The 57,671-nt window shown below is 38.8% G+C and carries 57 protein-coding genes and 2 pseudogenes (2 of these 59 only partly in view); 23 read left to right on the top strand and 36 right to left on the bottom strand.

Features of this window, described 5'->3' with window-relative positions; genetic code table 11:
- The 3 genes from IMO47_RS09660 to IMO47_RS09650 all read right to left on the bottom strand — a co-directional run.
- Nucleotides 1-504: the 5' portion of a TIGR03915 family putative DNA repair protein gene (locus IMO47_RS09660; RefSeq protein ID WP_196074461.1), read on the bottom strand. The gene continues 276 nt to the left of window position 1, outside the view; the window shows 504 of its 780 coding nt (coding positions 1-504); it begins with the start codon at nucleotides 502-504; its stop codon lies off the left edge, out of view.
- Entirely contained in the window at nucleotides 505-1,764 is a 1,260-nt protein-coding gene (locus IMO47_RS09655) for a putative DNA modification/repair radical SAM protein (protein WP_196074462.1), read from the bottom strand.
- Between the two features lie 242 nt (nucleotides 1,765-2,006).
- The gene (locus IMO47_RS09650) at nucleotides 2,007-2,429 is read right to left on the bottom strand and encodes a PACE efflux transporter (RefSeq protein WP_196074463.1); all 423 of its coding nucleotides are present in this window, start codon (nucleotides 2,427-2,429) and stop codon (nucleotides 2,007-2,009) included.
- A 93-nt stretch (nucleotides 2,430-2,522) separates the two neighbouring features.
- Between IMO47_RS09650 and IMO47_RS09645 the strand changes: the two genes are divergently transcribed.
- The 3 genes from IMO47_RS09645 to trmB all read left to right on the top strand — a co-directional run bounded on the left by IMO47_RS09645 (nucleotide 2,523) and on the right by trmB (nucleotide 5,053).
- Nucleotides 2,523-3,410 (top strand): LysR family transcriptional regulator, encoded by an 888-nt coding sequence (locus IMO47_RS09645; protein WP_196074464.1) that lies wholly within the window; start codon nucleotides 2,523-2,525, stop codon nucleotides 3,408-3,410.
- Between the two features lie 176 nt (nucleotides 3,411-3,586).
- The gene (locus tag IMO47_RS09640) at nucleotides 3,587-4,141 is read left to right on the top strand and encodes a lipocalin family protein (protein WP_196074465.1); all 555 of its coding nucleotides are present in this window, start codon (nucleotides 3,587-3,589) and stop codon (nucleotides 4,139-4,141) included.
- A 195-nt stretch (nucleotides 4,142-4,336) separates the two neighbouring features.
- Nucleotides 4,337-5,053: a tRNA (guanosine(46)-N7)-methyltransferase TrmB gene (gene trmB, locus IMO47_RS09635; RefSeq protein WP_196074466.1), complete on the top strand. Its 717-nt coding sequence runs from the start codon at nucleotides 4,337-4,339 to the stop codon at nucleotides 5,051-5,053.
- Nucleotides 5,054-5,111: 58 nt separating this feature from the next.
- On the opposite strand, the gene IMO47_RS09630 is transcribed toward trmB, so the two are convergent.
- On the bottom strand, nucleotides 5,112-5,963 hold the full coding sequence (locus IMO47_RS09630; RefSeq protein ID WP_196074467.1) for a hypothetical protein: 852 nt from the start codon (nucleotides 5,961-5,963) through the stop codon (nucleotides 5,112-5,114).
- 155 nt (nucleotides 5,964-6,118) lie between these two features.
- Between IMO47_RS09630 and IMO47_RS09625 the strand changes: the two genes are divergently transcribed.
- Nucleotides 6,119-7,522 (top strand): PLP-dependent aminotransferase family protein, encoded by a 1,404-nt coding sequence (locus IMO47_RS09625; protein WP_196077560.1) that lies wholly within the window; start codon nucleotides 6,119-6,121, stop codon nucleotides 7,520-7,522.
- 325 nt (nucleotides 7,523-7,847) lie between these two features.
- Here IMO47_RS09625 and IMO47_RS09620 read toward each other — a convergent pair whose 3' ends face one another.
- The 9 genes from IMO47_RS09620 to IMO47_RS09580 all read right to left on the bottom strand — a co-directional run bounded on the left by IMO47_RS09620 (nucleotide 7,848) and on the right by IMO47_RS09580 (nucleotide 16,434).
- A complete protein-coding gene (locus tag IMO47_RS09620) occupies nucleotides 7,848-8,627 on the bottom strand; it encodes a Rossmann-like and DUF2520 domain-containing protein (protein WP_196077559.1) in 780 nt (259 codons plus the stop codon).
- Nucleotides 8,628-8,772: 145 nt separating this feature from the next.
- The gene (locus tag IMO47_RS09615; RefSeq protein ID WP_196077558.1) at nucleotides 8,773-9,810 is read right to left on the bottom strand and encodes a DUF1311 domain-containing protein; all 1,038 of its coding nucleotides are present in this window, start codon (nucleotides 9,808-9,810) and stop codon (nucleotides 8,773-8,775) included.
- A 122-nt stretch (nucleotides 9,811-9,932) separates the two neighbouring features.
- Nucleotides 9,933-11,471: an OmpA family protein gene (locus tag IMO47_RS09610; RefSeq protein WP_196077557.1), complete on the bottom strand. Its 1,539-nt coding sequence runs from the start codon at nucleotides 11,469-11,471 to the stop codon at nucleotides 9,933-9,935.
- 187 nt (nucleotides 11,472-11,658) lie between these two features.
- Nucleotides 11,659-12,894, bottom strand: coding sequence for a dihydroorotase (locus tag IMO47_RS09605; RefSeq protein WP_196077556.1), 1,236 nt, complete (start codon nucleotides 12,892-12,894; stop codon nucleotides 11,659-11,661).
- A gap of 16 nt (nucleotides 12,895-12,910) precedes the next feature.
- A complete protein-coding gene (locus tag IMO47_RS09600; RefSeq protein ID WP_196077555.1) occupies nucleotides 12,911-13,927 on the bottom strand; it encodes an aspartate carbamoyltransferase catalytic subunit in 1,017 nt (338 codons plus the stop codon).
- A 90-nt stretch (nucleotides 13,928-14,017) separates the two neighbouring features.
- Nucleotides 14,018-14,560, bottom strand: coding sequence for a hypothetical protein (locus IMO47_RS09595; RefSeq protein ID WP_196077562.1), 543 nt, complete (start codon nucleotides 14,558-14,560; stop codon nucleotides 14,018-14,020).
- 178 nt (nucleotides 14,561-14,738) lie between these two features.
- Complete coding sequence (locus IMO47_RS09590; RefSeq protein ID WP_196077554.1) at nucleotides 14,739-15,098, bottom strand: hypothetical protein; 360 nt, start codon at nucleotides 15,096-15,098, stop codon at nucleotides 14,739-14,741.
- A 141-nt stretch (nucleotides 15,099-15,239) separates the two neighbouring features.
- A complete protein-coding gene (locus tag IMO47_RS09585; protein WP_227552363.1) occupies nucleotides 15,240-15,572 on the bottom strand; it encodes a hypothetical protein in 333 nt (110 codons plus the stop codon).
- Nucleotides 15,573-15,810: 238 nt separating this feature from the next.
- The gene (locus IMO47_RS09580; protein ID WP_198426921.1) at nucleotides 15,811-16,434 is read right to left on the bottom strand and encodes a LysE family translocator; all 624 of its coding nucleotides are present in this window, start codon (nucleotides 16,432-16,434) and stop codon (nucleotides 15,811-15,813) included.
- Between the two features lie 187 nt (nucleotides 16,435-16,621).
- Between IMO47_RS09580 and rlmKL the strand changes: the two genes are divergently transcribed.
- Nucleotides 16,622-18,826, top strand: coding sequence for a bifunctional 23S rRNA (guanine(2069)-N(7))-methyltransferase RlmK/23S rRNA (guanine(2445)-N(2))-methyltransferase RlmL (gene rlmKL / locus IMO47_RS09575; RefSeq protein WP_196077552.1), 2,205 nt, complete (start codon nucleotides 16,622-16,624; stop codon nucleotides 18,824-18,826).
- A gap of 15 nt (nucleotides 18,827-18,841) precedes the next feature.
- Here the strand turns inward: rlmKL and IMO47_RS09570 are convergent, their stop codons facing one another.
- From IMO47_RS09570 to clpB, 3 genes are all read right to left on the bottom strand, one after another.
- Nucleotides 18,842-19,306, bottom strand: a complete 465-nt coding sequence (locus IMO47_RS09570; protein WP_196077551.1) for a hypothetical protein — start codon at nucleotides 19,304-19,306, stop codon at nucleotides 18,842-18,844.
- 156 nt (nucleotides 19,307-19,462) lie between these two features.
- On the bottom strand, nucleotides 19,463-20,182 hold the full coding sequence (locus tag IMO47_RS19610) for a tetratricopeptide repeat protein (protein ID WP_227552364.1): 720 nt from the start codon (nucleotides 20,180-20,182) through the stop codon (nucleotides 19,463-19,465).
- 90 nt (nucleotides 20,183-20,272) lie between these two features.
- Nucleotides 20,273-22,852 carry an ATP-dependent chaperone ClpB gene (clpB, locus tag IMO47_RS09555; protein ID WP_196077550.1) on the bottom strand — a complete coding sequence of 860 codons (2,580 nt, stop codon included), beginning with the start codon at nucleotides 22,850-22,852 and terminating at the stop codon, nucleotides 20,273-20,275.
- Nucleotides 22,853-23,115: 263 nt separating this feature from the next.
- On the opposite strand from clpB, the gene IMO47_RS09550 reads away from it, so the two are divergent.
- Complete coding sequence (locus IMO47_RS09550; protein WP_196077549.1) at nucleotides 23,116-24,261, top strand: hypothetical protein; 1,146 nt, start codon at nucleotides 23,116-23,118, stop codon at nucleotides 24,259-24,261.
- A gap of 45 nt (nucleotides 24,262-24,306) precedes the next feature.
- On the opposite strand, the gene epsC is transcribed toward IMO47_RS09550, so the two are convergent.
- Nucleotides 24,307-25,215 (bottom strand): serine O-acetyltransferase EpsC, encoded by a 909-nt coding sequence (gene epsC, locus IMO47_RS09545; RefSeq protein WP_196077548.1) that lies wholly within the window; start codon nucleotides 25,213-25,215, stop codon nucleotides 24,307-24,309.
- 275 nt (nucleotides 25,216-25,490) lie between these two features.
- Here epsC and IMO47_RS09540 point away from each other — a divergent pair, with 275 nt between their 5' ends.
- The 4 genes from IMO47_RS09540 (at nucleotide 25,491) to IMO47_RS09525 (ending at nucleotide 30,076) form a co-directional block, all read left to right on the top strand.
- Nucleotides 25,491-25,979: a rhodanese-like domain-containing protein gene (locus tag IMO47_RS09540; RefSeq protein WP_196076818.1), complete on the top strand. Its 489-nt coding sequence runs from the start codon at nucleotides 25,491-25,493 to the stop codon at nucleotides 25,977-25,979.
- Between the two features lie 144 nt (nucleotides 25,980-26,123).
- Nucleotides 26,124-27,056, top strand: coding sequence for a family 2A encapsulin nanocompartment shell protein (locus IMO47_RS09535; protein ID WP_196076819.1), 933 nt, complete (start codon nucleotides 26,124-26,126; stop codon nucleotides 27,054-27,056).
- Nucleotides 27,031-28,995, top strand: a complete 1,965-nt coding sequence (locus IMO47_RS09530; RefSeq protein WP_196076820.1) for a family 2A encapsulin nanocompartment cargo protein cysteine desulfurase — start codon at nucleotides 27,031-27,033, stop codon at nucleotides 28,993-28,995. The genes IMO47_RS09535 and IMO47_RS09530 overlap by 26 nt, the downstream gene beginning before the upstream one ends.
- 277 nt (nucleotides 28,996-29,272) lie before the next feature.
- On the top strand, nucleotides 29,273-30,076 hold the full coding sequence (locus IMO47_RS09525) for a peptidoglycan DD-metalloendopeptidase family protein (protein WP_196076821.1): 804 nt from the start codon (nucleotides 29,273-29,275) through the stop codon (nucleotides 30,074-30,076).
- Nucleotides 30,077-30,256: 180 nt separating this feature from the next.
- Here the strand turns inward: IMO47_RS09525 and IMO47_RS09520 are convergent, their stop codons facing one another.
- Nucleotides 30,257-30,679 carry an OsmC family protein gene (locus IMO47_RS09520; RefSeq protein WP_004831156.1) on the bottom strand — a complete coding sequence of 141 codons (423 nt, stop codon included), beginning with the start codon at nucleotides 30,677-30,679 and terminating at the stop codon, nucleotides 30,257-30,259.
- 151 nt (nucleotides 30,680-30,830) lie between these two features.
- On the opposite strand from IMO47_RS09520, the gene crp reads away from it, so the two are divergent.
- Both crp and IMO47_RS09510 read left to right on the top strand, forming a co-directional pair.
- Nucleotides 30,831-31,541: a cAMP-activated global transcriptional regulator CRP gene (gene crp / locus IMO47_RS09515; RefSeq protein WP_196076822.1), complete on the top strand. Its 711-nt coding sequence runs from the start codon at nucleotides 30,831-30,833 to the stop codon at nucleotides 31,539-31,541.
- Between the two features lie 638 nt (nucleotides 31,542-32,179).
- On the top strand, nucleotides 32,180-33,229 hold the full coding sequence (locus IMO47_RS09510; RefSeq protein ID WP_196076823.1) for an NADP(H)-dependent aldo-keto reductase: 1,050 nt from the start codon (nucleotides 32,180-32,182) through the stop codon (nucleotides 33,227-33,229).
- A gap of 111 nt (nucleotides 33,230-33,340) precedes the next feature.
- Here the strand turns inward: IMO47_RS09510 and IMO47_RS09505 are convergent, their stop codons facing one another.
- The 5 genes from IMO47_RS09505 to IMO47_RS09485 form a co-directional block, all read right to left on the bottom strand.
- The gene (locus IMO47_RS09505) at nucleotides 33,341-34,126 is read right to left on the bottom strand and encodes a M48 family metallopeptidase (protein WP_196076824.1); all 786 of its coding nucleotides are present in this window, start codon (nucleotides 34,124-34,126) and stop codon (nucleotides 33,341-33,343) included.
- A gap of 112 nt (nucleotides 34,127-34,238) precedes the next feature.
- On the bottom strand, nucleotides 34,239-34,544 hold the full coding sequence (locus tag IMO47_RS09500) for a hypothetical protein (protein ID WP_196076825.1): 306 nt from the start codon (nucleotides 34,542-34,544) through the stop codon (nucleotides 34,239-34,241).
- Between the two features lie 141 nt (nucleotides 34,545-34,685).
- On the bottom strand, nucleotides 34,686-35,477 hold the full coding sequence (locus IMO47_RS09495) for a M48 family metallopeptidase (protein ID WP_196076826.1): 792 nt from the start codon (nucleotides 35,475-35,477) through the stop codon (nucleotides 34,686-34,688).
- Between the two features lie 176 nt (nucleotides 35,478-35,653).
- Entirely contained in the window at nucleotides 35,654-36,973 is a 1,320-nt protein-coding gene (locus tag IMO47_RS09490) for an adenylosuccinate synthase (protein ID WP_004831163.1), read from the bottom strand.
- Between the two features lie 70 nt (nucleotides 36,974-37,043).
- Nucleotides 37,044-38,210: an ATP phosphoribosyltransferase regulatory subunit gene (locus tag IMO47_RS09485; protein ID WP_196076827.1), complete on the bottom strand. Its 1,167-nt coding sequence runs from the start codon at nucleotides 38,208-38,210 to the stop codon at nucleotides 37,044-37,046.
- A gap of 311 nt (nucleotides 38,211-38,521) precedes the next feature.
- On the opposite strand from IMO47_RS09485, the gene IMO47_RS09480 reads away from it, so the two are divergent.
- The gene (locus IMO47_RS09480) at nucleotides 38,522-39,031 is read left to right on the top strand and encodes a hypothetical protein (RefSeq protein ID WP_196076828.1); all 510 of its coding nucleotides are present in this window, start codon (nucleotides 38,522-38,524) and stop codon (nucleotides 39,029-39,031) included.
- Between the two features lie 66 nt (nucleotides 39,032-39,097).
- On the opposite strand, the gene IMO47_RS09475 is transcribed toward IMO47_RS09480, so the two are convergent.
- Nucleotides 39,098-39,640 (bottom strand): cysteine hydrolase family protein, encoded by a 543-nt coding sequence (locus IMO47_RS09475; protein ID WP_196076829.1) that lies wholly within the window; start codon nucleotides 39,638-39,640, stop codon nucleotides 39,098-39,100.
- A gap of 121 nt (nucleotides 39,641-39,761) precedes the next feature.
- On the opposite strand from IMO47_RS09475, the gene IMO47_RS09470 reads away from it, so the two are divergent.
- Nucleotides 39,762-40,172: an AsnC family transcriptional regulator gene (locus IMO47_RS09470; RefSeq protein ID WP_196076830.1), complete on the top strand. Its 411-nt coding sequence runs from the start codon at nucleotides 39,762-39,764 to the stop codon at nucleotides 40,170-40,172.
- 33 nt (nucleotides 40,173-40,205) lie between these two features.
- Entirely contained in the window at nucleotides 40,206-40,775 is a 570-nt protein-coding gene (locus IMO47_RS09465; RefSeq protein ID WP_196076832.1) for an RNA 2'-phosphotransferase, read from the top strand.
- On the opposite strand, the gene IMO47_RS09460 is transcribed toward IMO47_RS09465, so the two are convergent.
- Complete coding sequence (locus tag IMO47_RS09460) at nucleotides 40,772-41,233, bottom strand: Lrp/AsnC family transcriptional regulator (protein WP_196076833.1); 462 nt, start codon at nucleotides 41,231-41,233, stop codon at nucleotides 40,772-40,774. The two genes, IMO47_RS09465 and IMO47_RS09460, sit on opposite strands and share 4 nt — an antisense overlap.
- A gap of 150 nt (nucleotides 41,234-41,383) precedes the next feature.
- On the opposite strand from IMO47_RS09460, the gene IMO47_RS09455 reads away from it, so the two are divergent.
- Nucleotides 41,384-42,127: an AzlC family ABC transporter permease gene (locus tag IMO47_RS09455; RefSeq protein WP_196076834.1), complete on the top strand. Its 744-nt coding sequence runs from the start codon at nucleotides 41,384-41,386 to the stop codon at nucleotides 42,125-42,127.
- Nucleotides 42,124-42,423: an AzlD family protein gene (locus tag IMO47_RS09450; protein ID WP_196076836.1), complete on the top strand. Its 300-nt coding sequence runs from the start codon at nucleotides 42,124-42,126 to the stop codon at nucleotides 42,421-42,423. The genes IMO47_RS09455 and IMO47_RS09450 overlap by 4 nt, the downstream gene beginning before the upstream one ends.
- Nucleotides 42,424-42,482: 59 nt before the next feature.
- Here IMO47_RS09450 and IMO47_RS09445 read toward each other — a convergent pair whose 3' ends face one another.
- Both IMO47_RS09445 and IMO47_RS09440 read right to left on the bottom strand, forming a co-directional pair.
- The gene (locus IMO47_RS09445; RefSeq protein WP_196076837.1) at nucleotides 42,483-42,779 is read right to left on the bottom strand and encodes a hypothetical protein; all 297 of its coding nucleotides are present in this window, start codon (nucleotides 42,777-42,779) and stop codon (nucleotides 42,483-42,485) included.
- Nucleotides 42,780-42,899: 120 nt separating this feature from the next.
- Nucleotides 42,900-43,922, bottom strand: a complete 1,023-nt coding sequence (locus IMO47_RS09440) for a type I glyceraldehyde-3-phosphate dehydrogenase (RefSeq protein WP_196076838.1) — start codon at nucleotides 43,920-43,922, stop codon at nucleotides 42,900-42,902.
- Nucleotides 43,923-44,059: 137 nt separating this feature from the next.
- On the opposite strand from IMO47_RS09440, the gene IMO47_RS09435 reads away from it, so the two are divergent.
- From IMO47_RS09435 to csrA, 5 genes are all read left to right on the top strand, one after another.
- The gene (locus tag IMO47_RS09435; RefSeq protein WP_196076839.1) at nucleotides 44,060-44,878 is read left to right on the top strand and encodes a hypothetical protein; all 819 of its coding nucleotides are present in this window, start codon (nucleotides 44,060-44,062) and stop codon (nucleotides 44,876-44,878) included.
- 29 nt (nucleotides 44,879-44,907) lie between these two features.
- The gene (locus tag IMO47_RS09430) at nucleotides 44,908-45,684 is read left to right on the top strand and encodes a hypothetical protein (protein WP_196076841.1); all 777 of its coding nucleotides are present in this window, start codon (nucleotides 44,908-44,910) and stop codon (nucleotides 45,682-45,684) included.
- Nucleotides 45,685-45,928: 244 nt separating this feature from the next.
- Nucleotides 45,929-48,622, top strand: a complete 2,694-nt coding sequence (gene alaS / locus IMO47_RS09425) for an alanine--tRNA ligase (RefSeq protein ID WP_196076842.1) — start codon at nucleotides 45,929-45,931, stop codon at nucleotides 48,620-48,622.
- Nucleotides 48,623-48,685: 63 nt separating this feature from the next.
- On the top strand, nucleotides 48,686-49,966 hold the full coding sequence (locus IMO47_RS09420) for an aspartate kinase (RefSeq protein ID WP_196076844.1): 1,281 nt from the start codon (nucleotides 48,686-48,688) through the stop codon (nucleotides 49,964-49,966).
- Nucleotides 49,967-50,210: 244 nt separating this feature from the next.
- Nucleotides 50,211-50,462 carry a carbon storage regulator CsrA gene (gene csrA / locus IMO47_RS09415; protein ID WP_196076846.1) on the top strand — a complete coding sequence of 84 codons (252 nt, stop codon included), beginning with the start codon at nucleotides 50,211-50,213 and terminating at the stop codon, nucleotides 50,460-50,462.
- An 81-nt stretch (nucleotides 50,463-50,543) separates the two neighbouring features.
- On the opposite strand, the gene rnhB is transcribed toward csrA, so the two are convergent.
- Both rnhB and IMO47_RS09405 read right to left on the bottom strand, forming a co-directional pair.
- On the bottom strand, nucleotides 50,544-51,113 hold the full coding sequence (gene rnhB, locus IMO47_RS09410) for a ribonuclease HII (RefSeq protein WP_196076848.1): 570 nt from the start codon (nucleotides 51,111-51,113) through the stop codon (nucleotides 50,544-50,546).
- An 11-nt stretch (nucleotides 51,114-51,124) separates the two neighbouring features.
- Nucleotides 51,125-51,505 carry a hypothetical protein gene (locus tag IMO47_RS09405; protein ID WP_196076849.1) on the bottom strand — a complete coding sequence of 127 codons (381 nt, stop codon included), beginning with the start codon at nucleotides 51,503-51,505 and terminating at the stop codon, nucleotides 51,125-51,127.
- A gap of 221 nt (nucleotides 51,506-51,726) precedes the next feature.
- Here IMO47_RS09405 and IMO47_RS09400 point away from each other — a divergent pair, with 221 nt between their 5' ends.
- Nucleotides 51,727-52,278, top strand: coding sequence for a cytochrome b (locus IMO47_RS09400; protein WP_196076851.1), 552 nt, complete (start codon nucleotides 51,727-51,729; stop codon nucleotides 52,276-52,278).
- Between the two features lie 88 nt (nucleotides 52,279-52,366).
- On the opposite strand, the gene IMO47_RS09395 is transcribed toward IMO47_RS09400, so the two are convergent.
- The 7 genes and pseudogenes from IMO47_RS09395 to IMO47_RS09365 all read right to left on the bottom strand — a co-directional run.
- Nucleotides 52,367-52,717 (bottom strand): hypothetical protein, encoded by a 351-nt coding sequence (locus tag IMO47_RS09395; protein WP_196076852.1) that lies wholly within the window; start codon nucleotides 52,715-52,717, stop codon nucleotides 52,367-52,369.
- Nucleotides 52,718-52,783: 66 nt separating this feature from the next.
- Complete coding sequence (locus IMO47_RS09390; RefSeq protein WP_196076853.1) at nucleotides 52,784-53,785, bottom strand: adenosine deaminase; 1,002 nt, start codon at nucleotides 53,783-53,785, stop codon at nucleotides 52,784-52,786.
- Between the two features lie 121 nt (nucleotides 53,786-53,906).
- Complete coding sequence (locus IMO47_RS09385; protein WP_196076854.1) at nucleotides 53,907-55,226, bottom strand: NCS2 family permease; 1,320 nt, start codon at nucleotides 55,224-55,226, stop codon at nucleotides 53,907-53,909.
- A gap of 314 nt (nucleotides 55,227-55,540) precedes the next feature.
- Nucleotides 55,541-55,732, bottom strand: a complete 192-nt coding sequence (locus IMO47_RS09380; protein WP_196076855.1) for a hypothetical protein — start codon at nucleotides 55,730-55,732, stop codon at nucleotides 55,541-55,543.
- Nucleotides 55,733-56,048: 316 nt separating this feature from the next.
- A pseudogene (gene cas1f, locus IMO47_RS09375) lies at nucleotides 56,049-56,947 on the bottom strand (type I-F CRISPR-associated endonuclease Cas1f).
- 426 nt (nucleotides 56,948-57,373) lie between these two features.
- Nucleotides 57,374-57,563: pseudogene (locus tag IMO47_RS09370) on the bottom strand (hypothetical protein).
- Nucleotides 57,564-57,657: 94 nt separating this feature from the next.
- Nucleotides 57,658-57,671, bottom strand: partial view of a cold-shock protein gene (locus IMO47_RS09365; RefSeq protein ID WP_196075457.1) — the final stretch only. 202 nt of this gene lie beyond the right edge of the window; 14 of the gene's 216 nt are visible here — the last part of the coding sequence; the start codon falls outside the window, past its right edge — the gene reads right to left on this strand; its stop codon occupies nucleotides 57,658-57,660.

The following is a 57,671-nucleotide window of genomic DNA, read 5'->3' as shown; positions in this document are numbered from 1 at the left end:
ACGTTGATCTTGATATCTTGCTTTGAAATGCCTTTCAATTAAAGGAAGAACATTGAAATCAGGACGTACCAAACTTAAAAACAATTCATCTTTACACTTTTTGAAACGGACAAAAGCCTCCATACGGTGCTTTTCACGCCCCACTTGTTTCGCCCATTTTGAGACTGCAAGCACATCAGCATGACCGTAGTCAGCATCGACAGGTCGACGGGCTGAAAATACGTAAATACTCAAATTAAATAAATGTTGAAATGCACTTTCCTGCTCAGACAAGAAAGTATAATAAAAATTACGTAGTGTATGAGACGAAACCCTTTGCTTAAATGCCTTCCAAACGCGATCAGCCTGAATTTCATTAGACTCTACAACAATCGTTTCGTCCAACAAACTTGACTGAAGACTGTTTTGACTGGCAACCATGACATCTAATTCTTTAAACTGAAATGCACGAAATATACAGCACAACAATCCCGTCATGGTCCCATCGAAAATATACTTTGCCATCTAAAATAAAAGGTCCAGCTGCGGTGAAAGTTGCTGCGTATATTTTGACTGCCCTGTTTGTAATATTTGATGACGAATCTGACTCGGCAATTGATCTTTTACAAATGCAGGCGTATCTGCACAGCGGATAAAATGCACAGCCCGATTATATGCGATCCCCATCTTCTTGATTTGATCAATATGAATCTTACCAAAGCGTCGAGCCTGAACAATTTTTTTGGCAGAACGTACACCGATCCCAGGTACACGCAATATCATTCTATATTCAGCACGATTGATATCTACTGGAAACTGTTCAGGATGACGTAATGCCCAACTCAGTTTGGGATCAATATCCAAATCTAAATTCGGATGCTGTTCATTGACAATTTCTGTTGCCTCAAATCCATAGAAACGCATTAACCAATCAGACTGATATAGCCGATTCTCTCGTAATAGTGGAGGTGCAGAACCGACAACAGGCAATGCTTTTTCTTGATCATTGATCGGAATATAGCCAGAAAAATAAACCCGTTTAAGTTTAAATTCTTTATAGTGACGATCTGCCATGAGGATAATATCGTGGTCAGTTTCATGATGCGCGCCGACCACCATTTGCGTGGTTTGCCCCGCCGGGACGAATTTTGGTACAGACTTTATAATTTTTCTTTCATCTTTAAACTGAATCAATCGATCTCGAACAATAGCTAAATCTTTTTGTACCTCATCATGCGTCTTTTCTGGTGCAAACTTTTTTAATCCTTCCTCAGTTGGCATCTCCAAATTAATACTCATACGATCAACATAGAGCCCAGCTTCATGAATAATGTCTTGTGATGCACCCGGGATGGTTTTAAGGTGAATATAACCATTGAAATTTTCTTCTAAACGGAGTTTTTTCACCACCTGCAACATACGCTCCATGGTGTAATCAGCAGATTTAAAAATTCCTGAACTCAAAAAAAGCCCTTCGATATAATTTCTTCTGTAAAAATTAATGGTTAAATCTACGACTTCCTGTACAGTAAAGGCCGCTCTTTTAACATCATTTGAGCGTCTAGAAACACAATAAGAGCAGTCAAAAATACACACATTGGAAAATAAGATTTTAAGTAAGGAAACACATCGCCCATCCTCGGTATAGCTATGGCAAATTCCTGAACCAGTATTTCCAAGTCCTTTATCTTTATTTTTACGTTGACTTCCACTGGATGAGCATGAGACATCATACTTCGCAGCATCTGCCAAAATTTGCAATTTTTCTCTGATACGTTCTGTCATGACTTAAACTCAATTCTACCAATGAATTTTAGTCATTATATAAACTCAAATGCTTGGAAAATATTGGTCTGATGATCTTTACGACACGAGCTGACGTATAAATTATAATCCATTATTTTTATAGTGATTTATCTGCTCAAATTTCTAAATAAAAAATAGAAATATAAAATGAATTAAGAAGATTCAAGCATTGCCCATCCATGCTGATGGGCAAAAAATTCAAATTTAAAGTCTATATTCCTTTAAGTTTGTGCAGATAGGGGCAACCCAAAGATACGGTCAAATGACCAATTAAAAACAAAGGTATAAATCGGAATAATCACAATCAATGCTGCATCCAACAGAAATGCATCGAGAAAGCTGATTTTCATCCACCATGCGATCAATGGGATTAAAAATACAATTAAGGTCAATTGGAAGCCGATCGCATGAGCAATACGACGTTTGACGGTACGTTGGCGTGAAAGCTGACGTTTTTCCCAAGACTCAAAAATAAGGTTATAAATAAAATTCCAACTCACAGCAATGGTCGTAATAAAAATCGCCAATGGCCCCGTATGACTCAATTGAGTCCCTGAAAGTAATGCAAGACCCAAAGATGAAATTGTCAATCCGATGATTTCATAACTACTTACATAAATCACTCGACGTTTAAGCCCTTGCATGAATCATCCTCAAATTTTTTAAGAACGTCTATTTTAATTTCAGTTATAATAATAGATAAAGACAATAGCTTTCAGTTGAGCTGATACCAAACTATGCATTTCACCAGTGAAAATATTGAATTGTTTGTCAAGGTCATGGATACAGGTTCTTTTTCAGCAGCTGCTCGTGCCTTGAATAGAGTCCCTTCCGCAGTAAGTATGGGAATTGCCAATATTGAAGCTGAATTAGGCTTACCACTCTTTGAGAGAACGCCACGAAAAGTCATTCCAACCTCTACTGCACTGGCATTAGCTCCACAGGCTCGTATTATTTCCGAACAATTAAAACAACTGAGCAAACATGCCTATGAACTTTCTTTGGGTCTCGAAAGCATATTAAAAATAGGTATGGTGTCGGATGTGAATAATCAGAAGCTTTTGCGTGCAATTGATCAGCTTGCATCCAAATATCCACTATTAAATATCGAAATCATTACCGCGCCACAGGATGATATTCTACATTTATTGTATTCTGAGCAAATCAGTATCTGTTTGGCGGGTTCTGGACAGAATATTAAAATGCAGGAGCATTTGCAGTTGGTTAGTCTGGAAACCGTCGTTGCAACGATTTCGGCTCAACACGATTTAGTCACACAGCAAAACCACCCTATTTATATCGAAGATCTCATTCATATCCGTCAAATCATTGTGGCAAGTATGGATTTGGATATTGCTGACTTAAGACCCGTTATTGGTGCATCTTACTGGAGGACCAATAATCTACACACCGCCATTGATATGGTTGAAGCAGGATTAGGATGGGGAAATTTTCCATATTCCCTGGTCAAAACGCATATTGAAAATGGTCGTTTAATTCAAATTAATTTTAAAAATACTTATAACCAACTTTCTGTTCCAATTTATTTGATTTGGCTCAAAGACAAGGCACTTCCTAAAGCTACTCGAGAACTGATCGAACTGATCAGACAAAGTTTAGAATAGCGTAATTTTTAAGATGATTAAATTTATCATTCTACGCTAGTCCAAAATTCAACCGAGAATTTTCTATCACATCGTCATTCAATTACATGTTTGGTAAGTAAATTTACAATAGATAATTCACATTTATCGATCATTGGGTATATTGAATCAATGGTCAAAACAGATAAGGCGTTGTTATGAATAATAAATTAAGATTATTTACTTTAGTCAGTGGAGTTGCACTACTCAGTGTTGCTGCATTCGCGCATTCAGAACGTGAAAAAATCCCAACAGCTAAAGATATCAATTTAAATAAATACTTGGGTCAATGGCATGAAATTGCGCGCAAGCCCCTCTATTTTCAGAAAAAATGTGATTACAATGTAAGCGCGCACTATACATTAAATGAAAATGGAACAATCCGAGTTGATAATACTTGTTATAGTCGAGAAGGCAAACTTCAACAATCTATTGGAGTCGCCAAAGTTCAAAATGCGCCTGTAAATTCAAAATTAAAAGTTACATTTTTACCAAAAGCTTTACGGTGGTTACCTGTAGGTCGCGGTGATTATTGGATTCTAAAAATTGATGATGACTACCAAGTGGCTTTGGTCGGAACACCCAACAAAAAGTATCTTTGGTTACTGAGCCGCTCTCAAACACTTGACCCTGTGATTATGGAAGAATACTTAAATTATGCACAGCATTTAGGCTTTGACTTAAAAGATTTAATTTATACCCAGCAAAAATAGTCAATACTTGGGAAATTTATAAAAGCATGGTGGCTCAAACTGGCGAATAAGCAAATTTTCACTCACTGAACTTTTGTTCATTCGCCATCAGACTCATTTTTTGGATTTCACTGCATCAGCCCAACCATAAAAAATTTGACTTGGCATGCTCAGGTCTTACAATACGCCTTTTAGATTTCCAGTATTACCAAAATCATGTCAAACGATCAAATCGAAGCACAAATTGTTGACTTAGACAATTTACAAGAACACCGTGAAATTGTGACGTTTATGCGTAGATCGTCGCCGCTCAATACTTCACAACGTACCGCACTTGAGCAACATCGTGAGTTAATTCTGGAATACCCTGTTGGCGACTTGCGACAACATTTCGATCATCCTGAACGCCCACTGACTGTTGAAATTGGTTTTGGTATGGGACGATCTTTAGTGTTGATGGCAAAAGCCAATCCTGAGCGTAATTTTGTTGGAATTGAAGTTCATGTTCCTGGTATTGCACAGTGTGTATATGAGGCAGGGATGGCTGAAGTCAAAAATCTTCGTGTTCTAGATGCGGATGCAATTCAAGTGCTACGTGAAATGCCTGATAATAGCATTAATACTGTTCAGCTTTATTTTCCGGACCCTTGGCAGAAAAAACGTCATTTCAAACGTCGTTTTGTTTCTCATGACCGTATGCCTTTGGTGGAAGAAAAACTTGAAATTGGTGGTACTTTTCATGCAGCAACAGATTGGGAACCATATGCTGAATGGATGCTTGATGTATTAGACAATCGTCCTCGTCTAGAAAATCTTGCAGGAAAAGGCAATAGTTATCCTCGTCCAGAATGGCGCCCACAAACTAAATTTGAACGCCGCGGTATTGAATCGGGTCATAAAATCAATGACTTTATTTTCAAAAAAATAAACTAAACTGAAAGACGTCATTATCCAGAAAAGCGGTGACTCCTGTTACAGCTTTTCTGCCTTTCTATATCGTTATGCTTGATATGGACTTGAATTTCGGACTCAGCACATTGTTCTGTAATTTTGTTTGCATATATTCAGCATACACAGACAACTTTTCATAAATGTGCTCAGAATAAAACATATCTTCGACCAGATTTTGTGCCCGATAAATATCATAAAGCCCTAATAAACTTAAAATTCTTGCGTTCATTTCTGAGAATTCTCGACATAGTTCGATATGTACTGCATCTTTATATTTAAAAAGTAATTGTTGCATGTTTAAATGATCTGTTTGGTATTCAAATGAGCGCTGAGATTGATGATCTTGCGGGCGTACCAGAAAAATTCTGACTCTAAAAAAACATTCTATTTCATATAGACCTTGGATATCGATCGGATGATCTGTAATTAAAAAAATAGTCTGTATTTCAGACTGTGTGAGCGCCTTGAACAGTTCAAAACAAATAAAATCCTGCTTGATTAACGCTTGATGCTGAAAATCAAGACGTAATTTTAAGCTTTCTAATACTGTTTCATCTTTTTCCGTTAAATTTACGGCTTTTTCAATTTGATAATAAGGCTTGAGCAGGCTTTGGAGTTGATCTGTTAATGGAGAGGTGTACAAAACAGTTTGATTTAAATTTGCCAATATAAACGGCGCAAACAAATAGGCAAAATCTGTTTGGTCGGTGGTCATTTCAGATTGAATAATCGATATATGTCTTTTTTCAGAAAATTCACGTAGCACTTTGGCACGTAATAATGTTGCTTCAAAGTTGACAAATTTCTGATTTAATTGATTTATCACCTTGGTTGAACAGGCATGATCAGATAAAAACTGCGTAAGCACATTCAACTGGGCTGTTATAAACATTTCTCTAACTCACTCTTTACCACCTCAAGTAAAACTATTCTGAAAACAAATCATAAATAATTATAGCCACAAATATTTATAAAAAATATATAACAGATAGAGTTGAAACGATGTGATCTGTTATAGTTATTTGACACCTTGTCTTGAATAACACCATGTATAAATCTGAACAACTGGCGCATAGCCTTAAAACATTGATTGAAAATGGGACATGGAAAGCACATGAAAAACTCCCTTCACTTCGGCAGCAGGTTGAACAATCCGGGTTCAGCCTGATTACAGTCATGAATGCCTATCAAGAACTTGAAGCGCAGGGTTTGATTTATTCCAAAGAAAAGTCTGGTTATTTTGTGGTTGAGCAATCTTCTCAACACAGTAAAACACGACATAGCATCAATGAAACTATTGAAATCAACTCAGTGGTATTTAAATATTTAAAATCGATACAATCTGAAAATATCATTCCACTGGGTTCTGCATTTCCAAATAGTCAATTGCTATATTCAGCCAAGCTCATTCAATCGCTCGGACAACTTGCAAGGCAACGGCGCAGTTATGAACAGACACCCAGTTTACCGCCAGGAAATTATCAACTGCGTAAAATTATTGCACAGAAATACGCAATGCAAGGTATTCCAACTGACCCTTCGGATATTGTGATTACCTCTGGTGGATTGGATGCCTTAAATCTTTCATTACAAGCGCTGACGCATGCTGGAGATTATATTCTATTACAAGAAACCATGTTTTATGGCGCATGGCAAGCAGCTGAACGTCTCGGCTTAAAAGTGATTACAATTCCTGAACATACTGAGCATGGCATTGATTTGGAGGCTTTTGAACACGCCATTCTTCAATATCAGATCAAAGTTTGTATGATGATGTTGAATAGTCAGAATCCAATTGGCTTCACTGTAAGTGATGAGATTAAACTCAAGCTCGCCAAACTTTTGCATACCCATCAAATTTATCTCATTGAAGACGATGTCTATGAAGAACTCTACTATGGTCAAAAAAAACCGCTCCCCATGAAATATTTTGATCAGCAAAACTGGGTTCTACACTGCTCATCTTTTTCTAAAACACTGGGAGCCGGTTTTAGAATAGGTTGGGTCTATGCAGGAAAATTTTCAGAACATATTCAACACACTCAACTAATGAGTACCCTTTCAGTCAACTCATTTATTCAAAATGCCCTGGTTGAATACTTATCCCATCGCCATTATGAGAAACATCTAAAAACACTGCGTTCAACATTACAACGTTATAAAAAACAATATTTTAATTATCTCAAAGCTCATTTACCCACATCATGCCATGTAAATTATTATCCTTCAGGTTATTTTCTATGGATCGAATTGCCCGAGCTCGTGAATAGCAATGATGTTTATCATCTCATGTTGGAGAAAGGCGTCAGTATTGCACCGAGTAATTTATTTAATATCACCAATCAGCAAAACAATTTTATTCGAATCAATTGCTCATTTGAATTGAATGAAAAAATGATTCAAGCACTTGATCATTTAATTCAAATAATTGAGGCAGCCGTCCAAGGCTAATTTTTATAACAGATGATGTGTTTCTGATGTTATCTGTTATATTTTTTTTCTAATTTTTTGTATCTACGCGATAGCAACTCATTTCGTCATAATTCAATCATATTAAGCAGAAAGAGATTTTGCGATGAATGATGACAAAAGCCCTAAAAAACCACAATATGCGGATAGTTCTATTTCGGACAAAGCCTTTAAACGAATGATTATCTGGTTTTTTATCTACTGTAGCCTATTTTGCATCGGAGTCATCGTCACCATTGGTGCAGATCACGCTGCTATCATTAAATGATGAGCCATTTGCGCATCGAATTTACAGCAAACACTCAGCTTAATCCGGTGAGTGTTTTTTTTGTATTTGTTGACTGAGTAAACCATAAACATCGCTTAGATCCACACTGCCTTGTTGTTCCAACATATTTTGATGCATATTTAAAATATTCAGATCACCACGCATTGCAGGACCAGTTTGCATTACGACGGGATCATTCTGGGTGGCTTTATATGCGGTTTCGATCATCAGAGGATACAACAGACTGAAATCAACATGTTGCGCATCCACCACTTGTTTTGCCATGTCATAACAATAATTACTAAAGTTACATGCAAACACGGCTGCCAAATGTAAAGTCAAACGTTGCGCTGAAGTATAGTGATAGATACGATTGCTTAGGCTATTGGCTAAAGCTGTAAGTATTGCCAAATCATCATCCAATTCAGTTTCGACAAATAAAGGGGTCGTATTCCAATCTACATGACGATCAAAACTAAATGTCTGTAAAGGATAAAAAACCCCGGATCTTTGATGATACTCTGTCAAAACATTTAAATGGGTACTGCCAGAAGTATGTACAATCAGAACATCAGCCAATTCTGAAGGAACAGATTGGATCACTTGTGAAATTGCTTGATCACTGACCGCAATAATCAAAAGATCAATTTTAGAATCAAGGTGTTCTAGCTGTTCAATCGCTTGAGCATTCACTTGAGATGCCAATGATTCTGCATGGGTTAAATGACGAGCATAAATCTGTACAATGTCATGCTGTTGTGACAGTTTCCGAGCGAGATGAGTCGCAACACGACCTGAACCAATGAGACTAATACGCATAACAACAACTTAAATTTAAATTAGACCACAGCATGCCAATAAAAAAGGGATGAATCAATTCATCCCTTTGCTGATATTTTACAACAATAATCTGAATGCATTCTATGGCATAACCAACATTCAAACAGTTCAGAATATAATGTGTTTAATTCAACGCATTATTGAGGTAAATAATGCGTTCAGCAGTTCGCTTGTTAAAACACTTGGTATATTGCATTTCTTTATTTTGCTGAGACATTGCATCATCCCAGTATTGGCGCTGCTGCTGATAGGTTTCAACTTCACTTTCAGGGAGTTCACTATAACTTTTTTGTGAAATCACCTTACAGTCTACATCACGTTTTTCAAACCATTCTGCTTGATCTTGTTTGAGCTGCGCCTTTGCTTCTTCCGTTAAACTATCCCAAGTCTGATTTAAACGATCAACTTGTTTGACTTTTTCTTCATCCAACTCTTTTTTACGAATATCCATGGCTTTTTGAGCAAGTTCAGTCTGCGCCGCATTTTCGATCTGATTTTCTTGCTGACGTTCACGTATATCTTTATTTTCTTTAATATACGCAGCATATTGCACTGCTTTTACAGCCACAAAACTTACACCTTGAATGATTGCATCTTGATTCAACACATCCAAGGTAAGGCCATCTTTATCTGTTTTAACCACATTATAGTTGAATTTGCCTTTCAGCTGATCATTACCAAGCACCAGTCTAGACTCACCAGCTTCAATATATTCTCGAAGTGTACGATAACCTTCACCCTCACATTCTTCACTACGACAATCTTGCCCATATTCAGCATAGGCATTTTCAGCACGCTGTTGCAAACCTTTAGGAAATTGCACAACCAGTTGGCTTTCACACTCTAACTGATTGGTTTTACTCGAATCATCGCTAAGAGTACGTACATTTTTGACTTCAAATTTCAGACCATTATTGATTTTTTGCAACAATGCTTGATCTGCTTCATAACCAGAATTGGCAATATTGTCTGAAACTTGTCGTAAATATTCATCTTTTAAAAATTTCTGAATTTGATCAATATTACCTTGGTTGGTACAACTCCACTCAGCTAGTGCTGTATTGTTGTCATCTTTTTTCTTTTTAAAATAATCACATCCTGACAATAACAAAGTACTCGAAAGGGCTGCAATTAAAACTAAAGGGCTAAAGGATTTATTCATTGTTTATCCAATCATCTTTTTTATCTGCGCCATTTAAACAAAAATTGATGTGATTTTCGAGTAAAAAATAAAAAAGCTTCCTTATCTAGAAGCTTTTTTATTCATTTCATATGATGAGAATTTTAAGGTGTTGTTGCCCCCACCACTTCAAACTCAATTCGGCGGTTTTTAAATTGTCCTTCCTTGGTTGAATTATCTGCAATCGGATTATCCTGACCATGTCCTTCCGCAGTGAGCTGAGAACTATGCACTCCTTTTTCAACCAAATAAGCGACAACGGATTTCGCACGTTTTTCTGATAAGGTTTTATTTGAAGCAGCATTCCCAACATTATCGGTAAAACCCTTGACCACAAGTTTTGCATCAGGAAGCTGTTTTAACAAGCTCGCTGCTTTATCCAAAATGGCTTTATTCGCATCAGGAATAGCTGTAGAGCCAGTTGCAAAGTTAATCACCTGAAGATTTAAGGCTGCGGCAATATCATTCACATTGGCAGTTTCTGCTTGAATATTTGACAATGCTTGATCAGCTTGTGAATTACTGGTATCGACATTTGCTGTCGCATCCGATGCAGGTAGATTCGTGGTTGATTGGTTTGCTGTAATATGTACATTCGGAATAATCCCCTTTAACTCGTCAGCCAATTTTTGTGCTTGAGCTAAATCTGGCGCTTGAATAGTAAGTTGATCCCCTATCCATGCCAACGAAATATTTGGAATTCCTTTGATTTTTGTTAACACTTGATGAACTGCATTTTGATCAGGCAAGTCACCAGCATAAGCGGTATTGGCAGTAATTTGACACTGATCTGCTTGACCGAAAACAGCAGCCACAGCACCTTTTAATTGGTCCAGCAAAGTTTGGCTACTGGATTGTGCCTGACAATTTGCCAGCTTACCCTGGGCATCTGTGGAAAGCTGAAATTCAGCAGCCTGTAAATCCACAACAGCCTGTGAAGCTGCGCTGCCAGTTGCAGGTTCGCCGACTACAGCAGGTTTACTGCTACATTGCTTGAATAATAGTGCGGCTAAACCTGCAATCACCAACAGGGCAATGATGGGCAACAGCCAATTTGATTTCTTTGGCTCATCTTGAACCGGAGTTGGGCTAATGGGGGGTACAGGTGTAGGTGCGACAATTTCCACAGGTGCCGGAGCAACAGGCTCTACAGGTGGTAGGACCGTTTCTGCAACAGGTACAGCTTCTGCACTGGATGCAAAGCTCAAGCCACCGACACTCAGTCCAAGTGCTGTAAACACTCCTCCAGCCCATGCAGGCAACGCAGCTTGGATATTCCCCCACTGCGCCTTGATCAAATCAAAAATTTCATGCTTATTGTCTGACCCTGCCTGATCTGCAAGCAAAGACAATGTTGGAGAAATGGCATGATTCAACGTGTTTTCAATATCTTGTGCGGGTGCATTACCCCGAACCAGATCAAGAAATTGGGTTACCGTTTCCGGACGATAACTGAAAATGTCAGCGAGTCGGGGATTCAGATTTTGTTGTAGTGTGCTAATCAGTTCAGGTTTGGATTTGAAGATTGTGAGCAGTATAGGGAAAAACGCACCTAAGGCAGCGATTTTTTCATCTTGAAACTGTTGATCATGCTGTAAAACTTTTGTTGTCACTTGTTGTTTTAAAAGCTCAATAATATTCATAATTCTGGACACTCCTATATCATTGTTGTGTTTGTCGCATTAGAATCACTTATTGATCGTTTTTTATTCTAGTGGTTAATTTTTGATATTTATAATATCTTTTTGTAGCAATAAAGGTTTTATATTTATAAAAAAAGCCAGCTTATGCTGACTTTTTAAACTGATTAGAGATGAACAATACTCTAGATTAGGCAATAAAAGTCGCCACAACTTTACCTAACATTTTTTGATTAATTAATGGCGTATTTTTTCCATTTGAATAAATGCTGTCTTTGTTCACTACCCATTCCAAGTCAGGATCAACCAATGCCCAACCTGACTCTTTCACCCAGCGTTCAGTCATGTTAGCAACTTTTGCAGGCGCAGACGTTACTTTTTCAACCCATTCCAAAGGTTCAAATAAACCTTCACGAATCAATTGAACACCAAAAGACACATAAGTATCAAATGCACTGATGCCAGGTAAAGTTTCAGCAAACGGTGCTAATTTCGCTGAGCCGCTTAAAGGCTCATGGTGGGTACAAATCGCATCGATTACTCCATCCTTGACCCCTTTGCGAAGTAATTCCTTGTCCTTTTCAGCACGTAATGGAGGCCGTACATGTGCAAGTGAATTAAAACCATCAATCAATTGATCGGTTAAATGCAGTTGATGCATAGCAACATCCGCAGTGACCGGCAAACCTTTCTGTTTAGCAATATGTATCAACTCTACCGATGCACCACTTGAAAGTAAGCCAAAATGGGCTTTAACGCCTGTGGCTTCAATCATCAATAAATATTTTGCAATAGCGACTGTTTCAGCTAAAGCAGGAATCATGGGCAGACCTTGACGAGAAGCAATAAAACCTTCGTGTACACATCCGTCTTTGGCAATTTGATGTTCTTCAGGATAAAACACAACGGTCATATCCAGACCAGCGGCATACTCCAATGTACGAAGCACCACATCATCATTTTCAAAGGTTGCATAAGCGTTAGAAACAGCTGTACAGCCACCCTTTTTCAGACCCGCCATATTGGCAGGTTGTTTACCATTTAAACCTTGCGTTTGCGCACCAATTACCTGTAAGTGAATGCCACCATCCAACATGGCTTTTTCAACCAAACCATGAATCAGAGCGCCGTTATCTTGCACAATCGGTTGAGAATCAGGAGGCGTAAACACGTGTAGAATACCATTTTCACGAGCAGCCTTACCTTCAGACTTTAAGGTCCCATGTTGTTGTTGCCCCGGTTCACGCAAACGTGCACATAAATCCACCATGGTTGGCATCAGCCATTTGCCTTGCCCATCAATAGTTTTCCCAACATCATCGGGAGCGTCTACCAATTTTCCATCTTGCAGATAAACAGTTTGTACGCGGTCAGTTTTGCTGATGGGGTCTAAGACACGTACATTTTCAATTTTTACAATACTCATGACTATATCCTTTCGCTTAAACCGCAATCGCGTCCAACAAACCTTTTTCCTGCAATTGACCTTGCATTGCCAATGCCAATACGGCCATGCGGACAGCAATGCCGTTGGTCACCTGATGAAGAATTACCGATTGTTCACCATCCGCAATATTGGAGTCAATTTCTACGCCACGATTCATGGGTCCAGGATGCATCACGATACAATCTGGTTTTGCCAAAGCAAGACGTTCTTTGTTCAAACCATACATTTTGTAAAACTCAGCTTGTGAAGACAAAGCAGGTGAATCAATACGTTCATTTTGAATACGTAGCGTAATGATTACATCACAATCTTTGATTCCTTCGTCCATTTTATTGAACAGACGTACCCCTTCACCATATTCACTGAAACCATGAGGCAGTAAAGTGTTTGGTGCGATGACACGGATATCTTTACAGCCTAGTGTTTGTAAAGCCGCAATATCTGAACGAGCGACACGGGAATGTTTGATATCACCAATAATTGCCAGACGAATATCTTCAAAATTCTTTTTTGTTTCTCGGCGGATGGTCAACATGTCCAACATCGCTTGAGTTGGATGTGCATGGCGTCCGTCACCTGCATTGATAATAGCGACATGTGGACACACAGTTTCTGCAATAAAGTGGGCAGCACCCGAAGAAGAATGGCGCACCACAAAAATATCGGCAGCCATTGCTTCTAAATTCCAAAGTGTGTCACGCAATGTTTCGCCTTTTGAGGTACTTGAACGCGCGATATCAATATTCAATACATTCGCCGAAAGACGCTTTGCAGCAGCTTCAAAAGTTGTGCGAGTACGGGTGGAATTTTCAAAAAAAAGATTCATCACTGTACGACCTTCTAAGAGGGGTGTCGTTATCAGTTGATTTTGATCGTTTATAAAAGAATGTGCTGTATCTAGAATTTTAGTGAGGGTTTCTTTAGAAAGACCTTCGATGGTCAGGAAATGCTTTAAGTTTCCATCATTATTGAGTTGAATCTGGCTCGGTGTATGCAATGCCGCCAAGTGCATGAGAGATTCCTTAGAGGTTAAGTTAACGTATTATACAGATTTTCTTTTTCTTTGGCAGACGAAGTTTTGGGCAAATAACGCCAAAAATAATTAGTAAAGTTTAAATTTGATCAGTTTCAAATCAGACTTTTTAATATTTAGTTGCAACAGCTTTTGTTTTAACTGCTTGATCAGTTCTTTATATTCTTGGTCAGATTGATCTTTAAGAAGTTCAAGATAAACTTCCAATCTATGCAATGCCTTATCCCGCCATTTAAATAGCTCCAGAATCGGATGATATTTTTCGGGATCTAAATGGCTGAGACCGTACTCCAATATCTGGCTATGAGTTAATTTCGCATCGTATTCTTTGACTCGCTTTAAACAATTGAGCATATCTTCTAGTCGAAAACGGATTTCATGTTCACACAAAAATTTTAAATGGGCTAAATCCTGTTGATCAGCAAAATACTGCGCCAACGGTAAGGTAAACTCCTCATAAGGATACCAACGACCATGTGCACACGAAATCAATTCTTTAAACTTTTTATTGTTCAACCATTGCTGAAAAACTGCATCTTTCGCCCGGTTATAATCCGCCAAACGTTGCGCTGTTTGAGCGAAGGATTCATCTGCAGTTCCTGAATAAATCATTCGATGTGCTTTCAGATATTTGCTGATTTCTGTATTGAACTTGCTGTAACTCAAGGTCTATGCGCTATGAAAATTATGGTTTATATCAGCATATAAGTTGATTTACCCTTTTTCTGTGTGATATGCGTAAAAGCTTCAAGCCCGATCTCCCCGCATACTCAAAGCTTTTAAATTTGTACTATCGCAATGCACCAATATAGTGATGAGAAACTTGGGCACGATAAATTTCTTCTTCCGTTGCACCAGAAACATAGCCTTCTTCAGATGCAGAATGCTGTTCTCTCCCATCAACTGCTGTGTGTGAAGACGGCTGTTCTTGATCAAGTAAATGCTGTAAACGTGAAGCATGTCGATTAAGCTCAACATCTTGAGTTGCCAAAGAAATATCAATGACATACTGCGCATAGCTTTTATTGTCGACCAAATACATCACATCAATGACTCGTCCAGTTACCCGTCTTAATCTGGTTAAAATGAGTGCCCCAATTGAAAATGCATCTGCATGCGCAATAAAGCGATTGTTATTGACTGGTTGCATAAAATCCCCCGTATTCATTTAAATTTTTTAATGTCAGAACACTGACCAATACGCTGAATAATCAAGCAATTTATATACCAACCTTAAATTAAAACATCCATCCTCTTTTTAAAACTCAACCAGAATCTTTAAATTGTTGAATCATGATGTGACCAACACACTTCGGACCTTCCAACAGAACAAACAACTGCCCAATATGTACATGCCGTTCATCATGATCAAAAAAAACCACATTTCTGCTTCATGCTGAGAGATTTCATTCATTTTAAGTGCGATACTCCAAGTATCGGTTTTATACTTGTTTAAAATCTCTGTTGTACAATAATATATACCTCGTTGTGGGATCTGCCGACGTCCTCCTTTCTCTGGTGGATACCAATCAATCAACACATCAAAGATTTGCTTCTGTTTTACTACGGCAGACCGATTATTCTGTTCGCCCATGACTCCCCACCGACCAAACTGATCGTTCACCATCATTATCAATGACATCAACATAATGTATATTGACCAATATGGTGTCCAAAAGACTTTTATTTTTTGCCAGAACTGATCATTTTTTGCAGATATTTTAAAATAGAATATGAAATGCTCCAGAAATTAAACGAACATCCTTTTCCCATGTATTTTCAATCCTTTGTTTTATAGCCTTCTTCAGGCTGGAAAAATCAGATAAAATTCAGCAGGCACTTTGAAGTGCTGAATAGCTCTCTTATATGGACGGAGAATGAAAAAAATATGACCAACACATGTCTATTGATATTAGAATCAATATTGATCCCATCACCACATTAAAAATTCGCGCACGGTTTCCTCTGTTTAAGAAATTTGCTAATTTCTCACCTGCAATTCCCCACAACAATAAAGACAAATAGCACACCACAAAATAAATAAACACGAATATCCCTAATGCATGATCAATTTGAGCGATTGAAAATAGCCCTGTACCCGCCACAGCTGCAATCCATGCTTTTGGATTGAGCCACTGCATCAACACGCCTTGCATAAACGTGGGTATTTGAATTCGATCGGAATTTTGAGTTGAAATCGTTGTGCCTTTTGCCCGCAGAATATTAAACCCAATCCATAACAGTAAAGCTGTACCGAATAAGGTAATAAGATCAAGAAGTACAGGATAAGCCACAATCAGTTGATATAGACCAAAACAGACTGATGCCAATAATCCGGTGAATCCAATCGTTGCACCGGAAATAAAGGCAAAAGTGGATTTTGTACCGTAATTCATACTACTGGTTAAAATGGTTAAATTCACAGGTCCAGGCGATATGGACATTGAGAGAGAGAAAATAAACATGGAAATAACAAGACTCAGCATTTTTTAAAGTTCTTTATTCGATCTTGGTTAAATAGAGCTACTTGGATATATTTCAAGCAAACTATCGCAATCTGTTAAAGAATTTTAAGGTTTTTGGAAAATTTCGATCTTCTTGGCACAATCCACAAGTTTTCGTCATCAAAATACGCTAAAATATGCGATTGCTTTAATGTCTTTGGAAATATTCATGAATTCGAAACCGCGTCTTTCTACATATTGGGTTACCTGTGCAGATGGACTAGAAACCTTACTGCAAGAAGAAATTCAAGGTTTAGGGATTCAAGATATTGAAAAATTTCCTGGACGTTTGGTCTTTAAAGGCAAACTGGAAGATGCTTACCGTATTTGTATGTGGTCACGTCTTGCATCTCGTGTACTCACGCCTATTCACACACATGAACTCGAATTTACTCATGATGCGCGTGACGTTGCTGAAGAACTCTATGAAGGTGCAATCAACTTTGATTGGTCCTTGATTTTTGCTCCACAAAGTACCTTTGCCGTTCGCTTACACGTTGAACGCGATATCAAGGTAAATACTCAATTTGCGACCTTACGTGTCAAAGATGGTGTAGTTGATTCATTTATGGAAGCGGTAGGTAAACGCCCAAGTATTGATATCAAACAACCTGAAATTACTTTATATGTACTTGCAGGAAAAACTCAGCATACCTACTGTCTTGATTTATCAGGCGACTCATTACATAAACGTGGCTATCGCCGTTACATGACGGATGCGCCAATCAAAGAGAATTTAGCAGCAGCCATCCTACAAAAAGCCAAGCTGAAAGAACGTCATCCAGATATTATACTGGACCCGATGTGTGGATCAGGCACATTCATCATTGAATCACTGATGATTCTCACTGACCGTGCCCCCGGTTTAGTCCGTCGTTTTGGCTTTAATGGCTGGAATGGACATGACCATGAACTGTGGATGTCGATTAAAGCAGAAGCCGCAGACCGTCACCAAGCTGCGCTAGAACAACCTTTACCAAAATTCTATGCTTATGATGCAGATTGGGAAGCAGTAAAAGCAACCAAACAAAATATTATTGCGGCAGGTTTTGAACAGCAACTGGATCAAATTCAAATCGAGGAACGAACTTTAGCAGATTGGCCAGACTTCCATGCTGAAGGAAAAACATCCTTTGTTGTTACCAATCCACCTTATGGTGAGCGTTTGGGTGACAAAGCGTCTAACCGAGCATTATATTTAGGTCTATCAGCGCTTTTACAAAAGAATTTCCCGAATCAATATGCTGCGGTGATTGCTGCTGCAGTTGAACAAGCTGATGTCTTGGCATTTAACAATCCACAAATCTTACGTTTGATGAACGGTAAGCTGCCGATTTATGTACGCTTTGGTGATATAAAGCCTGCTACAGTCAATCAACCTTTCCTTGCAGATTGGCAACCGCAACAATTTGAAAAAAACGAAGGTGCGGAAGACTTTACCAATCGCTTGCAAAAAAATATGCAAGCCTTGAAGAAATGGGCAGTCAAGGAAAATATCTACTGCTTACGCCTTTATGATGCTGATCTGCCTGACTTTAATGTTGCAGTTGATTTGTATGGTGATCGTTTGCATGTTCAAGAATATGCCCCACCAAAATCAATTGACCCAGAGAAAGCCAAAAAACGTTTTAACCTTGCTTTAACATCGATCCGTGCAGTAACAGGTTTAGGACGTGATGCCATTTTTATTAAAACCCGTGCGCGTCAAGAAGGTAAAGCTCAGTACACCAAACAAAGTACAGCGTCTAAACGCTTTGTTGTTCAGGAAGGTAAAGCCAAAATTTTGGTCAATCTGACAGATTATTTAGATACCGGTCTGTTCCTAGACCACCGTCAAATGCGTTTACGCATCGCAGCGGAAGCCAAAGGGAAACACTTCCTAAACCTATACAGCTACACATCAACTGCAAGTCTGCATGCTGCTCTAGGGGGGGCTGCTAGCACAACAAGTGTGGATTTATCCAATACTTATTTAAACTGGTCCAAAGAAAACTTTGTACTTAATGGTCTGACTGTAGATCATGCCGATGAACAACATCAATTCTTTGCAAGTGACTGTTTTGAATGGCTTAAAGAAGGTCATGAACAATACGACTTGATTTTTATTGACCCTCCGACTTTCTCAAACTCAAAAAAATTCTACGGCACTTTCGACGTTCAACGTGATCACGTCTCATTACTTAAACGAGCAATGAATCGTTTAACGACTGAAGGGACTTTATATTTTTCAAATAACTACCGTGGTTTTGAAATGGATGAAGAAATTGAGGCTATGTTTGATGTCCAAGAGATCAGCAATGAAACGATCGGTTTAGATTTTAAACGTAATCAAAAAATCCATAGAGCTTGGAAAATCAAACATTTCCCTGTTTAATTCCTCAATCAGGATTTACTTGTACGCTACTGGATCCACTTCATGACCAATATATAAGGTCACACGATCTTGCGTTGTGATGCGGACATCGTGGCGTTGATAAGGGTTAAATCCAATATCGATTATTCTATATTTTTCTAAGGGGGTAATATATTTATCCCCAGGTTTATTTGGATCAGGATCCTTTTTTTGCCATTCAAAATCGGTCAAAACAGTAGAATATATTTCATCTTTTTTTGCGGCATCTGCTTGTTGTTGCGCGATCTTATTGTGTAAATCTTTTTGCTCATCTACAGATTGTTGAACATCTTGCTTAACGGCTTGAATAATAATCGGCGAGAGCTTTACTACACCTACAGACTGTTGTGCAAGATCTTGGTCATCCAGTTGATTGGCCGATATCTCACACGAACCCAGTGTCATCAACAGCATAGCCAGTAGTTTTAAATAATCAGATTTTTCCTTTATTTTGATCGTCATGATCAACTGTCCTTTATTATTATTCCTGACTAAAAAATTATCAATTTTTAACAAATGTTGCAATAAATGGATCAGAAAACCCGATAATAGGTAAAACGCATTAGGCTTATTTTTTTAAATAAGCCTTGTGTCTGGCTGAAATGGATTCAAACAGAACTAATCCGTACATTCCGTTGTAATTCTGCCTGCATTACACATTTCCCATAACTGTTGGTGTGCATAACGGTTGCCTTGTGCTTCAGAACGTTTCAACCACTGCACTGCCAACTTTAAGTTTTCAGTAACCCCCTTACCTTCGAGATACATTTGTCCAACACTGTTTTGAGCATCCTCATCACCCTGCTCAGCTGATTTCAACATCCACTGAAAAGCTTGCTTTTCATTTTTGACCACGCCATCCCCGTATAAATTCATGAGGGCTAAATTACGTTGTGCATTGGCATCGCCTTGTTCTGCTGATTTCTGATACCATTTTGCAGCCAAAGTTTTATTCTGCGATATACCTTCACCGGTATAGTAGGCAAGCCCCAAGTTATTCTGTCCCGCCGGATCATCATGTTCCGCTGATTTTTGATACCATTCAACAGCTTTTTTTGAATCCTGTTCAACCGTAAAACCATATTTATAAAAATCACCAACAGTTGAAAATGCAAGCCAAAATCCGCCTTCAGCCGACTTTAGCATCCATTTTGCCCCCTCTTTTTGGTTTGGTTTATTCTCATCTTGCAACAATGAGTCAGCATATTGATACATTGCTTCTGGATCACCATGCTGTGAACGTTCAATAATGTCTTGAATCGTCCGTTCTGGTAAGGCTCGTGCCATAGGGTTAAGGCATAGAACAGACAACAATACCATATAAATTTTTTTATTCATTAAAAGCGACCTTGCCATTCGAAATCTTGATAGCATAAAAAAGCCAACTGCCCTAAAACAGTTGGCTTGATGTATTTTTACATGAATCTATCAGCTCAATTTTAATTTGCCAAAATCAAGCTCGCCATTTTCAGCACTGATCAAGATGGTATCGCCCGGTGTGAAAGTACCTGACAAGATTTTTTGTGCCAGTGGATTCTCAACCTGTTGCTGGATTGCACGTTTAAGCGGACGCGCACCATATACAGGATCAAAACCAGCATCAATCAGGATATCAAAAGCTTGATCATCAACATTTAAACCGATATCACGTTCAGCTAAACGAGCACGTAAACGATCCAATTGTATATCAGCAATACCTCGGATCTGCGATTTTTTCAAGGAGTGGAACACCACCAACTCATCAATACGGTTAATGAACTCTGGACGGAAATGCTGAGAAACCGCATTCATCACCGTCGCACGCACATCTTCATCGCTTGCTCCTTCACCTAACTCGCGAACATCGCTCGAACCCAAGTTAGACGTCATCACGATAACCGTATTCTTAAAGTCAATCACCCGACCTTGAGAATCTGTCAAACGCCCATCATCGAGCACCTGCAATAAAATGTTAAATACATCGGGATGAGCTTTTTCCACCTCATCAAACAACACCACACTGTACGGTTTACGGCGTACAGCTTCAGTCAATACACCACCTTCTTCATAACCTACGTAACCCGGAGGCGCTCCAACCAAACGACTCACCGAATGTTTTTCCATAAATTCTGACATGTCGATTCGAATGATCGCATCATCACTGTCAAATAAAAAGTTCCCTAAAGCTTTGGTCAGCTCGGTTTTCCCTACCCCTGTTGGTCCAAGGAACAAAAATGATCCACTAGGGCGATTCGGATCAGAAAGACCTGCGCGTGAACGGCGAACAGCATTTGCTACAGCCACAACAGCCTCATCCTGACCTACAACACGGTTGTGTAAGAAATCTTCCATATGAAGAAGTTTCTCACGTTCTCCCTGTAACATTTTGGACACTGGAATACCTGTTGCAGCACTGACCACTTCTGCAATTTCATTTTCAGTCACTTTGGTACGGATCAGTTTCGGTTCTTCATTCACTTCAGCAACTTCTTCTTCATTCAAGCGTTTTTGCAACTCTGGAATTACACCATATTGCAAACGGCTTGCTTCAGCCAAGTCACCTTCGCGTTGCGCTTTTTCAAATGCTGTACGGGCTTTATCAAGTTCAATTTGAGCCTGATTTGTGCCATCAACCAAACGCTTTTCAGCGATCCAAACTTCTTCCAAATCACTGTATTCTTTTTGAACTTCAGCAATTTGTTTTTCCAAATGTTCAACTTCCGCCTTGCTGACTGAATCTGCATCTTTCTTGACCGCTTCCAACTGCATCTTCAATTGGATTAAACGACGGTCTAAACGATCTAGCGCTTCCGGTTTGGAGTCAATTTCCATTTTAATACGTGATGCCGCCTCATCAATCAAATCAATCGCTTTGTCTGGCAATTGACGATCTGTAATATAGCGATGTGACATTTTCGCTGCAGCAATAATCGCAGAATCGAGAATTTGCACACCGTGATGAGTTGCATATTTATCTTTTAAACCACGTAGAATTGCGATGGTATCTTCCACACTTGGCTCATCTACCAATACTTTTTGGAAGCGACGTTCAAGAGCAGCATCTTTTTCAATAAATTGACGGTACTCATCCAAAGTCGTTGCACCCACACAACGCAGCTCACCACGCGCCAATGCAGGTTTCAACATGTTTCCTGCATCCATTGCACCATCGCCTTTACCTGCACCTACCAGAGTATGCAGTTCATCGATAAACAGGATAATTTCACCATCAAATTTCGCTAAGTCTTTCAATACTGCTTTTAAGCGTTCTTCAAACTCACCACGATATTTCGCCCCCGCCAACAATGAACCAAGATCCAAAGATAAAACACGTTTACCTTTTAAGCCTTCTGGTACCTCACCATTGATAATACGCTGCGCCAAACCTTCAACGATTGCTGTTTTACCTACCCCTGGCTCACCAATAAGCACAGGATTATTTTTGGTACGGCGTGATAGAACCTGAATGGTACGACGGATTTCCTCATCACGACCAATCACAGGATCGAGTTTACCTTCCGCTGCACGCGCAGTCAGATCGATGGTATATTTATTGAGTGAATCTCGTTGATCCTCATGGTTATTTGCCATCACTTGTTCACCCCCTCGAATATTTTCAATCGCTTTGCGTAGTTTTTCAGTCGTCACGCCTACGCCTGTTAATAATGTTTTGGTTGCACCAGTTTCAGCCAGTGCCAAGATGACCCAGTCCGTAGATAAGAACTCATCTCCCGCTTTTTGTGCAAAACTGTCCGCCAAATTCAATGCTCGAACGGCTTCAGGATTGAGATTGATATCTCCAGTTGGTGTTCCAATTTTTGGCGCATCCGCCAGCGCTTTCTGCAACTTTGCTTTTAATTCAGGTAAATTCGCACCCGCCTGTTGTAACAGACTCAGGTTAGAAGGTTCTTCCAATAAGGCAGAAAGAATGTGAATACCTTCGATGGCAGTGTTGTCATTACCCATTGCCTGAGATTGTGCATCTGATAAAGCTTGCTGCAAGCGGTTCGTAAATTTTTCAAATCGCATTCTTGTTATTCCTCACAACAAATTTGTACTTGAATAATAGATGGGAACAGTTTTGTAGATTTCAACTCTATTTAAAAAATAATTTATATGTTTTTCAAAAGCTTACCAAAATAATCAGGATATATTTCAGTATTAATATTTGTGCTAAATCCATCTTTTTCAAGTCAATTTAAGCAAAAATATTGCGTATGAGCTTTAAGCGTTTGTATTTTCAACGATATGGTTTAGAGTAAGCAGTATTGAACTTTTTTAGAATAACAACAATGTTGAATTTCAGTAAATTATTGTCGGCACTTTTCGCTATGGGCATCTTAAATGCTTGTGGCTATCAATCGCCGAACAGCGATAAATTTCCACATAAACATATTCAAGAATTAACACCTGAAACAACAGATCTAGAATTTAAATGGTTTAAATCGCCTACTGACATGATCTTAAAAGTTTTGAATGAAAATTTTATTGTTTATGATTGTTCGATATTTGAAAGAGTCAATCAACCCAAACGGGATTTAAAAATTTGTAGTTATGATTTACATACCCATAAACAGCTTCCAGAATATTTTGTCGCATCCTCACCTCGGCAGTTGATCCAACAAATTGAATATTTAGGTCAAGATCAATTTCTAGTGACTATAAAAATTTTTCAAGTCGATTATCAGCCGTTCACTCAAGCTTATCTTTTCAATGCACAGACCCAAACTTTTACTCAAATGAATACCTTTTCTTATGATCAATTTGCTTATGCACTATTAGAGCAAATGGTACAGGAAAAAACTTATCATAAAAAAGTGTCAGAACATGACATCATGGTTTATTTCGACCCTCAATATGTCTCAGAAAAAGAAGCCGAGAAAGTCAAACAAGAAAAAAAACAGCAAGAACAATCTTTTATTCGAAATATCATCGATATTTTTAGAACAACGCCTGAACAGCCACAACCTGACTTTTCACCCAATAATTATCGAGTTCAACCTGCACAGCCTTTTAATTTAGCGATGATTGCAAAGTTAAAACAATACCTACAACAGCAGCAAGCCGAGTGTTATCAAGTGATTGATGAAGAAACCCAACTCATAAAAACCTCAAAAAACTATATTTTTAGTCAAGATTTTTCCAAATTTCTTCCAAAATTAGAACATTCGATTCAGCTACCCGAATGCAAAACACCATCTAAACCAATGATTTCAAATGACAAATATCTAAAATATCAAAGTATTGATGATGTTCAAGGCTCAGGAAATCACTATGTATTCTGGTTTACACCGATTGGCTATGATGTATTTGAAATTCAGCAACATGGCAAAAAAATACAGTTTAAATTTCCGCTGGACATAGCTCAGATCTATCGCGTTAGAAATGATCTCATCGTAATCGATGCCCAAACGTTTTACATTATTCCTTTATCCTAGTGAATAGAATCTCAAACAAAATCATGATGAATTCTATCAGATCATCTATACTTCTGTTTTGGTTGCCGAACTTTGTGAAACGGCACTATTGGCTGCAACACTTTGGGTTATCCATACATTCCCACCAATCACAGCGCCTTGACCGATTGTAATGCGTCCAAGAATCGTCGCTCCTGCATAAATCACTACATTGTCTTCAACAATTGGATGTCGGGCATATTCTTTCTGCAAACGTCCAGAATCATCAACTTCAAAACGTTTTGCACCCAAAGTGACCGCCTGATAAATACGTACATTTTTTCCTATAACACAAGTTTCTCCTATTACCACACCCGTACCATGGTCAATAAAAAAACCTTGTTCGATTTGTGCACCAGGATGAATGTCAATTCCAGTTTTTGAATGGGCAATTTCAGCAATCAGACGGGCCAACAAAGACAAATCTTTCTTATAAAATTCGTGGGCGACACGGTGATAAATGATTGCCAAGATTCCCGGATAGCACAATAACACTTCATCCACACTACGGGCTGCTGGATCACCATCATAAGCAGCAATCACATCCGTATCTAAAATTCGACGTATATCAGGTAGTTTTTGTGCGAACTCACTGACAATACTTTGTGCAAGTACTTCAATTACATCTGTATTTTCATTATGTTTTTTATATTTATAATCATAGGTTAAATTCAGTTTGACTTGTTCAAGTAAGGAATGCAGAGTTTTTTCAAGGGTATGGGCAATATAAAGATTTTCACTTTGTTGCCGCAAATCATGTGGACCTAGACGCATTGGAAATAAAATACCGCATAGGTCATTCATAATTTTCTTGATTTCGTCTTTAGAAGGTAATTCCCGTCCCCCAAAGTCTTTCAGACTTTTACGTTGAGTACGCCATTCATTTCGAGCTTCTTGTAGCTCATCCACAATATTTTGGATATTCCACTGAGTCATATGTTTACCTATCTAACTAAAAGACGTTCCATGATCCATCAATTTACATGAAATTTTATAATTCACAGTGAATATTATTTTATTCGCAATGCGCTAGATAAACATAATTCATATAAACATATCAGTAAAAAATAATTCAATTATTATTCAATAATAAGAATAAGCAATCCATTTTTTATTAATTTATAGAATATAGAAAATCATTATAGTGGTTATCAATACATCTGATACATCAAGCTTAAACACACATTTAAGCCAGAAGAAAGGCAATTGAAATGACCAGTTTAAACCAACAACATTTTTCCGAATTAACTCAAACACAAATTCAAACGATTTTTGAACAAGCGCAACAACGTGTCGAAGACCATTATTTAGAGTTTACTGGCACGATTTTACCTCACGAAGCTTGGGCATTGTTTCAAGCGGGTCATGTCGAAATTGTCGATGTTCGCACCAATGAAGAACGAAAATTTGTCGGTTTTGTTGAAGGTACCATTCATATTCCCTGGGCGACGGGTACTGCATTAAACCGTAACCCGCGTTTTGCCAAAGAACTCGAAAGCAAAGTTGGCAAAGATAAAATCATTCTCTTACTGTGCCGCAGTGGTAAACGTTCAGCTGCAGCAGCCAATGTCGCCTTCAATGCTGGTTTTGAAAATATTTACAACATTGAGCAAGGCTTTGAAGGCGACTTAGATGAACATAATCATCGCGGGGCATTTAATGGTTGGCGTTTTCATGGATTGCCATGGCGTCAGGAATAACTTTTGAACTTGTGCTTTATCCATATTAAAAAACTCGAGAGATAAAATATTTTAACAAACCTCTGATTTTACTGGAGAGGATAACAATAGAGATCTTATTCAAGCAGTAATCAATCATCAATTCATATCACCAAGGATTAAAACATGGCTAAGAACCAAGAAGTGACACGCCAAGCACTGAATGATCAGGCTGCTCGCCAACTGGCAAATGCAACCAAAACAGTTCCTCAACTTTCAACAATTACACCGCGCTGGCTGACGCATTTATTACAGTGGACACCGGTGGAAGCCGGTATTTACCGAGTCAACAAAGTCAGCAATACAGATGATATTCAGGTTGCCTGCACCCAACGTGATGAAGCAACACTTCCACAAACCTTTGTGGACTATGAGCTTAATCCCCGTGAATATTTCTTAAACGGTGTCTCAACCGTACTGGATATCCATACTCGCGTTTCTGACTTATACAGTAGTCCCCACGATCAAATCAAAGAACAATTACGCCTCACGATAGAAACCATTAAAGAACGACAAGAAAGTGAGTTGATCAACAACCCTGAATACGGGCTGTTGGCGAGTGTTGCAGATGAACAACGTCTTTCAACCTTGACAGGCGCACCAACACCCGATGATTTTGATGATCTATTGCGCAAGGTTTGGAAAGAACCTGGGTTTTTCTTGGCGCATCCTGATGCGATTGCAGCATTTGGTCGTGAATGTACCCGTCGTGGCGTACCACCACCAACAGTCAGTTTGTTTGGCTCACAATTTATTACATGGCGGGGTATTCCACTCATCCCTTCCAATAAAATTCCAGTTGAAGATGGTAAAACCAAAATCATCCTGTTACGTGTCGGTGAGAAACGTCAAGGCGTTGTAGGGCTATTCCAACCGGGGCTTGCAGGTGAACAAGCACCAGGACTCTCTGTACGCTTTATGGGCATTAATCGTAATGCCATCGCTTCGTATTTGATTTCCTTATATTGCTCACTTGCCGTACTTACAGATGATGCTCTTGCTGTACTTGAAGATGTGGAGGTAGACAAATACCATGACTATCCAACAACCTATAAATAATTCATCTGTCATCAGCAACACTGCCGCACAAGAAGCGCCAATCAATGAATCTGTGATTGCACAGTTGGCAAATGAATTGTTTGCCGCACTGCCAGAGCAGAAAAAACAGGCTCTAAATTTTGAGCTGCCTGATCAGGCGTTTGGACAGAGCCATCCCCCACAACCCAAGGATCCAATAGCAGCCTTATCAGGTCGTATTCCCGCTATTGTGCAACAAGCACATTTAAATCCGAGATCAACGCAACATTATGTAGAACCTACTTCAGATCATCCTGAACGTCGGATTCTATCTTCAGCACCAATCATTGGAGGTGCGCATACGCCAGACCCATTTACAACCACACCAGATTTGGATTTAGCCTTGAATTCGGCGTTTACACGACCTTATAGACCACAAGCATTAACACCATCGACAACACCAGTACAATCGCCTTTTTATTTTTTAGATTTCACTCAAGCTGAAAGCGTCGATGCTGAAAAGATTCAACATAACATCAACCAAACAGAAGGAATTAAAAATCCCTATGCCTTTGATGATTATCATGTGACAGATGACCATCATCTAAAAAGCTTAATACAGGATCGCAACGATAAACCTGCCACAACAGAATCGGGCTATTACTTTCTTCAATCATCCACCATTGAGACGTCTCGCTCTCATCCAGATTGGCAAATTCCGACTCAGACTCGGAATGATCAACCATTGGATATTCTGCAGATTCGAAAAGACTTTCCAATCTTGCAAGAACGTGTCAATGGTCAACCATTAATCTGGCTCGACAATGCTGCCACCACCCATAAACCACAGGCAGTCATTGACCGAATTGCTTATTTTTATCAGCATGAAAATTCAAATATTCATCGAGCTGCCCACGAACTTGCAGCACGTGCCAGTGACGCCTATGAACATGCACGTGATGTGGTTGCCCGCTTTATTGGTGCTGCTTCCGCTAAAAATATTGTTTTCGTGCGTGGTACAACCGAAGGCATTAATTTAATTGCAAAATCTTGGGGAAAACAAAATATTCAAGCGGGAGATGAAATCATTGTTTCTCATTTGGAACACCATGCCAACATTGTCCCCTGGTACCAGTTGACTCAAGAGACAGGTGCCAAGTTACGGGTCATTCCTGTCGATGATACGGGGCAGATTCGGATTGATGAATTTATTAAGCTCCTCAATCCAAAGACCAAGCTTGTTGCAATTACCCAAGTATCCAATGCTCTTGGTACGGTCACGCCAACGCAAGAAATCATCGCTTTAGCACATGCTGCTGGCGTGCGAGTCTTGATTGATGGCGCTCAATCTGTTTCCCATGTTCCAACCAATGTTACCAGTCTGGATGCCGACTTCTTTGTGTTCTCTGGACACAAAGTGTTTGGTCCTACGGGGATCGGTGCTGTATATGCCAAATCAGAATTACTCGACAGCATGCCCGTTTGGGAAGGTGGCGGCAATATGATTCAGGATGTCACCTTTGAACAAGTGGTTTATCAACCTGCTCCGAATAAATTTGAAGCGGGTACAGGAAACATTGCTGATGCTGTCGGCTTAGGCGCCGCCTTAGAATATATTGAACGAATCGGCATCCATAATATTGCACGTTATGAACATGATTTGCTCGAATATGGTCAGCATGCATTACAAAGCGTTTCAGGCCTGCGTTTAATTGGCACAGCACTAAATAAAGCAAGTGTGATGTCCTTTACCCTTGCAGGCTATGAAACAGAAGAGATCGGGAAAGTTCTGAATCAGTATGGCGTTGCTGTTCGAACGGGGCATCATTGCGCACAACCGATTTTACGCCGTTTCGGAGTTGAACGCACAGTACGCCCATCGCTGGCGTTTTATAACACCACTGAAGAAATAGATGTCTTAGTATCTGTCCTGCATCAATTAAGACGGGCTAAACCGCTTCGGTCTGCATTTGCAAATTGATGAATATCCAAGCAGCTCTTCTAGCGAATCACATGCTAAATATTTAGCATGTGATTGTTAAAATTTTTCAAACCAATCCCCCTCTCCAAGCCGATCTATAAATCCTCTTCGATTGAACTCGTTCAATTTAAAAGCTGGGCTGTTTTAATGGTCCTCCAGTACAAATGCTGAGCGTTTAATCAATAAAACAGTATTGCAGTTAATTTAACAATCATGGACTTGAGCTTAACACCGCAAACCCAGATACTGTCTAAAAGTTAAATCTTGTACCACATCTATGTTTTCAATCAAAAAAATTCTTATTTTAAGCAGCTTAGTTATCACAACTCAAAGCTTTGCACTGCCACAAGACTCACGTCGTGCAGGTGGTATTGCGGTGATTCCTGTTGCTAAAACAGTTTCAGATGTCCGTTATCAGGATAAGCCCGTCTTAGTCGTTGATGGAACCGGTTCCGTAAAGCATATTGTATTTGGCATCCCACTCTCCGCTCCTCTTGGCACCTTGCAGTTGCAAAGCGCCAGTGGTCCCATCAACATTGACGTTCAGCCATATAAGTATGCCGAGCAGCGACTCAATGTAAAGAATCAGGATTACGTTAATCCGAATCAACAACAGCTTGATCGTTACAGCCAAGAAGCCAAGGAGCAAAATGACATCTACAGCTCATTTAGCCCGGCACAATGGAAAGATTTCCCAAATTTTATCCGACCTACAGCAGGTAAGTTCAGTAATTCATTCGGTCGCAAACGTTTCTTTAATGGTGAAGAACGTGCACCACATTCTGGATTAGATATTCCTGCACCAATTGGACAAAAAGTCATAGCACCTGCTGCTGGAAAAGTGGTTGCCACTGGCAATTATTTCTTTAATGGCAATACTGTCATGATTGATCATGGACAAGGTCTAATTAGTATGTTCTGTCACCTAAGTAAAATAAATGTTGAGAAAGGACAAATATTAAAACAAGGTGATTTGCTCGGTCTGGTGGGTAAAACAGGGCGCGTAACCGGACCACATTTACATTGGGGAATGAGTCTCAATAATGCACGTGTCGATCCACAACTTTTTCTTACACACTAATTTGCTCAAAAAGATCAGGAAATTAAGTTTATTTGATCCCTGAAAATAGCTTTTTGGGAGGAAATACACATTTTGTAATAATTTATTTTATTTAATTTTGACTCCACTAGTCACGTTTTATAAATGCTAAAAAATAAAAAAAAGCCAATAAAACTATTGGCTTTTTTTAGATTTATTTTGCTATTCAGCAGCAATAATTTCATAATCGTGGGTAATTTCAACACCCCCATCAGATAGCATTTTACTCGCTGAACAATATTTTTCAGCTGATAATTCAACAGCTTTGGCTACTTGCTTGTCTTTTACATCATGCCCTGTCACTACAAAATGCAGATGTATTTTAGTAAATACCGCCGGAATGGTATCTGCACGTTCAGCCTTGAGCTGACAAACAACATCCGTTACATTTTGTCTCGATTTCTTTAAAATGGTCACAATATCAAATGAAGCACACCCACCAAGTCCCATTAATATCAATTCCATAGGACGTGGTCCACGGTTTTCACCACCATATTCGGCAGAACCATCCATAATAATTTGGTGACCACTTTCTGAATTTGCTTGAAAAGCAACATTCTCTAACCAATGAACGCTAGTTTGCATTGCAACTACCTAAAAAAAGCTATAAATTTACAGGGTACCTGTACACTAGCATAAAATGAGTTGATAAGGAATTTCATCTCTACTGCTTCTACGTGACGAGTTCAATTTAGATCAAAAGATCTAGTTATTATCCAATTCGGAATTTTTAAGCATGTCTTCTAATTTTGCACAACTTAGTACAGATGCTTTGTCGCCTGGTCAATTACCTGAGTCAGTCAAAGCTTTGCTCAAGAGAGCCCACATCAATCGTTTTCCTAAACGCTCAACAATCATTGATGCAGGTTCAGAGTCAAAATCACTGTATTTAATTTTAAAAGGTTCAGTTTCAATTATTTTACGCGAAGATGATGAACGTGAAATTGTTGTTGCTTATTTGAATCCTGGGGATTTTTTCGGAGAAATGGGTTTATTTGAGCAGAACCCACAACGTACAGCCGAGGTCAGAACACGTGATATATGTGAAATCGCTGAGATTTCATATGATAACTTCCATGAAATCAGCAAACAGTATCCTGACCTAAGTTACGCAGTATTTGCGCAATTGGTTCGCCGTTTAAAGAATACAACACGCAAAGTGACGGACCTTGCATTTATTGATGTATCTGGGCGTATTGCACGTTGCTTGATCGATCTTTCTGCACAACCTGAAGCGATGATTTTACCAAATGGTCGTCAGATCCGTATTACCCGCCAAGAAATTGGTCGCATCGTAGGCTGTTCACGTGAAATGGTGGGGCGCGTATTAAAAACACTTGAAGAGCAAGGCATGATCGAGACTGATGGTAAAGCCATATTAATTTTTGATGCATCTTTAGAAGAGTCAAAATTCTCTGAAGATGAATATAACAATGACGATGAATAAAATTTAAAAGTTGATTTGAGAAGTTAACATAACCAGTTTTTTGGCTTTGATAATGATCAAAACTCTCAAAATAGCACCATCTCTATATTGTTTAAAAGCAAACTTTCGAGTTTGCTTTTTAAGTCTGAACTCAACAGTTTTGTCCATCTTGCCTATACCCTGTTGAAATGATTATCTAAATAGCAGCATCTGTAGCCCTTTCATACATGACTGATGTTTGTGTTAAAATTCAGCAGTCATGAAAAATATAGCGCAAGCAAATGAAGATAATAGTGAGACTATTTTCAAATTTTCTAAGCTATGACGAGAGCATCCCCCAAGCAAGAACCCACATGGCTTAATTTGCAGCCTAAAGTGCAGTGAAGAACTTTCGTCATTTTGCCGCTTCGTCTTAATCTTGAGAAATAATGTTTCTCATCATTTAGAATGACTAATTTGCTATTTCACACTTAGCATTAGCTAAAAAACACCTGTAGCCGCAAACACAGCCGAATTTTCAACAGCTCCTACTGGTTTATAAGATTTTTAGATAAACTCATCTTGTTTTAATCATTAGAAAAAATAATTTCAACAGTTTATCAAATTTTATTTCGTTATTATTCTCATCAGAGATTAAACACACTTATAAAGGATCTGACATGAAATCAAATCGCCTAGGTCATTCTGATTTGGTCGTACCTGAAATTTGTTTAGGAACCATGACTTTTGGTGAACAAAATACTCAAAATGAAGCATTTGAACAGTTTTCCTATGCACTTGATCAAAATATTCATTTTTGGGACACAGCAGAAATGTATCCCGTTCCTCCTAAACCAGAAACTCAAGGTTCAACAGAAACCATTGTTGGTAATTGGATTGCCCAGAATGGTCAACGCGACAAACTGATCATTGCTACAAAAATCGCCGGACCACAACAAGGTGGCAGTCAAATTCGTGATGGACACACTAAATTTATTGCTTCAGAAATCAGTTCAGCAATTGATGGCTCATTAAAACGCTTGCGCACCGATTATATTGACCTATATCAGCTACATTGGCCACAACGCCCAGCGAACTTCTTTGGTACATTAGGCTACGGCAACCAGCAAGCGGCATTGACTCAAGACATTACCCCACTTGCCGAAACATTAGAAGCACTTTCAAATGAGGTTAAAAAAGGACGTATTCGCCATATTGGCTTATCTAATGAGACGCCTTGGGGAACCTTAAAATTTTTACATCTCGCAGAGCAATTGGGATTAGAAAAAATTGTCAGTGTACAAAATCCATATAGTTTGTTAAATCGCACTTATGAAGTCGGTATGTCTGAAATTGCACAGTTTGAAAATGTTGGATTACTGGCTTATTCACCGCTTGCATTTGGCTACCTGACTGGGAAATATCGTCATGGTGCACGACCTGCTGATGGGCGTATTAGTTTATTTTCGCGTTTCAGCCGTTATACCAACCCTCAAAGTGATTGGGCAACAGAACAATATGCCTTACTTGCAGAGAAACATGGTTTAAGTCTAACTCAATTGGCTTTGGCATTTGTTAAACAGCAATTCTTTGTTCATAGCACCATTATCGGTGCAACACAGCTTTCTCAACTCAAAGAAAATATTCATGCTTTTGATATTCAATTGCCTGAAGAAATATTAACGGAAATTGAAAATATCCATAAACAGCAACCCAATCCAGCACCTTAGTTTGATTAAGATTTTAATACCCATAGTCAATCCAATCATACGGCTGATTGAGAAGCCAATAAAAAGGATGCCTCAGCATCCTTTTTAATCAGAGATAAAGACCACTCAGTCTTATTTTCCGCCACGTGCGTTATATACTGCCATCGCAGCCGGTAAATTCTTTTTCATCGCATTGATACGGTTCGCATCTGATGGGTGTGTTGATAGCAATGCAGAGCCTTGGGCACCGCCCTGTTTTGCCATTTTTTCCCATAACGTGATCGCTGCTTGCGGATTATAACCTGCTTTTGCCATCATCATTAAACCACCTTCATCCGCACGGCTTTCCAAGTTACGGGAATAAGGCAAACCCACACCTACCTGGCTTCCCAAATCAATTGCAGCGTTACCCAGTTCACCAATTTGGCTACCCGCATAAGATTTACCAATGTTTACTGCAAGATTGGTCAGTGCTTGCGCGCCTAATTTCTGTTTCGAATGCTCTTCTAAAGCATGCGTCATCTCATGCCCCATCACAGCAGCCACTTCAGCTTCAGATAAATTAAGTCTGTTGACAATACCTGTATAGAAAACAACTTTACCACCTGGTGCAACATACGCATTGATCTGATCTGACTTAAGTACAGCCAGCTGCCAATCAAATCGTTGTCCTGTTTGGTTCATCTGATCTGCATAAGGCTTTAGGCGGATAAATGCTGCATTTACCTTTTTATAGGTTGCAGAGGTTGTGTCTAAAGTTTTATTTGCACGTGCTTCTTGCACAGTTTTATTAAAACCGAGCGTCGCATTTGAATTCAATGTTGCAGAATCTGCACCTGCCATATCAGCAATAGTTGTACATCCAGAAATTGAAATCGCAGTCGCAGCACATAGACTAAGTATTAATTTATTGTTCATTATAATCAACTCCATAGAGAACAAATAAAAACGTTGTGAATTATATGCAAATGTTACATGAGGATAAATCAATAAATTCCATTAATTCATATTAATTGTGTAAGTAAAAAGCCTACAAAAACTGTACCATTAACCAATATATGAGACAGATTACATTCAATGCCAAATATATATTTTTTAAAGGAATAATTCTAGCTTCCAACCGCGTGTCATTGCGTTTGATAAATAAAAATCCATTCTGAAGCAAAATTACAGGTACCAGGATACAGGCAATCATTACGCTCAATCCCAACAGGGCTTGAGAGACAATATTTGGATCGTTGGTTTGAGCTTGAATGATGAGCATGGCGATTGTCGGTGCACCGCCCATCGCGAAAATCAGCGAATAAAATATCGTTGAGGATATATTCTTTTGCATTCTACAAACTCAATCTGTCTCTAAACCTACATTCTATCAAGCCAGGTATAAAAACCTAACCTAAATCATTTTCGACTTTAGTCTTTTATTTTAAAGAAAAAGCCTGAATAACTTCAGGCTTAGATCTTTTCCACTTTTCAATTATTTTTTGATTGCAGCTTTATACACCTGCTTCGCTTCCACCATGCTCTTATTTAAATCTGAGATACGGTCATTATTCGATGGATGAGTAGAAGTAAATTTTTGAACACCATTGTTACTGCCACCATCAATTTTGTTCATTTTTTGCCAAACACTGATTGCGGCTTCTGGGTTATATCCTGCTTTTGCCATTAGCATCAAACCACCACGGTCTGCAGAAGATTCCAAACTACGTGAATAAGGTAGACCCACACCGTATTTACTACCAATATCCAGCGCTTGCGAACCCATCGACCCTAATTTATCGCCTGCATAGGTTTTACCCATCTTCACTGCAAAATCAGTGATTGCCGTAGCTCCTGCATCACGTTTAGAGTGCTCTTCTAAAGCATGCGTCATCTCATGACCCATAATGGCAGCAATTTCTGCATCTGTTAATTTAAGCTGATTAACGATGCCTGTGAAGAACACCACTTTTCCGCCTGGCATGACAAATGCATTGAGTTCATCAGATCTCAACACGCTTAACTGCCAGTCAAATTGCTGTCCTGTTTTATTTGCCTGATCTGCAAAAGGCTTCATTTTTAGAAAAACAGCATTCACACGTTTATAAGTTGATGATGTTGTATCCAGTGCTTTTTGTGCCTTTGCATCTTCAACCAGCAACTTATAATCCGCTGCTGCATTGAGGTTTAATGTTGCAGAGTCATTACCCGTTAACTCAGCAACCGTGGTGCAACCTGATAAACCAACCACTAACCCTAATCCAAGTAATACATTCTTGTTAATCATTATTTTCACCAAAGCTCATTAGTCTTTATGTAAACTCCAACACGGAGTTCAACGTTTAGCGCCCGAATTATGTTGTATTTTGTTAAAAAAATCAAAATAAATCACATTTTATTTAAACCTCCAAATATATGTTTATAAAAAAAGCTCCCGAAGGAGCTTTTTAAAATATCTGCATATTAAGCATCAAATGGGTGACGCATTACAATCGTTTCATCACGGTCTGGACCCGTAGAAATGATGTCAATAGGACATTCAATTAACTGCTCAATACGTTTCACATAATTAATTGCATTTTGTGGCAATTGATCGAGTGATTTGGCGCCGAAAGTCGATTCAGACCAACCTGGCATTGTTTCATAGATTGGTTTTAATGTTTCAAATGCAAGCGCATCTGTAGAACCCACACAACCTGAATCTGCAGCTTCATAGCCTACACAGATTTTTACTTCTTCCAAGCCATCTAAAACATCAAGCTTGGTTAAGCAAATACCCGACAATGAGTTTACATCTACAGAACGACGTAGAATTTCTGCATCAAACCAACCGCAACGACGCTGACGACCAGTAGAAGCACCAAACTCTGAACCTACAGTCCCTAAGTGTTTACCTATCGCATCACCAACATCATTGGCAGCATCATAAACAAGCTCGGTTGGAAACGGACCAGCACCTACACGCGTGGTATAGGCTTTAGTAATTCCAAGAACATAATCAAGATGCAATGGACCCAGACCTGAACCTGAGCTCACACCACCGGCAGTAGTATTCGATGAAGTTACATAGGGATATGTACCGTGGTCAACGTCCAATAATGAACCCTGAGCACCCTCAAACATGATATTTGCACCATCTTTACGATAGTCATGCAAAGTCGTGATCACATCCAATACTAATGGTTTAATCACTTCACGCCATTGGTCACAAAGCGCAAGTACATCTTCTACTTTAACCGCCTCAACACCGAAGAATTGAGTTAATTGGAAGTTATGGTACTCAAGAAGTTCCTCAAGCTGCGCTTTAAGATGGTCACCGCCACGTACCAAATCCGCAACACGGATTGCACGACGGGCAACTTTATCTTCATACGCTGGACCAATACCACGACCAGTTGTACCAATCTTAGCATTTCCACGTTTTTTCTCACGTGCCTGATCAAGTGCAATATGATGCGGAAGAATCAATGGGCAGTTTGGAGAAATACGTAGACGTTCACGAACAGGTACGCCCTCTTTCTCTAAAATATCCATTTCTTTGATCAACGCTTCAGGTGAAAGTACAACACCATTGCCAATTAAGCAAAGTACGTTTTCACGTAAGATACCTGATGGAATGAGGTGAAGAACTGTTTTCTTACCACCAACGACGAGTGTATGACCCGCGTTATGTCCGCCTTGATAACGTACTACCGCAGCTGCTTGATCTGTGAGCAGGTCAACGATTTTACCTTTACCTTCGTCGCCCCATTGGGTACCGAGTACCACAACACTTTTGCCCATAATAGCCTCATTACATCATGCTGTTAAAATAGAAAACCAAATAAAGTGACATGAACACTCTATTCGATCATTAAATTGTTTCGACTTTCCACTCACCTGCAACATTGACCAATTGGTGTGTTGCGTTTGGAACTGAGTTTAAATCGTCATTACCCAATAACTGAATTACACTTAAACCTTGTTTACGAGTCGTCTCGATCGCGTCAAGTAAATCAGCAGCTGTTCCCTTAGGCGCAACCACTTTTTCAATCTGTTGATGTTTCCCTGCACTCAAGACATACAAATCACAGGAAAAACCTGTTGCTGGACGCGCACGTCCAAAATGCTCACCAATACCATCATAACGACCGCCTTGCGCCAGTGGTGCAGCACGGTTTGGTGCATAAACCGCATACATTAGACCGGTGTGATAGTGATATGAACGAAGTTCTACCACATCAATCCCAATATTGAGATTTGGCCAACGTGCTTGAATTTCGGTAAATGTGGTTTTAAGCACATCAAAAGCGTGTTTGAATGCGTCATCCGCAAAAATTTCTGCACTGATATGCGCTTGCAAAGCATCTAAATCACTTGCATAACGACCTAAAGCGTAAAAATCAGCACCATATTTTAATTCTTGAGTAAATTCAGCAAGTTCTGGTAATGCCTTGCGTTGGTATAAGTCTGACAACTGACGTTCTGTTGACTTATTTAAACCTGCAAGCTTAACCAAGCTTCTAAATAGCCCAACATGCCCTAAATCAAGATGGATACCATCCACCATATCCGCTGTTTTAATCAGATTAAGCATGACGTCAATCATTTCAACATCAGCATCAATACTGTCTGAACCAAATAATTCCGCACCAAGCTGTAAAGGTGCTCTCGTGGTATTAAAACCTTGTGGTTTAGTATGAAGTACTGTTCCTGCATAGCAGTAACGCGCCACACCCTGTACTTGATGTACATGGGCATCGATACGAGCCACTTGTGGTGTCATATCGGCACGCACACCAAGCAAACGACCAGAAAGCTGATCGATGACTTTAAAAGTGGCTAGGTCTAAATCTTGATTCGATTCGGAAAGAGAAGAAAGTGATTCGATGTATTCGATGAATGGCGTATACACCAGCTGATAACCTCGGGATGCGAGGAAATCTAAAGCTTTACGGCGCAATTGTTCAATTACTTGCGCTTGCTCTGGTAATACATCAGCTACACCATCAGGTAATAACCATGTCTCTGAAATGGGCATGTTGTAAACCTAAATCCTGTCAGCGCGGAAGTAATCCGCATAAAAAAATCGGGAACACACCCGATTTCTCTTATTTTAGCACGATCATTTAGACCATGCATTAATAAAATGACGTTTAAGGATCGGATTATTGATTCATAGCACCCCAATTTGTACAAAAAAAATTATTTCTGTGTTTTTAAGAAAACAAGATATTGTATTTATTTAAATTTTCATTATTAAAGTGATTGCTATTCATATGCTTCAAAATATAATTTACCTGCTTATAAAAGCAGCACCGCCATAAGTTAACTATTAGAATTGGGAATAACATGGAACTACATAGCAATCTCTATTACACACATTCAAGTCCACAGATTAGATTGAAAATCGATGCTTTGTTTCAGCAACATCGTGGGGATCAGGATAAGTTTATTGCTTCAGCTATCACGCTCAACCCAGAATTGGGACGAGAACTTGCAGCAGACCTTTTAAACACAGTTGATAATATTGAGTTTGATTTAGGTCCTGAGTCCATTCATGCTGTGGATGACTATTCAATTGCGCATTTTGTTCATGGATCTTCAGGTGACGAGTTTATCGAAGCAATTGTACTGTTCTTAAAATCACTCCTACCTGAAATTGATGTACGCGCATGGGGATGTGGTGATGATGACCCTTGGGAGTTTTGGTTTAAATTTGAACAAGATGAATTAATCCGTGAAGATGATGAACCATTTAATGATCCAGAAGAAGATCAAGAAATTCAATCCTCAATATATACATGGTGGCACGAAGGCTTACCTGAAAAAATCAAAGAAGGTTTTTTAAATCAGGAATAGAAGACATTTTGATTTAAAATGGGAAGTGCAACAGTGCCCATCGTTTTGCACTTCCCTTTATTTTGACTATTTTAAATAATCATCAATACTGGTCACCCGTGAAAACATCTGAAATGCAGATAAACATGCTGTCTGCACATCTTCAGCCTGCACTGTTTTACCTGCATAGCTTAGCTGGCGTGTTGCTGTTGCCTCTGCAATGATAATCGGTTGATAGCCTAGTTCAGCAGCCGCACGAGATGTTGCGTCGACACACATATGTGTCATCATTCCACTGATAACCAACTGATCGACATTCAGCTGATCAAGCACTTGCTTTAAATCTGTTTGGAAGAAACTATTGGGATAGTGCTTTTCAATGATGATAGAGTTCTGATTGATCTGTAAGCCAGAATGCAATTCAGCACCTTCTGTACCCTCTTCAAAAAAACTGGCTTGCGCTTGTTTGGCAATATGCTGAATATAAATGATCGATTGAGCTTTCTTGATAAAATCAGCTTCCAATCGATTGATTTGTATTAAAGCCTGTTGAGCGCCAAACAATTCCATCTTTCCTTGTGGGAAATAATCATTTTGTACATCTATAACCAATAAGGCAGTATGGCTCATTTTCATTCTCACAGTTTGTTAAAGTTTTTATAAGATTAGATCAAACATCTGGCAGTTTGCAGTCTATCGTGAAAGAATAAATCCCAAGAAACTTTCAGATTGAAAAATTGTCAAAATCATTATGCTATCCAAAGACCCTATCGATCTAAAAATCTTACAGATCCTGAAAACTGATTCTCGCCTCAGCAATAAAGAAATTGGGAAACTTGTCCACCGCACTGGACAAGCAGTCGGAAGCCGTATTGCTAAAATGCAAGATGAAGGTACAATCCAAAAATATTCGATTGCTTTGAATCATCCCTCAACTCAGTTTATACGGGTAATGATGCAAAATAATGATTTTGAAAAATTTGAAGTATTTGTTATGCAGTTTGCTGCAGTCGAAAGTTGTTATAAAGTCTGTGGTTCTGCTTGCTATATGTTAGTGGCTCATTTTGACAGTCAAGCCATCAATCACTTTATTGAACAGCTGTCTGAATGGGGGCAATATTCAGTTGATAGTGTTGTCAAAACAATAGAACCACAAGCTTAATTTTTAGTATCAAAATTATGTTAGAATAAACAGATGAAATCTCTAGAAAAACGCCAACAACACAGCAAATTATTAAGCTTAGTACTTAGGCATCAACCAGAAAATATTGGAATCCAACTTGATTCCGAGGGTTGGACTGACGTGCATATACTTTTACAGCAACTGATCAAGTTCAAAAGACCGCTTAGCCTTATCGAATTGACTGAAATCGTTGAAACCAGCGATAAAAAACGCTTCCAGTTTTCATTGGATCAAAGCAAAATCCGTGCGGTACAAGGTCATTCAAGTGCTCAGGTTAAACGTGCTTATACTGCTATCCCTCCGCCTGAAACACTTTTTCATGGGACGGCAACACGCTTTGTAAGCAGTATTTTAGATCAAGGTTTAATTTCAGGTGAACGTCATCATGTTCATCTGTCTACCGATCAAACGACTGCAGTTAAAGTCGGACAACGACATGGCAAAGTGATTATTTTTCAGATTGATGCACATAGAATGCATCAAGACGGCTATCATTTTTATCAAGCAGAAAATGGGGTTTGGCTCACTGAGCATGTTCCAGCAAAATATTTACAACAATTAGCAAAGCCGACTAATCACTAATCCAAGGGCAAAGCTGTGGTTTGTTTAATTTTTTGCAGCGGGATTTCAGTTTTTACATTTTGTATTCCTGAAATTTTATTTAAATGATTGATTTGAAACTTTCGATATGCTTCTAAATCAGACACCACAATACGCAAGAAAAAATCACAATCACCCGCCATCAGTTGACACTCTACAATCTGTGGAATATTCATAATCGTGTCGATAAAACAGTTTACAGTTTGCTCATCCTGACTTTTCAACCAGATCCGTGCAAATACTGTCAAACTGAGATTGACTTTTTGTGGGTTTACCAGTGCCACATACTGGTCAATCATTCCCTCATCTTCGAGCTGTTTTACCCGTCTCAGACAGGGTGAAGCAGATAACCCAATCTGTTCAGCTAACTCATTATTCTGCAATTTTCCATTCTGCTGTAAAGCACGTAAAATACGACGATCTGTTTGGTCTAATTTCATAAAGAAAATTCTAGTACATAAATTTAAAAAACAACATATTTCAGCAATATTATTGCAAAATAACATTTGTAAGCAGAAATTTTAGCGAAAAATAGCCTATCAATTGGCATAAAATAAATAAACACCGTATTTTTCAACTTTGAGTCTTTCATGTCAAGTTTTAAAAACTCCGCAGCAGAGCTGAATGATTCTATTGATTTCAGAGAATTTTTACGCGGGCTTAAAACATCTATCCCCATGTTGTTAGGGATTATCCCTTTTGCATTGGTTCTGGGAACTCAAGCCGCTCACAAAGGCTTCTCCACACTCGAAGTTCCGTTACTGACTGGTCTCAATTTTGCCGGTGGTTCGGAATTTGCCATTATTGAAGTTTGGACTCAACCACCGCAGCTTCTTTTTCTGATTTTAATTACCTTTTTGGTCAATAGCCGGCATATTTTAATGGGTGCTAGTTTAGCACCTTATATTCGACACTTACCCAATCACAAAGCCTTACCTTTATTGTTTTTTATGTGTGATGAAAGTTGGGCTTTAAGCATTACCGATGCCCATAAGCAAAATCCTCGAAATCCATATGCTGGATTCAGTGTGTTCTTTTATATCGGACTGTGCTTTGCATTGTATGTGATGTGGGTTGTTTTCACTACAATGGGCGTTGGAATCGGCTCTTTTCTTGGAGATGTCACCAAATTTGGTTTTGACATGGCATTTCCCGCTGTATTTTTAGTGCTCTTACGAGGGATGTGGAAAGGCTTTAAACCAGCATTACCTTGGTTGGTTAGCCTCATTGCCGCAGCTTTGGCCTATTCATTTTTACCCAAAGGCTGGTACGTTTTGGTGGGTTCTATTTCTGGAATCATTGCTGCTTTCTTGTTTATTGGAGATGAAGAATGATTCATATGACCACCTTTATCGCAATTCTATGCGTTGGTTTGACCACATATCTCACTAGAGTTATAGGCTATTTGTTGTTAAAAAACCGACAGCTCAGCAAAAGAACCACACGTATTTTACAAGTCATTCCAGGTTGTGTACTGATCTCAGTCATCGCGCCATATTTTGTCTCAGATGATCCAGCCAACTTGATTGCAATAGCCGTGACCATATTGGCTGCCTGTTATTTGTCCCTGCTTCCTACAGTCATGATCAGTATTGTTACCACAGCTATATTGAGATACTTTATCGTATAAAGAATCTCAATGGATGAGGATGTTGATTGTTTATCAATCTATACTTTTTCTGTGTACCTTTAGGGTTGCTTATTCTGTTGCAGTATCTTAATCAGTTCAGCATTTTGAAACTCAACCTGAGTCAAGCGATTAGAGGTATTGTCCAAAACTTCTTGTTGTACATGCATCTTTTTGGCTAAATCCTGCATAATTTGCAATGTCTGCTTAAGGTGGTTCTCCTGCGATTGAATCAAATGCTGTTGATGATTTGTGCGCTCAAATAAAACAATATTTTGCTTATTGAGCTTCCCCATTTGCCAGACAAGAAAAATAATCGCCAGATAAATGACCACCAAGGTGATATATATGAAAGACATCAACTTCCCCTAAGTATAAGATGTGAATCAGCTTTATTTTAACAATGATAGAATAGTTTTAAGGTGATAAATTCTGATAATCATGTATTCATTTTCATCACTGTTGACAGCAGATATGCATCAATAGAATGACTCGCATAAATCCAATAAACGGTTGGCATACCCCCATTCATTGTCATACCAAGCAAAAACTTTGACCTGCTGTCCCACAACAAGTGTTTGTGTTAAATCAACAATCAATGAATACGGTGAATGATTAAAATCACTTGAAACCAGCAGTTCATCCGTCACTGACATAATTTCAGCATAATCATATTTTGCAGCTTGGACTAAGGTTTGATTAATTAAATGTGCCGTTACTGGTAACTTTGCGATAAAACTTAAATCGATCGCAGCCACATTAATCGTAGGAACTCGAATTGAAAATCCATCAATTCGATTTTCCATTTTTGGCATCACCTGTTTCAAAGCACCCAGTGCTGAAGAGGTCGTTGGAATAATGTTCTGTCCTGACGCTCTTGCGCGGCGCAAATCTCGATGGGCATGATCCAATACAGATTGGTCCGCAGTGACAGCATGAATTTCTGTCATCAATGCACTTTCTATGCCAAAGGCATCATCAATGATTTTAACCAATGGAACCAGTGCCTGGGTGGTACATGAAACACTGGAAATAATCTGGTCGGTGGCTTTTACTTCATGATGATTGACACCATATACAATTGCGGCATCAACCGTATCAAACGGTGCAGCGCCAATAATGACACGTTTAGCGCCTGCAGTTAAATGCTGTGTAGCAGCAACTCTCGAGCGGAATAAACCTGTACACTCTAAAACTACATTGATCTCTAAATCCTGCCAAGGTAACAATGCTGGATTTTCTTCTCTTAAAATAAGGACTTTAAGTTTTATCTGACGGGCATCAATGGACATATAAAGCTGTCCATTCTCCTCAACAATATTGACAGCCCCATCAAAACGTCCATGTGTCGTGTCATATTTAAATAAATGAACCAATGTTTCAACATCTGCAATATCATTGATGGCAACAATTTCAAAATGAAAGTTTTTCGGATTTTCAAACCAAGCTCTTAATACATTCCGCCCAATCCGCCCGAATCCGTTTATTGCCACACGTTGCATCAGATATCCTTTTACAGCCAAACTACCATAATCAGTTATATGGTATAAGATTTACAGTCACTACTGTTAATATATAACTGACTTTATCAAGAAAAAATTCGAAAACAATAGATTTCAAAACATCATTGGATAAAAAAATGTATTCATCTTTACTCACCAGAACTTTTAATCGAGGTTTATTTTACGCTGGCTGTATTGCGATATGTGGTTTTATATTCATCCCTCTCAGTTATGCCCAACAGACCAATGTTCAAAATACTTATTCACGATGCAGCGAAACACAGACTCAGCAATTGGTTAATAAACTTAAAGCGATTTCCCCACAACAAAAAGATACGCGTTATCCAACATTTGAAAGCTGTATAAATCTGGATCAAAATCGGCAATTAATCGCAATGAGTCAACCCATTCATATGCCCTCTGGCTATGCAGATTACAACTTAGATCTTTATTTGATTGACAATACATCTGAAAAAATTCTAAATCACTATCATTATCCGATGAAGATTACTTCAGATATCGGTCAGTATGAAAACCTACAATTTGATATTCACCGCTTTTCTACAGACAATGCGATACCCGTTATTGGTCTAGCCTTAACCCACAGGCATTTAGGCAGGACCGACATAACAATACGTGAAATAAAGTTGTTCAAAATCAATAATCACCAACTGCATTTAATTTTAGATAAGTTTATGACCAATTACTCAGCTAGCGAAAGACCGTCGATGTGTGAAAATAACAAACAAATCGAGACTCAAATTTTACTTCATCCTTTAAAACAGAACAGTCATGGTTTAGCTGACCTCCAACTCACTGAAAAAACAGAGCGCATAACACTTGACGAAAAAAATTGTAGTACCCAACGTATTGTCAAAAAACAACGTCATATCATGAAATTTGATGGAAAAACATATCGTTTCAAACATCTTAAATTTTTAGACGTTGGAATTTAATTGGATTTTGAACTTTTAGAGATGATCACATGAAAAGATTACAGATTTCAATTGGCATGATACTGATTTTCATAACTGGTCATGTGCTCGCAGCTTCCTATCAACGATGCTCAGCGCAACAGCAGCAACAATTGATTGACCAATTTAAATTGGTCAATCAGCGTTTTGCCCAAACAGATGCAAAAACATATCAAAGCTGTATCAATTTAGACAGTGAACAAAAAATTCAGCTGATCGCCATTAGCCAACCGATTGCTTATAAATCTTATGATGATATGGAACATGATCTGAATTTATATCTGATAGACACCACTCAGCATAAAATTCTGCAAAAGTATAAAGCACCCGAAACTTTTTACTCCGATGCAGATCATTATGATGGTGCCCAACTGCATACCACCCGTTTTTCAACATTAACTGATATGGATGTCGTGGGTATCGAAACGTCATCGTCGCATCAAGGTGGCTTCACTTATAGTCACAGTAATTTAACTTTACTTAAAGTTAATCCTAAACTACCTATTAAAGAAATCGGGGGCATCAGTATGAATGATAGCGGTGATGAACGAATTGGAAATTGCCCAGAGAATAGCAATTCAGAGGTCAGACGTATCCTGATTTTATCAAATAAAACGACTCATGGCTTACAGGACATCATATTAAAAGAAACTAAAAACCAGACCAAAACCGACTATAAAACATGCAAAGCCGTAAAAAAACAGTATAAACAACAACAAACGCTTAAATTTGATGGTCAGGCATATAAATTCCAGCATCATAACTTTTTAAGTATCGATCCATTTTAATTTGCGTTAAATATTGTAATGACAATCTACGGGAGTATAAATTTTATAGATTATAAAAACCATTTGGACCAAAGTCGCAATTGTATAGAAAAACCAATAATTCACCTTAAAATCATTGGTGGAGCGTGTATTTTCCGTTATACTTTGGCGTTTTTAAAAATTAAGCCTGTGTGCAGACTGAGCAATAAAATTAGACTCAGTGACACACTTTTAGCCAATATGAAAATTGAGGAGTGACTTGGTTGTGAGTACTCGTTTTATGACTACTGCTGAAATACGTGAAGCATTTTTGCGTTACTTTGAATCGCAAGGACATACACGTGTCGCGTCGAGCTCACTTGTACCCGCCAATGACCCTACTTTGTTGTTTACCAATGCAGGCATGAACCAGTTTAAAGACTGTTTCCTTGGTCTAGAAAAGCGTGACTATGTTCGTGCAACAACCTCACAAAAATGTGTCCGTGCAGGTGGTAAGCATAACGACTTGGACAATGTGGGTTATACAGCACGTCACCACACTTTCTTTGAAATGTTAGGTAATTTTTCTTTTGGTGATTACTTTAAGCATGATGCTATTCGTTTTGCTTGGGATTTCCTAACAGGTGAAGAATGGTTAGCGCTTCCAAAAGACAAACTCTATGCCACTGTTTATCATACAGATGACGAAGCTTTTGATATTTGGAACAAAGAAATCGGTCTAGATGCGAGCCGTATCATCCGTATTGGTGACAATAAAGGTGAAAAATACGCATCTGATAACTTCTGGGCAATGGGTGATACAGGTCCTTGTGGTCCTTGCTCAGAAATTTTCTTTGATCATGGCGATCATATCTGGGGTGGCTTACCTGGTACACCAGAAGAAGACGGTGACCGTTTTATTGAAATTTGGAATAACGTCTTTATGCAGTTCAACCGTACTGCGGATGGTGTCTTGCATAATCTTCCTGCGCCATCTGTCGATACAGGTATGGGCTTGGAGCGTATTTCTGCTGTTTTACAACATGTCAATTCAAATTACGAAATTGACTTGTTCCAAAATCTATTAAAATCTGCAGCTGAAATTATCGGCGTAGATATGAGTCAAGCACAAGCCGAAGCACAGGCACAAAATAAACCGATTGAGTACCCTGCTTCGCTTAAAGTAGTTGCAGATCACGCACGTTCATGCTGTTTCTTGATTGCTGATGGTGTAAACCCATCAAACGAAGGTCGTGGTTATGTATTGCGTCGTATTATTCGTCGTGCTGTACGTCACGGTAATAAAATGGGCGCAACGGGTACCTTCTTCTATAAAATGTTGCAACCGCTTATTGATGTCATGGGTGAAGCTTATCCAGAATTGGTTGAGCGTCGTCAGGTGATAGAAAATGCCTTGATTCGTGAAGAAGAATTGTTTGCAAAAACACTCGAACAGGGCTTGAAACTGCTTGAAGGCGAATTAGCCAATCTTAAAGGCAAAATCATTCCAGGTGAAACTGTCTTTAAACTTTACGATACCTACGGCTTCCCGACTGACTTAACTGCAGATATTGCGCGTGAGCGTGAACTTGAAATCGATGAAGCTGGTTTTGAAGTTGAAATGGCTGCGCAGCGTCAACGTGCACGCGAAGCGGGTAAATTTGCGGTTGACTACAACAGTATCGTAAAAGTAGACAGCGAAACTCAATTTGATGGTTATGACGCAACTCAAGGTCAGGGGCAAATTGTTGCAATCTATAAAGATGGCATACAAGTTGACGAAGTCGTTGAAGGTGATGAAGCATTGATTGTGCTTAACCAAACACCATTCTATGCAGAAAGCGGTGGTCAAATTGGTGACACGGGTATCTTTAAAAATGAAACAGGCATTTTTGAAGTTCAAGATACCAAAAAATCAGGTAATGCATTTGTTCATCAAGGTATTGTCACTGTAGGCAGTCTAAAAGCAACACAGAGCGTTGAAGCTATTGTGAAAGCTGACATCCGTGACGCTACTGCACGCAATCACTCTGCCACTCACCTATTACATGCGGCATTGCGTCAGATTTTAGGTGAACATGTTCAGCAAAAAGGTTCATTGGTTGCCTCTGATCTTTTACGTTTTGACTTCGCCAATGACCAACCAGTGAGCTTCGAACAACTGCAACACGTTGAACGTTTAGTGAACCGTGAAATTATTGCCAATACCGCTGTATCCACAGAACTTCTCGGCATTGAAGCAGCCAAAGATAAAGGCGCAATGATGTTGTTTGGTGAAAAGTATGGCGATGAAGTTCGTGTACTGTCTATGGGCTCACTCAAAGATGAGAAAAATTTCTCGATCGAGCTGTGTGGTGGTATCCATGTAAAACGTACAGGTGACATTGGTTTATTCAAAATCACTTCTGAAGGTGGTGTTGCTGCGGGTGTACGTCGTATTGAAGCTGTCACAGGCACTAAAGCACTGGATGTGGTACAAAAAGTAGATGCCGATATTTTACATATCAATGATCTGCTCAAAGCTCAAAAAGACCAAACTGTTGAAAAAGTAGAAGCAGCTGTTGAACATGCACATCAACTTCAAAAACAAATCGAACAGTTGAATCAAAAATTGGCGAATTTCCAAGCGTCCGACTTGATCAATCAAGTGACTGAAATTGCAGGTCGTCAAACATTAATTGCCACAGTTCAAGGACAGGATGCGAAGTCAGTTCGCCATCTTCATGACAGTGTCAAATCCAAATTAGATAATGCAGTGATCGTGCTTGCAGGTGTTGAAGGTGACAAAGTGAGTCTGATCGCATCTGTAGCAAAAGATTTCACTGCGAATCTAAAAGCAGGTGACATCATCAAACACTTAGCAAATGAGCTTGGTGGTAAAGGTGGTGGTAAACCTGACTTAGCACAAGGTGGCGCGCCACTAAACGAGAAGTTTGAACAAGTAATGACAGATTTAACTGCGTGGCTTGCTCAAAAATAAAACTTCACCTTTTGTGTAACTGACTCTAATGCCAATTAGAGTCATGGCTTATATGGAACAACTATGGCATTAATCGTTCAAAAATATGGCGGTACCTCTATGGGTACTCCCGAGCGCATTTTAAATGTTGCTCGTCGTGTAAAGCGTTGGCATGACCACGGCCACAAGGTTGTAGTGGTTGTATCAGCAATGAGTGGTGAAACCAACCGCTTATTGGCTTTAGCGAAAGCCATTACCGAAACCCCTGATCCTCGTGAATTAGACCAAATGGTGTCTACGGGTGAACAGGTAACGATTTCAATGTTAGCAATGGCGCTCAATTCAATTGGTGTTGAAGCTAAGTCACTTACAGGTCGTCAAGTAGGGATTAAAACCGACAGCGCATTTACCAAAGCACGTATCGAATCTATTGATACTGATGTCATGACTGAACATTTAGATGCAGGTCGTGTGATTGTTGTTGCAGGTTTCCAAGGTTTTGATGCTGAAGGAAATACCACAACCCTAGGTCGTGGTGGTTCAGATACTTCTGGTGTTGCATTGGCTGCAGCATTAAAAGCAGATGAATGCCAAATTTATACCGATGTTGATGGTGTGTATACTACTGACCCGCGTGTTGCGCCTAAAGCCAAAAAAGTTGATCGTATTTCTTTTGAAGAAATGCTTGAAATGGCATCTCTTGGTTCTAAAGTCCTACAAATTCGTTCAGTTGAATTTGCAGGTAAGTACCAAGTGCCTTTACGCGTATTATCAAGTTTTGATAATGACAATGATGGCGCATTCGATGAAGACTTCAAAAAGAATGTCGGAACACTAATCACCACTGAAGCGGAAGACAGTATGGAACAGCCAATTATTTCTGGTATCGCATTTAACCGTGACGAAGCTAAATTAACAATTTTAGGTGTACCTGATGAACCAGGTATTGCTTCTAAAATCTTATCGCCAGTTGGTGCTGCAAACGTTGAAGTGGATATGATTATCCAAAACGTTGAAGAGGATGGTACGACTGATTTTACCTTTACGGTCAATCGTAGCGAGCTTAAAAAAGCCAAAGCAATTTTAGAAGAAACCGCAACCGCCATCGGTGCACGCGAAGTTGCAACACGTGATGATATCGTGAAAGTTTCGATCGTAGGTGTGGGTATGCGCTCACACGCAGGTGTTGCGAGTAAGATGTTTACTGCACTTGCAGATGAAGGGATCAATATTTTAATGATCTCCACTTCTGAAATTAAAATTTCTGTGATTATTGAAGAAAATTATCTCGAACTTGCTGTACGTTCTCTTCATACTGCGTTCGGTTTAGACCGTGAACATGGCGAATCGAGTGCACGTGCGTAATTTTTGATCAAATATAGCAACTTATTCGCTGTTTTGACCAAGAAAAAATCGGAGCCACTATAGTGTTTTCTATAGTGGCTCTGTTATATTAGTTTTTGAGGTTTTAAAAAATTTCAACAGAGGGGTGAGAAAGTGAAAAACTTGTCACATTATTCTGTTAAAATTATCGGTGCTATTTAAAGTTGTGTTTTCTATTTTTTGTAGAAATTCATCGCAGGTTTAGCGTTTAAGCAAGGAGATAAACATGCTGATTCTGACCCGCCGTGTCGGAGAAACTTTGATGATTGGGGATCAAGTCAGTGTTACTGTGCTTGGTGTTAAAGGCAATCAAGTTCGTATTGGTGTTAACGCGCCAAAAGAAGTTTCTGTACATCGCGAAGAAATTTATCAACGTATTCAACATGAACGTGCTATGCACGAACATTTGCAACATATTGATCAAGATTATCAACCTTCCTATGAAGATGATAATTCACAAAACACTTATAATCGTTAAGATTATAAATGTTTTGAAATATAAAGCGGCTATATAGCCGCTTTAAATTTATTTAAACCTTCGGTAAAAATACCATTGCTTTCATTCAAGACCTAAAGCTCTTTTAACAGGTGCATAACTACGGCGATGTTGATCAATGACCCCATGTTCAGCAATCGCATCAAAGTGTGCTTTGGTTGGATAACCTTTGTGTTTTGCAAAGCCGAATTGAGGGTGCTGTTTGTCTAAATCCACCATCTCATGATCACGAGTCACTTTTGCCAAAATACTTGCTGCACTGATTTCAGCATGGAGTGCATCACCCCCTACCACAGCCTCACAGCTCATGATCAAGCCTTTTGGAACTTTATTTCCATCGACGAGCACATGTTCAGGAACCAGCTTTAATGCTTCTACAGCACGGCGCATCGCCAATAAAGAAGCCTGCAAGATGTTTAACTCATCAATTTCTTGGTGTGTCGCCTCCGCAATCGCCCAAGCAAGTGCTTTTTCTTTGATTTCAACAAACAACTTTTCACGTTTCTTTTCAGTCAATTTTTTAGAATCATTTAATCCTTCAATGGGATTATTTGGGTCTAAAATAACAGCTGCGGCTACCACAGATCCAACCAATGGACCTCTGCCCGCCTCATCAACACCAGCAACTAACATACTCTTCCCTATTATCTCATTGCTTCAGCAACACAGGCATTGATTGTTTTTGTCACTGCGTTGGACACAATTGCTGTACGCGCCTGTGGATCCAATGCTGCAGTTGCTAAATCTACGGCAGTGACACTTTGTGGAGCTTTCTCGCTGACACATCCACAAATTTGACTTTGAACATTACTCTTTTGTTCAGCCGTCATCACTTTGGTGGCTACTTTCCATGCAGGTAAGTTTTCTAATTCTGTTGTACATTTTGCATTGATTGCAATTTTCATGGCAACCGCCCCCAACTGCTGTGTCGTAGTTCCTGCTACTGTGGAATCCATCGAATCTGTTGTCACACACCCCGTAAGAGCTAAAATAAATGGAACTATAAAGGCAGCCGTTTTTTTCACAATTTTTCCAGTTTGTCGAATAAAGATCGTATTTTGCCTAAACTTAGAGTGAGATTAAACTAAAAAATTTTGTAATCTTCAAAACTATAAATAAATGGATAAATATTTCTCATTTTTTACTTTAAGCGTTGCAAATTTAAAACAATCCGTTGAATTTTTAGCGCTGATTTTCTTGGATAAACCCCCTATCATAATTCTTAAATTAAATTGGAATTTGTATTATGCAACAAAAATCACAATACTATACAAGGACGGCACAGTGGTTACATTGGGTCATGGCAATCATTTTTATTACAGCATGGGTGATTGGTTTTTACAGTGGTAATTTTTTAAGTTATGACGTAGATGGTCCATTCAAAGGTGATGTCATCACCTTGCACAAGAATATTGCTTCAGTCATTATCTTCTTGGTCATTATTCGTATTTTCTGGCGTTATACCCATCCTGCGCCGGAGCTACCAGCAACCATGTCACCATTGATGAAAACCTTAGCCCACTTAGGACATCTAGGGCTTTACTTCATGCTTTTAGCCTTGCCAATTACTGGTTGCTTGTTTAGCTGGAGTGCAGGTCATCCTGTTCCTGTATTGTATTTATTTGAGATTCCAAGACTGGTGCAGGACAACCCGGATTTAACAGCCATTGTGAAGCCATTACATATTTATATTTCATGGGCAGCCGGTTTATTGTTGGTCGGACATATTCTTGCAGCGCTAAAACACCATTTCATTGATAAAGATAATGTTCTAAAAAGTATGACTCGTCAGGGTTAAGTATCTTGACAGCATGACTTGATCGAAAAAAATTTCCTATTAAAAGCATATCCAATTGATATGCTTTTTTATCGACAATCTAAACATCTCATCCATAATTTAAAGCTTGTTTTGCACAGCCTTTCAAACTATTCATCACCGCTTTCTGAACCAAGCGATCTTTGGCTTCTTCACTCACGGTTGCCTTAAGCAATTCTGCAGTTGGGATATCATTTAAAGCATTGTCACCCACACAAGCACAGATTTTTTCCTGAGCATGATCCCGCTGGGTATTTGACCATAAAAATGCTGAAGCTTGCCAAATTTTCAAGGACTTTAATTCACTTCCACATTGTTGTTCAATTAAAGGTTTCAGTATTTTTTGCGTCATCGTTTTATTGGAATCCGCACAAGCAACAGTGATGGGTAAAATCAACATCAATGCCGTTAAAAGTTTCAAATCATTTTCCTCATGAAAAAACAGTGCTCACACACTGTTTTTAATAGGGATAGGATATACCTTGACTTAGCTTAATGCATCTATTTGATGGTTCCACTTCTGTTTTTCTTCAGCAGAAATAAAAGCAGCATCAAATGAGTTTTTTGCCAATTGTTTTAGTTCTTGATTGGATAAATCCAAAGCTTCTGCAATTGATATGAAATTATCATTCATATAACCACCAAAATACGATGGATCATCTGAATTCACAGTCACATGAACACCCTGTTTTAATAAGCGTTGAATATTATGCTGCGCCATGTCGTTGACCACACATAACTTAAGGTTACTGAGCGGACAAACTGTCAAAGGCATTTTTTCAGCAATTAAACGCTGTAAGAGCACAGGATCTTCCTCAGAACTCACCCCATGGTCTATACGATTGACCTTGAGTAAGTCTAAAGCTTCCCATACATACGCTGCCGGACCTTCTTCTCCTGCATGTGCTACAACCAAAAAGCCAGCTTCACGGGCTTTGGCAAAAACACCTTCAAATTTAGCAGGCGGATGCCCAACTTCACTTGAATCCAAACCAACAGCGATAATCTGATCTTTATATGGCAGTGCCTGCTGCAAGGTTTCAAATGCTGCATCTTCACTTAAATGACGTAAGAAGCACATAATCAGATGTGAACTAATTCCAAGCTTGGTTTTTGCATCATCACATGCACGCTGTAGTCCATTGATCACCGTTGCAAATGCGACACCGCGGTCGGTATGTGTCTGTGGATCAAAAAACATTTCGGTATGCACCACACGATCTTCTGCACACTTTTCAAAATACGCCCACGCCAAATCGTAAAAATCCTGTTCTTTAACCAGTACATTTGCGCCAGCATAATAGATATCAAGAAATGATTGTAGGTTATGAAAATTATACGCCTGTTTCACTTCCTCTACTGATTTATAAGGAATATCAATCTGATTACGCTGAGCAATCGCAAACATGAGTTCCGGCTCGAACGTGCCTTCAATATGTACATGGAGTTCCGCCTTTGGCAAAGCACGGATGAGTTCTAACCTATTCACGCTGTATCCTCAAATTTCTTAAATTGAATCAAAAATATCCAAATATATTGGACTTAAATCTATATCTTACAATAAAAAAGGGTGCAAACTTGAGTTTACACCCTCTAACCATTTCTGGATATTAACCACCAAATGCAACGAATTTAATCACCCAAAGTACAGCAATAATCCACACCATATAAGGTACGGTTCTAGCTTTACCTGTAAACAATTTAACCAATGCGTAACTGATGAATCCCATTGCAATACCATCTGCAATTGAATAAGCAAATGGCATAAATACGATGGTTAAAAATGCAGGAACAGCTTCTGTAATGTCATCCCACTCAATATTGGTAATCCCCTGGATCATCAATACACCGACAAATAACAATGCAGGCGCTGTTGCAAAACCTGGAACAGATTGGGCAAGTGGTGCCAAGAATAAGCATGCAAGGAACAATAGACCAACAACAACCGCTGTTAAACCTGTACGACCACCAGCGGCAACACCTGCTGACGACTCAATATAAGGCGTGGTTGAAGAGGTACCTAAAGCTGCACCAGCAACAATAGCCGTTGAGTCTGCAAATAATGCTTTTTTCAAACGTGGCAATTTGCCATCTTTCAATAAACCGGCACGATGTGAAACACCAACCAATGTCCCCGTTGAATCGAATAAATCCACCAAGAAAAATACAAAGATGACGCCCACCAAACTTGCTGTAAATAAATTTTCAAAATTCATTTGCATGAAAGTTGGTGCAATTGAAGGAATTGTACCCACAACACCCTTAAATTCGTTTAAGCCTAGTGCTGTCGCAATTCCCGTTACTGCTAAAATGCTGATAATAATTGCACCACGAACTTTATAGTGATGCATAATGACCGTCAGGAAAAAACCCAATAAAGTCAATAGAACAGTCGGCTGTTTTAAATCACCCAACCCCACAAACGTTGCTTGATTTGCAACAATAATGCCTGAGTTTTTCAATGCAACCAGTGCAAGGAATAAACCAATGCCGCCCCCAATTGCAAATTTCAATGACATTGGAATGGCATTTACAATGGCTTCACGGATTTTAAACATACTGATTGCAATGAATACCAATCCAGAAACAAATACAGCAGCCAATGCTGTTTGCCATTCAACCCCCATACCCAAGCAGACTGAATAGGTAAAATATGCATTCAACCCCATACCAGGTGCAAGTGCAATTGGATAGTTTGCCACCACCCCCATGACCAAACAACCAATTGCAGCTGCCAAACATGTTGCGACAAATACTGCACCATGATCCATACCTGTTTCAGACAGGATCAATGGGTTAACAATGATGATATAACACATCGTTAAAAACGTTGTTAAGCCTGCAAGTATTTCAGTTCTAAACGTTGTTTTGTTTTCGCTTAGTTTAAATAAGCGTTCGAGCAAACCCGCTGAAGGATTTGGATTCGTCATTGTTGAGCCCCTGTTATGTTTGAGCTATTCGTTGATAAAATCGAGCTGATTTAGAAAATGATACATGGCATCAATTTAGCCGTAGTTAAGCATTCAATAAACATACCAAAATGACATTTCCGATAAAAAAAACTTGAATTAAAAAAGCTGCGAATGCGCAGCTTTAGTGTTCTAGAATGTTTTAAACGGACTTGGTCGGTTACATTTTGCAAATTATATCATACTGTTTATGTAATTTTATCAAACTGAACATCCTGTCCGTTCATTTCATCGGAACTGATAATTTTTAAACATCTGTATAACTATCATCAGAACTAAATCGGTGAATGATTACCTTTTAGAACACTCTGATTGTTAGGATTAGCTTCAACATTTTTAATGGTTAAATTTGCTTCTTTAATAATATTCAACATTTCTTGTTGTTTTTTCTGTTGCGTATCCACATAGGTAAAATAACCAAGAAATATGATGCCAACAAAGACTGTCAAAGTTATAAGCTTTACCATTTCAAAATCATGTCAAGTGATAAATTCTGGCGATTATACATATATTTTGTGACTTGAGTAACATTTTTGTTTAAAAAAATGAATTAAAATGCATTTTTAAATTATTGCACTTGAACGGTGCATCTTATAGGATTTTTCAAGCTGCCCATATGGCTGTGAACAGAAGCACAACGAGAAAAAGAACGTTCGTTCTTTTCTAAGCTACCTATGCGGTAGTGAACCAACAGGGCTTTTATCAAAGGGTTTATCCGATTTTCTAAGCTGCCTATGTGGCAGTGAACAAATACAAGTTGTAGATTATCCACGTCTTACATTTCTAAGCTGCCTTATATTCAGTAAATTTTTGAAGAAGCTGTTGTCTAAACTCCTGCTCTGCCATCCCCTCTTTTGCACAAATAAAAGCCCAAGGTAAAACCACAGCATCTTTAATCAAATCTGCGACATCAAATACCAAAGCGCCACGACGTGATTTTCCGTGCATGACTGCAAATGAATGACTGATACCTAAAACCCAAAGTGTGGTTGCACTAAGGCCATATGCTAAATAATTACCATGATTTAAAAAATCATTCGCCAAATCACCATGTTCAGGATTTCGCTCAAATTTAAGCTTACAGCGTGTCGCAGCGATTTTATAAAACTGCTTGGTGGTCTGAGCTTCAGCGAGAAGTAAATCACCAACCTTAGACATATTGGGAATCTTCTTTTCAAAACCACTTAAGCTTGTTGAATATCCTGATCATCTAAATAAAAGCCTTCCGCCTGTAAATCCCGATCTTTTGCCCAAATTTTACGAATGTACTCAATCCGTGCAACCTGAAACTGTTTTGCAACCTCTAAGCGTTTCTTCTCATCAAACCAAAAACTCATCCAGCCTTGCATATATTCAGTTGGGCGATATTCACTTTGCGGTGTTAACCACTCAACTTCACTGCCTGAAAATAATGGCGTACCACCACCGCCACAAAAACCAACCAAAACCCCTGCACTACATAGCATTCGCATTGCAGCTTGTGTGATTGATGTACCAGTTCCCAATAATATAACTGTCGTATTGGCAATCGGAATATTCCAATACTGATTTTCATTTTTCGCTTCGGTAAGATATAAAACACGACCATCTTTTTGCATCACACGTGCGTGTTCTAAATAATAAAGAGTTGCGCGTTTTGAATGTGATATTGCTTTTAAATCAGAGGGATTGAGTTGTTCCATATGTTATACTCTTCTTCTCACAAATAAGATTTTACGTTTATCTGCTAACTCACTTGATATAAAGTTTTCCAGCAACATTTTTTTAGAAATATTTCAATATGAATCTTTTAGATGAGTTGCTGATCTATTCAACTATAGGCTAGTTTTCAAAATTTTTCTTTATTGAATCTCTGTTTTTATAGAAATTATTTTATACTTTTTGATCAAATCCAATAAACGGATTACACCAGTCAATGCTAAACATCGCAAGGCAATTGTTTATAATAACTTTAACTTATTCAGAAACTAGCTAAAAATATACTTCCGCAACAAGTCCCATAAACAACAATTAAAAAGATGGATGATTTAAGATCAAATAAATTTATATCATCAGTTATGTGAGTCACAAACATCGATTTTTTACAGCTATAGAAATTTAAGCTAACTTTAAAAAAGGTATAAACACCTTACAAGTCTTTGAAATGACATTTCAAAACTTGGATGTATATCCTCATCATCAGGTGTAATATTTCAAATTTGAATGACATTGAGTAATTGCAAAGTTATGATCAACTGTAGCCTCAATAGCGTATTTGATTTCGAATTGTTCTTTTACACTGATATTATGTTTAAACACAAATCAGCCAATAAAAAATAGGCAAAAAATTATAAGTATTAAAATAAAAACAGGTTAAAAAAGCATTAAAAATGCTTTTTTAACTTTTTAACGATTATAAAGCTACAA

Source organism: Acinetobacter sp. Res13-Abat-PEC15-P4-01, from assembly GCF_015676285.1.
Taxonomy (GTDB): domain Bacteria; phylum Pseudomonadota; class Gammaproteobacteria; order Pseudomonadales; family Moraxellaceae; genus Acinetobacter; species Acinetobacter nematophilus.
This window is presented reverse-complemented; position numbering and strand designations above follow the sequence as displayed.

Coding starts and splice junctions, on each gene's coding strand:
- IMO47_RS09655 (WP_196074462.1), bottom strand. CDS start 1,764: ATGACAGAACGTATCAGAGAAAAATTGCAAATTTTGGCAGATGCTGCG.
- IMO47_RS09650 (WP_196074463.1), bottom strand. CDS start 2,429: ATGCAAGGGCTTAAACGTCGAGTGATTTATGTAAGTAGTTATGAAATC.
- IMO47_RS09645 (WP_196074464.1), top strand. CDS start 2,523: ATGCATTTCACCAGTGAAAATATTGAATTGTTTGTCAAGGTCATGGAT.
- IMO47_RS09640 (WP_196074465.1), top strand. CDS start 3,587: ATGAATAATAAATTAAGATTATTTACTTTAGTCAGTGGAGTTGCACTA.
- trmB (WP_196074466.1), top strand. CDS start 4,337: ATGTCAAACGATCAAATCGAAGCACAAATTGTTGACTTAGACAATTTA.
- IMO47_RS09630 (WP_196074467.1), bottom strand. CDS start 5,963: ATGTTTATAACAGCCCAGTTGAATGTGCTTACGCAGTTTTTATCTGAT.
- IMO47_RS09625 (WP_196077560.1), top strand. CDS start 6,119: ATGTATAAATCTGAACAACTGGCGCATAGCCTTAAAACATTGATTGAA.
- IMO47_RS09620 (WP_196077559.1), bottom strand. CDS start 8,627: ATGCGTATTAGTCTCATTGGTTCAGGTCGTGTTGCGACTCATCTCGCT.
- IMO47_RS09615 (WP_196077558.1), bottom strand. CDS start 9,810: ATGAATAAATCCTTTAGCCCTTTAGTTTTAATTGCAGCCCTTTCGAGT.
- IMO47_RS09610 (WP_196077557.1), bottom strand. CDS start 11,471: ATGAATATTATTGAGCTTTTAAAACAACAAGTGACAACAAAAGTTTTA.
- IMO47_RS09605 (WP_196077556.1), bottom strand. CDS start 12,894: ATGAGTATTGTAAAAATTGAAAATGTACGTGTCTTAGACCCCATCAGC.
- IMO47_RS09600 (WP_196077555.1), bottom strand. CDS start 13,927: ATGCACTTGGCGGCATTGCATACACCGAGCCAGATTCAACTCAATAAT.
- IMO47_RS09595 (WP_196077562.1), bottom strand. CDS start 14,560: ATGATTTATTCAGGAACTGCAGATGAATCCTTCGCTCAAACAGCGCAA.
- IMO47_RS09590 (WP_196077554.1), bottom strand. CDS start 15,098: ATGCAACCAGTCAATAACAATCGCTTTATTGCGCATGCAGATGCATTT.
- IMO47_RS09580 (WP_198426921.1), bottom strand. CDS start 16,434: ATGCTGAGTCTTGTTATTTCCATGTTTATTTTCTCTCTCTCAATGTCC.
- rlmKL (WP_196077552.1), top strand. CDS start 16,622: ATGAATTCGAAACCGCGTCTTTCTACATATTGGGTTACCTGTGCAGAT.
- IMO47_RS09570 (WP_196077551.1), bottom strand. CDS start 19,306: ATGACGATCAAAATAAAGGAAAAATCTGATTATTTAAAACTACTGGCT.
- IMO47_RS19610 (WP_227552364.1), bottom strand. CDS start 20,182: ATGAATAAAAAAATTTATATGGTATTGTTGTCTGTTCTATGCCTTAAC.
- clpB (WP_196077550.1), bottom strand. CDS start 22,852: ATGCGATTTGAAAAATTTACGAACCGCTTGCAGCAAGCTTTATCAGAT.
- IMO47_RS09550 (WP_196077549.1), top strand. CDS start 23,116: ATGTTGAATTTCAGTAAATTATTGTCGGCACTTTTCGCTATGGGCATC.
- epsC (WP_196077548.1), bottom strand. CDS start 25,215: ATGACTCAGTGGAATATCCAAAATATTGTGGATGAGCTACAAGAAGCT.
- IMO47_RS09540 (WP_196076818.1), top strand. CDS start 25,491: ATGACCAGTTTAAACCAACAACATTTTTCCGAATTAACTCAAACACAA.
- IMO47_RS09535 (WP_196076819.1), top strand. CDS start 26,124: ATGGCTAAGAACCAAGAAGTGACACGCCAAGCACTGAATGATCAGGCT.
- IMO47_RS09530 (WP_196076820.1), top strand. CDS start 27,031: ATGACTATCCAACAACCTATAAATAATTCATCTGTCATCAGCAACACT.
- IMO47_RS09525 (WP_196076821.1), top strand. CDS start 29,273: ATGTTTTCAATCAAAAAAATTCTTATTTTAAGCAGCTTAGTTATCACA.
- IMO47_RS09520 (WP_004831156.1), bottom strand. CDS start 30,679: ATGCAAACTAGCGTTCATTGGTTAGAGAATGTTGCTTTTCAAGCAAAT.
- crp (WP_196076822.1), top strand. CDS start 30,831: ATGTCTTCTAATTTTGCACAACTTAGTACAGATGCTTTGTCGCCTGGT.
- IMO47_RS09510 (WP_196076823.1), top strand. CDS start 32,180: ATGAAATCAAATCGCCTAGGTCATTCTGATTTGGTCGTACCTGAAATT.
- IMO47_RS09505 (WP_196076824.1), bottom strand. CDS start 34,126: ATGAACAATAAATTAATACTTAGTCTATGTGCTGCGACTGCGATTTCA.
- IMO47_RS09500 (WP_196076825.1), bottom strand. CDS start 34,544: ATGCAAAAGAATATATCCTCAACGATATTTTATTCGCTGATTTTCGCG.
- IMO47_RS09495 (WP_196076826.1), bottom strand. CDS start 35,477: ATGATTAACAAGAATGTATTACTTGGATTAGGGTTAGTGGTTGGTTTA.
- IMO47_RS09490 (WP_004831163.1), bottom strand. CDS start 36,973: ATGGGCAAAAGTGTTGTGGTACTCGGTACCCAATGGGGCGACGAAGGT.
- IMO47_RS09485 (WP_196076827.1), bottom strand. CDS start 38,210: ATGCCCATTTCAGAGACATGGTTATTACCTGATGGTGTAGCTGATGTA.
- IMO47_RS09480 (WP_196076828.1), top strand. CDS start 38,522: ATGGAACTACATAGCAATCTCTATTACACACATTCAAGTCCACAGATT.
- IMO47_RS09475 (WP_196076829.1), bottom strand. CDS start 39,640: ATGAGCCATACTGCCTTATTGGTTATAGATGTACAAAATGATTATTTC.
- IMO47_RS09470 (WP_196076830.1), top strand. CDS start 39,762: ATGCTATCCAAAGACCCTATCGATCTAAAAATCTTACAGATCCTGAAA.
- IMO47_RS09465 (WP_196076832.1), top strand. CDS start 40,206: ATGAAATCTCTAGAAAAACGCCAACAACACAGCAAATTATTAAGCTTA.
- IMO47_RS09460 (WP_196076833.1), bottom strand. CDS start 41,233: ATGAAATTAGACCAAACAGATCGTCGTATTTTACGTGCTTTACAGCAG.
- IMO47_RS09455 (WP_196076834.1), top strand. CDS start 41,384: ATGTCAAGTTTTAAAAACTCCGCAGCAGAGCTGAATGATTCTATTGAT.
- IMO47_RS09450 (WP_196076836.1), top strand. CDS start 42,124: ATGATTCATATGACCACCTTTATCGCAATTCTATGCGTTGGTTTGACC.
- IMO47_RS09445 (WP_196076837.1), bottom strand. CDS start 42,779: ATGTCTTTCATATATATCACCTTGGTGGTCATTTATCTGGCGATTATT.
- IMO47_RS09440 (WP_196076838.1), bottom strand. CDS start 43,922: ATGCAACGTGTGGCAATAAACGGATTCGGGCGGATTGGGCGGAATGTA.
- IMO47_RS09435 (WP_196076839.1), top strand. CDS start 44,060: ATGTATTCATCTTTACTCACCAGAACTTTTAATCGAGGTTTATTTTAC.
- IMO47_RS09430 (WP_196076841.1), top strand. CDS start 44,908: ATGAAAAGATTACAGATTTCAATTGGCATGATACTGATTTTCATAACT.
- IMO47_RS09420 (WP_196076844.1), top strand. CDS start 48,686: ATGGCATTAATCGTTCAAAAATATGGCGGTACCTCTATGGGTACTCCC.
- csrA (WP_196076846.1), top strand. CDS start 50,211: ATGCTGATTCTGACCCGCCGTGTCGGAGAAACTTTGATGATTGGGGAT.
- rnhB (WP_196076848.1), bottom strand. CDS start 51,113: ATGTTAGTTGCTGGTGTTGATGAGGCGGGCAGAGGTCCATTGGTTGGA.
- IMO47_RS09400 (WP_196076851.1), top strand. CDS start 51,727: ATGCAACAAAAATCACAATACTATACAAGGACGGCACAGTGGTTACAT.
- IMO47_RS09385 (WP_196076854.1), bottom strand. CDS start 55,226: ATGACGAATCCAAATCCTTCAGCGGGTTTGCTCGAACGCTTATTTAAA.
- IMO47_RS09380 (WP_196076855.1), bottom strand. CDS start 55,732: ATGGTAAAGCTTATAACTTTGACAGTCTTTGTTGGCATCATATTTCTT.